Consider the following 57671-nt stretch of genomic DNA (forward strand, 5'->3'; position numbering starts at 1 on the left):
TGCATAAGCAGCAGTTCCTTCTCAAACATGTCGTCACTGTCTTCGGGAAACGATTCCTTATCACAGCGGACCCGGTTGACGCCGATCCGCATGCCGCGGAAATCTTCCGGTTTTAAAAACACGGTGTAATCTTTCGGTATCAGATGTTCTGTGCACCCGGTTGCGGCGTCGTCCGCGTCCGGCCCTGTCGTCATTGCGCTGAGCAATATTGCACAGTCTGTGACGGTCCGCGCCATGGGACCCGCCGTGTCCTGGCCGCAGATCGGGATGATGCCGGAGCGGCTTACGAGTCCGACGGTCGGTTTTAGGCCGCAGATTCCGCTGAATATGGAGGGATAGGTGATGGAGCCCGCGGTCTCTGTCCCGACGGCCGCGCTGCAGAAGCAGCCTGCAGCCGCAGCGGCGGACCCGGAACTGGAGCCGGAGACCGGAAAGGAAGCGTCATAGGGATTCTTCACCTGACCGCAGCGGGAGGAGTACCCGTCCGGAAATTCCTGGGCGATATACCGGGCGAATTCCGAAAGGTTCGCTTTGCCGAGGATCACGGCGCCTGCCTTCCTAAGCTGCTTCACAAGGGGGGCGTCCTTTCTGGCAAAATTATCGGCCAGCGCCTCGGAGCCTGCCGTTGTATGCATTTTGTCTCCTGTACTGATATTATCTTTTAACAGGACCGGGATTCCGTGGAGCGGTCCTCTGGGCCCCCGCAGCATACGTTCCCGGTCGAGGGCTTCCGCCGTAAAGATGGCGTCCGGATTTAATTCGGCTACAGCGTTGATCTTTGGTCCGTTCTGGTCATACTGCTGAATACGCTTCAGATACGCTGCCGTCAGTTCCTTTGAACTCAGATTTCCACGGCTCATCTGTTCCTGCTGACAGGAAATGCTCTCTTTTGTCACATCCATTTTTTCCCTCCTGTAAGCGTTCTGTCAGATACAAAATAGAATATATTTATTTAGTTATATTATTATTATATAACAAATGAAAAGTCAAACGAGGACATGTATCATGAAAAGAAATAGTTGCATTATAAAATTTCTTTTCAAGAAACACTACGGGCAGACTGAATACAGCAATAAGTCTTGCATTTTGAAAAACTGCAAAAAATATATTCTGGCGAAACTTTGTGTTGATTTTAACTTATATGTGCATTATACTGTGGAAAATGGATAGTGCACGATATCTCAGAGACTGCCGGTGTGAGGGGGCGATGGCGATGGACAGAGTGAAACAGGTAGGAGAACGTATACGATTTTATCGGAAACAGGAGAAAATGACACTGGAAATGCTGGCCGCGAAGATGAACAAGAGTAAGGCCACCATCTCCAAATATGAGAACGGAACAATTGTTATGGACATCGGGACATTGTATGATTTTGCCGATGTCTTTCGTATTCCGGTTTATTGTCTGATCGACGATACGCGTAAGGAGACAGGGGTACACGGACACATGCCTTTCTCCTCCTCGATCCTGTACTTTTATATATTTAAGGGGAGCGGAAACCGGGAGATCGCGGAGTCCTATCTGAGCCTCGCGGAAAAGGACGGGGAATGTCAGGTGACGCTTTATTACGGGGGACTCCCGGATAAACGGAACAAATCCTGTCTTGTGTATATCGGGAAGGGATGCGGCACAGACACGACCTTTTCATTTATGGTAACGAATTACCAAAATCCCCTGGACCAGATGTATTTTACCGCCAGTCTGCCGTATATAAACTGGAACGGCTATCTGGCCGGCTTCTGGGTGGGCCTTACCTTTGAGGGGGTTACGCCTATCTGTATGAAGGCAGTCATTTCAGAGACGTCCATGGAAGACAGGGAGACGCTGAGGAAGCTTCTCACCGTGACTAACGCGGAATTAAATTATTTTAAAAAGCATGACAAGTTCCTGCTTCGGAGCGAAGATTAAGGAGCTGTGCGCCCCGGCTTTGATATTCAGCCGGGGCGCACAGCTCCTTTCATGATCATAAAGGTATTCGCAGCTTCAGCGGATCCGCTTGAGGATCTCGTCCAGAAGACACATGGCTACATCCTCTTTGTCCATGACACCCAGCTCTGTCTGGGTATCCGGCGTTATAAAGGTGACTACATTTGTGTTGCCGGCAAAACCGGCCCCCTCTTCTTTCAGGTTGTTTGCCACGATCATGTCCAGATGTTTGTTTATCAGTTTCTTCCGGGAATTTTCGATCATATGCTCCGTCTCCATGGAGAAGCCACAGAGAAACTGGCCCGGGACCTTGTGCTCTCCGAGGTATTTCAGTATATCGTCGGTGCGCTCCAGGGCAAGGGACATCTCACTGTCCGCTTTCTTTACTTTTTCATCGCTTACGTGGGCGGGCCGGTAGTCGGCCACAGCCGCAGCCTTTATGATGATGTCCTTATCCTGGCTGTTGGAAGTCACTGCATGGAACATATCCATGGCGGAGATGACCGGTATGGTATTTACGAACAATGGCGGATCCAGCGCAGTCTGTCCGGAGACGAGCGTAACATCCGCTCCGCGGAGCATGCACATTCTGGCAATACTGTAGCCCATCCTGCCGGAAGAATGGTTTGTGATGAATCTCACCGGGTCTATTGCTTCCTGGGTGGGCCCGGCCGTGACGAGGACTTTAAGTCCTGCCATGTCTTTCGGAAGCGCACAGCTTTTGAGCACATACTGAAGCAGTATATCAGGTTCCGGCATTTTTCCGCTTCCGGTATCTCCGCAGGCGAGCCGCCCGCTGGCGGGAGATATGACTTCCATCCCGAATTTCTCAAGCAGCTTCAGGTTCTCCTGCGTCACCGGGTTCTCATACATGCGTGTGTTCATGGCAGGAGCTATGATCTTTGGACACTGGCAGGCGAGGACAGTCGTTGTAAGCATGTCATCTGCAAGTCCGTGGGCAAGCCTGGCGATGACGTTTGCCGTGGCGGGCGCGATGATGACAGAATCCGCTTTTTTGGCCAGCGCTACATGCTCTACATTGAACTCAAAGTTCCGGTCAAATGTGTCTGTGATACACTTGTTGCCGGTCAGCGTTTCAAATGTGACGGGGTTGATGAAATTCCGGGCATGTTCTGTCATGAGTACGTGCACCTCTGCGCCTGATTTCACGAGCCGGCTTGCAAGGCAGGCGCTTTTATATGCGGCGATCCCTCCGGAGACGCCGAGCAGTATAGTTTTTCCTTTTAACAGCATAATATGATCCTTTCTGTACGTGCGTTATTTTCATCTGTCATTACTGTCGATCTCTTATCTTTACAGTAACAAATGTGGCTGAAAAATGCAAGGGACACACGGGAGAGGGCGGTACGGATGTATGGAATTTAATACTTGCTGACAAAGTACCGGCAATGCTATAATCATACTGTAATTGTATTGTATCTCCCTCAGAGGAGAATGATAACAAGGAGGAATTGAATAATGAAAGAAAGAAAACATGACACTCGTTGGATGGTCAGTGTTGCACTTATGGCGGCTATTGTCATCGTGCTGGCGAATACACCGCTCGGCATGATCCAGCTTCCGATTATTAAGGCGACAACTGTGCACATTCCGGTAATAATCGGAGCTGTTTTACTCGGGCCCGGAGCAGGCGCGGTGTTAGGCGGTGTGTTTGGGATCTGCTCTCTGGTGAGCAATACGATGGCGCCGACACTGCTGTCGTTTGCGTTTTCCCCGTTTATGAGCACCACTGGTCTGGCAGGGGCGGCAAAGGCGGTATGGATCTCTGTAGGATGCCGTATCCTCATTGGCGTTGCGGCAGGATGGCTCTGGATCTTGCTGACCAGACTGAAAGTCAATCAGCTGATCGCGCTGCCTATCGTTGGATTTATCGGCTCTCTTGTGAATACGGTGACAGTTATGGGCAGTATATATGTATTATTTGCCCAGCAGTATGCGGATGCAAAGCAGGTCGGGATCACGGCCGTGTGGGGGCTTATCATGGGGACAGTCACCGCGTCGGGCATTCCGGAGGCGGCTGCGGCTGCGATACTTGTGCTGGCGCTTGGAAAGGTGCTGATACAGGTGACGAAGAAAATGAACTTCGGGACGATCAGCGCGCAGGCAGTCCGGTAGTGCAGTGTGACAGAGCGGGACGTTTTAAAAGATAGAAAATAGCAATAGAAAAGCGTTAAGCCGTGTATCAGATCAAGATGGTACACGGCTTTCTTTTTCTGCCGGAACACGCGGCCGCTCTGAGGCGTCTCCCCGGACATTGAGAGCGGTTTCGACTTGTATTAAAGACGCGGAGGGCTTACAATATAATCAGCATACCGAAGAGTTTAGAAGAGGGAAAATTATGGCTGCTGATAATATATTTGCAAATGAATTGATGAGAAATATTCTGAACCGTTTATACACTAATATTTTTGTGACAGATGCAGAGACGGACGAGATCATCTATATGAATGATGTAATGAAGGAAACATTTGGGCTGGAACATCCGGAAGGGCATCCGTGCTGGCAGGTGCTGCAGAAGGACATGAAGGCAAGATGCGGTTTCTGCAGGATCGGCGAACTTCTCGGTGAGAAGGACAGAAAGCTGTGTATATGGGATGAAAAGAACGTGCTCTCCGGCCGTGTTTACAGAAACTACGACAGTCTGATCGAGCTTGGGGGGAAGACGTACCATATACAGAATTCTATGGATATCACGAACCGCATGACATTTTCGGATACAGCCAACATTGATGAGCTGACGGAGTTATGGAACAGAAGGGCCGGGAAAGAGAAACTGCGCCAGCTTCTGGAACAGGCGAAGAAAGAAAAAAAGACGACGGTCGTCGCATTGTTTGATATCAATGAGCTGAAGTCGGTAAACGATCGATTCGGTCATCTGGAAGGAGACCGGTTCCTGCGTTACGCGGCAACGGCGGTCCGGGAAGTGCTGAGGGAGAAAGACCTTGCCTTACGGCTGAGCGGAGATGAGTTCGTAGTGGCCTTTTATGCCGAAAGCAGTGAAGAAGCGGACGCAAACATGCACAGGATACAGGACGGGCTGAAAGAGATGGAAAAGCAGTACGGACTATCCTACCGGATGGGCTTCAGCTATGGTCTGATGGAAGTCTATCCGGAAGACAGCTATACTGTCACGCAGATCATTGCGAAGGCAGACAGCCAGATGTACATACAAAAGCGGCGGTATCATATAGAGCAGGCAAAACAGAGGCTGCGGGACATAGATTATGGCAGAGATACCGTATTTCAGTATGACAAGGACCATCTGTACACGGCGTTGACAGCGAGCACAGATGATTATATATTTGTAGGCAACATGAAGACGGGAGTCTTTATGTATCCGCCCGCCATGGTAAGGGAATTCGGCCTTCCGGGGCCGGTATTGGAAAATGCGGCGGCCTTCTGGGGGGAATTGATACACCCTCATGACGAAAGCAGATTTCTGGAGAGTAATCAGGAGATCGCGGACGGAAGGACGGAGTACCACAATATAGAATACCGGGCCCGCAATGTGCGCGGAGAGTGGATATGGCTGCGCTGCAGGGGGAAAATGGTAAGAGATGTCCAGGGGATGCCGGAGCTTTTTGCCGGTTTTATCACCAATCTCGGCAGGAGAGAACAGATAGACCATATGACCGGGCTTTACAACAGGTTTAAGTTCGAGGGAGCCGTAAAGAAACATCTTGTCAGCAGGACGGTGAGTCATGTGGGAATCATGATACTGGACATGGATACGTTCAAGGATATCAATGACCTGTACAACCGTTCATTCGGGGACGAGATCCTTCGCATGACGGCTGAGAAGATCCGGTCTGTGCTGCCGGAAAATGCCTCGGCTTACAGACTGGACGGAGATGAGTTCGGCATAGTGCTGCTGAACGGGGAGAAGAAAGCGTACGATAAGCTTTACACGGATATACAAGAAGAGCTTGAGCGGCAGAAGGAGTGGAACGGACGGAAGTACCACTGCACCGTCTCCGCAGGTTATGCAGTGTACCCGGAAGATGCGGATAATTATCTCGATCTGATAAAATATTCGGACTATGCGCTGGAAGAATCTAAGCGGCAGGGGAAAAACCGGCTCACTGTCTTTACGCGGGATATTATTTTCGAGAGGACGCGGAGACTCAAGCTGACGGAACTTTTGAGAGAGTGTGTCGGGAGAGGCTTTGCGGGATTTGACGTCTATTACCAGCCACAGGTGGAATCGGCCACGGGCAGACTGTACGGGGCAGAGGCGCTGGCCAGGTGGAACTGTCCCGATTATGGAAATATATCACCGGTTGAATTTATTCCGCTTCTGGAAAAAAGCGGTCTGATCGTCGAGTTCGGCAGATGGGTGTTCAGGCAGGCGGTGCTCCAGTGCCGTGAATGGAGGAAGCGCTGTCCTGATTTTAATATCAGTATCAACTTGTCTTATGTGCAGGTCATACAGGATGATGTTGTGGGCTTTGTCGAGTCGGTCCTCTCTGAGACAGGACTGAAGCCGCAGGCCGTGACGCTGGAACTGACGGAATCTTATCTGGCGAAAGAAGATAAGCTTGTAAAGGATTGTATGGAAAGCCTGAAAGACCAGGGGCTGCTGATCGCCATGGACGATTTTGGAAGCGGCTATTCATCTTTGAAGTCGCTTAAGACGATACCGGCCAATATTGTGAAGATCGACCGGGAATTTACAGCGGGCATCACCTCTGATGCGTTTAACATGTCCTTCATCCGGGCCATAACAGAATTGTGCCACAAGGTGGGCAAAACGGTCTGCCTGGAGGGGGTTGAGACGGAGGAAGAATACCGTATGGTAAGCGGCAGCGGCCTTGAGCTGATACAGGGGTATTATTTCGGAAAGCCGGTCAAGGCAGAAGAATTTCCCATTGCATGAAAGAGTCATATATGATAAAATATTGACTTACAAGGTGTGAATGACTAGACTCATTTGCACCTTTTTTAACGCGGTAAACATACATAAGTGAAAGGAGATATACTTTGTTTTCGGTAAACCAATATGTTAAGGCAAAATCGCTGAAAGAAGCGTATGAGCTGAATCAGGCGCGGAACAGCCGTGTCATGGGCGGTATGATGTGGATGCGGCTCACAAATGCAAGAGTACAGACGATAATCGATTTATCCGGACTCGGACTGGACGAGATAGAAGAGACAGACCACGTATTTAAGATAGGCGCCATGTGTACGCTGCGTACGCTGGAGCAGCATGAAGGTATCAGGGAGATGTACGGCGGCGCCGTCGCGGAGGCGCTGCGCCACATAGTAGGAGTTCAGTTCCGCAATCAGGCCACGGTGGGAGGGAGCATTTACGGGAGATATGGTTTCTCGGATGTCCTCACGTGCCTGCTGGCGCTCGACACATTTGTGGAGCTGTATAACGGCGGGACGATACGGCTCTCAGAATTTGTAAGCCACAGGCCGGACAACGACATTTTAGTGTCCGTTATCATCCGAAAGCGTGAGCGGAAGCTGCGCTATGCGTCCGTGCGCAGGACGGCCACTGATTTTCCCGTGCTTTCGTGCGCCGTGGTGACGGGACTTCTGCACGGGGAAGAATACTGGTATGTCTCGGTAGGGGCAAGGCCGATGCGGGCGTCACTGCTCGAAAAGGCATGGAAGATATCCGGCGGCACGTCCGAGGAGCAGATAGCGGCGTACGCAAAAGAGGCGGCCGCGCAGTTTTCCTATGGGAGCAACATGAGAGGAAGTGCACAATACCGCAGACAGTTGGCCGAGATTTTGATCCGGCGGGCGGTCACATCGATTGTAACGGAGGATGAAAAGGAATGATAGTACAGTTTACGTTAAATGGAAAAGAGGCGGAAGCGGATATCCGGCCGGATGCCATTCTTCTGGACGTGTTGAGAGAGCTTGGATGCAGCAGTGTGAAATGCGGATGTGAGACGACAAACTGCGGGCTTTGTACGGTCTGGATCGACGGTGTTTCAAGACTTTCCTGTTCGGTGCTGGCTGCGTCTGTGGAAGGACGTAAGATCACCACGCTGGAAGGCGTTGGGAAAGAAGCGGAGGAGTTTGGGGCGTTTCTGGCCGCGGAAGGGGCGGAGCAGTGCGGATACTGTTCTCCCGGTTTTATTATGAATGTGCTTGCGATGGTGAGGGAGCTCAGCGATCCTTCCATCGATGAGATAAAGGAATACCTGTCCGGCAATCTGTGCCGCTGCACCGGTTATATGGGTCAGCTGCGGGCAATACAGAAGTATCTGAAAGCGAGAGAGGAGGGACGGGCATGCGTGTAGTGAACCAATCTGTGCGGAAAGTAGATCATAAGGCGCTTGTCACCGGCAAGGCTGTGTATACCGATGACCTGGCCCCGAAGGAATGCCTCATCGTGAAGGTGCTGAGAAGTCCCCACGCCCACGCGCTTATCAAAGAGATCGATCTGGAAAAGGCAGGTAAAGTTCCGGGGATCGAGTGTATTCTTACTTATGAGGACTGTCCGGACAAGCGTTTTACAATGGCGGGGCAGACATATCCCGAACCAAGCCCGTACGACCGGCTCATTCTTGACAGAAGGGTGCGGTTCGCAGGTGACGCTGTGGCTATAGTGGCAGGCTGTACGAAGGATGCCGTAGACAAGGCGCTCAGGCTTATCAAGGTAAAGTATGAAGTGCTGGAGCCTGTGCTTGATTTCAGGACGGCAAAGGACAATGGCATTCTCGTACATCCGGAGGATAACTGGAAAAGCCTCTGCCCGGTGGGCGCGGACAATAAGAGGAATCTCTGCGCCAGTGATGTGTGCGCGGATGGAGATGTGGACAGTGTGCTGGACGGATGTGAATATGTCGTGGACCAGACTTACCATACACAGGCCAATCAGCAGTCCATGATGGAGACGTTCCGCACGTATACTTATATCGATGCCTACGGGAGGCTGAACGTAGTCTCCTCTACGCAGATCCCGTTCCATGTAAGAAGAATTCTGGCCAATGCCCTTGATATACCGAAGTCCAGGATACGCGTCATCAAGCCTAGGATCGGCGGCGGGTTCGGGGCGAAACAGACCGTTGTCTCGGAAGTGTACCCGGCGCTTGTGACGTGGGTGACTGGAAAACCGTCCAAGATGATATTTACGAGGGAAGAATCGCTCACCGCCTCTTCCCCGCGGCATGAGATGGAAGTCCGTGTGCGGATCGGAGCGGATAAGGACGGGTTCATTAAAGCAATCGACGTCTATACACTCTCCAATACAGGGGCCTACGGCGAACACGGGCCGACTACGGTAGGGCTGTCCGGGCATAAATCCATTCCGCTTTACGGAAAGGCGGAGGCGTTCCGATTTGCCTATGACGTAGTATATACGAATGTGATGTCCGCCGGGGCATACAGAGGGTACGGCGCCACACAGGGAATCTTTGCGGTCGAGTCCGCGGTGGATGAGCTGGCGGCAAAGATGGGCGAGGACCCGGCTGCGCTCAGGGAGAAGAACATGGTGAGGGAAGGGCAGGTCATGCCCGCGTACTATGGTGAAAAGGCGGAAAGCTGCGCGCTGGACCGCTGTCTTGAGCGGGCGAAGGAGATGATCGGCTGGGACGGGAAATACCCGCGCCGTGACATGGGGAACGGGAAGGTGCGAGGTGTCGGCGCTGCGCTTGCCATGCAGGGATCCGGCATATCAGGCGTCGATACGGCCTCTGTCGGCATCAAAGTAAATGACGACGGATTCTACAGCCTTATGATCGGCGCCACCGATATGGGGACCGGCTGTGATACGATCCTCGCGCAGATGGCAGCAGAATGTCTCGACTGCAGCATGGAGGAGATCATCGTTCACGGCGTGGATACTGACGCCTCCCCTTATGACACCGGCTCCTACGCGTCCAGTACGACCTATGTGACCGGCATGGCTGTCGTGCGCACGTGCGAGACGCTGAGAGACCTCATACGGGAGAAAGGTGCGCAGTATCTCGGCTGCGACGCGGACGATACGGAATTTGACGGAGAGAACGTGATCGATCTGAAGACCGGTGAGATGATCTCGCGTGCCGACATAGGCAACCGTGTAATGTGCAGCAACCAGAATGCACTGTACGCCAGCGAGGCGTTTTCCTCCCCTGTGTCCCCTCCGCCGTTTATGGCCGGGATCGCCGAGGTGGAAGTAGACAAAGAGACCGGACAGGTAGAACTGCTTGACTATGTGGCTGTGGTAGACTGCGGTACTGTGGTGAACCCGGCGCTTGCCCGCGTACAGACAGAGGGCGGGCTGGCACAGGGGATCGGCATGGCGCTCTATGAGGAAGTCGTCTATGGAAGCCAGGGAAAGAATTACAGTAATTCCTTCATGCAGTATAAGATACCGACCCGCCTGGATGTGGGAAACATACGGGTAGAGTTTGAGAGCAGCTACGAGCCGACCGGTCCGTTCGGGGCAAAATCCATCGGTGAGATCGTGATCAACACACCATCGCCGGCCATCGCCAACGCGGTGTATAACGCGGTGGGAGTCCGGATACGGGAACTGCCCATAACGGCAGAGAAAATATACTGGGGAATGCATTAATTTTGAAAGGGGTCAGACCCCCTCATATGAAAGGGGTCAGACCCCTTTCGAAATTCTTGCTATTATCTGATAATTTTGGGTTCCGCCTCAGTATTTACTGAATGTTCATGTGCCTGCGGGCGAGACGCCAGAGCATGTGAAATACAGCGGCGCCGGCCAGGATGGCGGCGATATAGACGAAGATACCGGCGGTGTTCCCGAGGGATGCCGCTATATCTTTAAAGATGACCTGGGTCATATAATAGTGCGGGCTGATATAGAACATGTTGATCGCGCCGAAGCGGTAAAACAGCATATTTAATATCGTAGCTATGATGCACGCGCCGCCGTAGAGGGCGGTACATCTGCCGTAATCTCTCCACGTGCAGCCGCCTTCCACGGCAAGTCCGGCGGTCAGGCCGAGCAGTATGAGAAGGATGTGCCAGGCGAAGGAGTGTACGGTGAGGGGCGGATAAGGGTAGTGGAGCCCGCTCGTGTCAAAGAATGTAAAAATGCCGCCGAGCAGCCCGAAGTCCATGAGGAAGGTGAGCAGAACCTTCCTAAGCCGGACAGACGTTGTCCACGGCAGAATAAGGCAGATGTACATCGGAATGCTGCACAGCTGGAACGGAAAATACCACCAGTAATAGTGGCCGCTGTTTACGATAAAGGTCAGACAAAGCTGTTTCCAGATCTCACTGGCCGCCATTGCAAGTCCGCATATGAGAAATATGCGGTTGAGATGGAGACGGATGTATTTTATCAAAATAGTCACCTCTGATCAGTCATATGTCCTGTCTATTATTATACGCCGTTTTCGTCAGGGAAAACAGATGTAATTTCTCTGGCGTTATGCTATAATACCATTGTTGTCTGCAGGAGAAATATCTGCAGGAGAAAAATGAAAAGAACGAAAGCGGAGTGAGAGAAGATGAGACCAAAAAATGCGTTCATGTTGATTTTGACGGCCTTTATATGGGGGACGGCTTTCGTTGCCCAAAGCGTTGGGATGGATTACCTCGGGCCTTTTACTTTTAACGGGGTGCGCAGCTTTATCGGCGGCGCGGCGCTTCTGCCGTGTATATTTCTTTTGGAGAGATTTAATGAAAAGAACAGCAGTGCGGCGCCGGTTAAGGGAAGCAGGAAAGAGTTGATCGCCGGCGGCACACTGTGCGGTCTGCTGCTTTTTGCAGCCAGCAGTCTGCAGCAGCTTGGGATCCAGTATACGACTGCGGGAAAGGCCGGTTTTATCACCGCGTTTTATATAGTGATCGTGCCTGTGCTCGGAATCTTTCTCAGGAAGAAAACAGGAATCAAAGTTTGGACAGCAGTATTGATAGCATTGACCGGCCTGTATTTTTTATGCATTACGGAGACATTTACCATAGGAAAAGGAGATGTGCTGTTATTTTTCGGCGCGCTTATATTTTCTGTGCACATTCTTGTGATCGATTATTATTCGCCGAGGGTAGAAGGGGTAAAGATGGCGTGTATTCAGTTCTTTGTGTGCGGAGCGGCCTCCCTTGTGCCGATGTTTGCGCTTGAGACACCGAAGGCAGCGGATATGGCGGAAGGCTGGCTGCCTCTTCTTTATGCCGGCGTCCTGTCGTGCGGCGTGGCCTACACCTTACAGATCATAGGGCAGAAAAATGTAAATCCGGCCATTGCCTCTCTGATCCTGAGTCTGGAATCTTGTTTCTCCGTACTTGCAGGGTGGATCATACTTGGAGAGACGCTCTCCGTGAGAGAGTCTGTCGGGTGCGTGCTCATGTTTGCGGCCATCGTACTGGCGCAGCTGCCGGACAAGAAGAAGGAGGAAGTGCAGTATGGATAATGAATTATTGATGAATATGACAGAGTATTATGCAGGACAGCCCAACCGTATCCAGCATTTTATGAAAGTGTATGCATACTCCCGTATGCTCGGGGAGATGGAGGGGCTGGACAGCCGTACGCAGCACATACTGGAAGCGGCGGCAGCAGTGCATGATATCGGCATCCGAAGGAGCGAGGAACTGTACGGGGACTGCAGCGGGAAGCATCAGGAGGAGCTTGGACCTGAGGAAGCAGAAAAGATGCTCACAGGGCTTGGTTACGGCAGAGAACTGACAGAGCGCGTCTGCTTCCTGGTCGGCCGCCATCATACGTATACGGACATAGACGGAATGGATCATCAGATACTGGTAGAAGCTGATTTTCTCGTGAACCTGTTTGAAAATGAAGACGGGATCAACAAAAAGGCCGTGGAAAACGCACTGGAGCGCATTTTTGTTACAAAGAGCGGAAAAGCGGTATTGAAGACCATGTTTCTGGCAGAGTGAAAGGAGAAGAAAAGATGAGATTTGTAATACAGAGAGTATCAGAGAGCACTGTAAAAGTTGACGGAGAAGTTATCGGACAGATTGGAAAAGGATTTATGGTACTGATAGGGGTGTCTGACAGCGATACGAAAGAGACGGCCGACAAGATGGTCAAGAAGATGCTCGGGCTTCGTATCTTTGAGGATGAGCAGGGCAAGACGAATCTGTCGCTTGATACGGTCGGCGGCGGGCTGCTGCTCATATCCCAGTTTACGCTGTACGCAAACTGCAAAAAGGGTAACCGGCCAAGCTTCATCGAAGCGGGTGGTCCTGAGATGGCGGAGGAAATGTATCAATACATTATAGACAGGTGCAGTGAACAGGTGGAAGTGGTGGAACACGGGAGGTTCGGGACAGATATGAAAGTAAGCCTCACAAACGACGGACCGTTTACGATCATATTAGATTCAGACCAGTTGTAAGGATAAAATGGGACGCAGTCTTTTGAAAGGACTGCGTCCCATTTTTGTCAAGACTTGTGACCTCATATAGAACATAATTAGATTTTTAATGAATTATTTGTGAAAAATATTAGATAATTATTAAATAAGTATAAATATGTTGACTTTTATAGTGAATATGAATAATATATTTGTTAGATTTCTAATTATCTGGGAGGAGGTGCGAAATGAATGAAAATAAGGATAATGTACCGGTATATGTGATTTTGCATCGTTTGATCCATATGAGTAAATATCAGGCGTTTAAGCGTCTGGATGATTTTGATCTGAAGCCGAGCCAGGCGGGAATACTGTTTGTGCTGTCCTGCAACGGTAAGCTTTCCCAGCGGGAGCTGGCTGAGAAGATAGGGATCACCCCTCCGTCTATGACAGTTGCGCTGCGCAAGATGGAAAACCGTGGTTATATTAAAAAAGAACCGGACGAAAAAGACCAGCGGATCATAAGGATATTGCTCACAGAAAAGGGTGAAGACTGTGTGGAGGACATAAGAGCTGTGGTGGATAAGATGGAGGCAGTCCTCTACCGGAACATGACGCAGGAGGAGAAAATGCTGCTGAGGAGGCTTCTGCTCCAGATGCAGGAGAATCTTCTTGATTCCAAAGAATTCAAGGGTATGGATATGGCGCTCATCATGGAACGTACACGTCCTACATTAAAAGACAGAATATAAACACGAAAGGAAAGGCATTATATGAGTAAACTGTTAAAATTTTTAAAACCTTATGCCGGCGCGGTCCTGGCCATTCTATGTGTGCTCATCGTTCAGGCATATTGTGATCTGTCGCTGCCGACCTACACTTCTGAAATTGTAAATGTAGGTATCCAGCAGGGCGGTATCAGTGAGACGATACCGGAGGAGATCGGAGAAAAGGATCTTGATAAGCTGCTGCTGTTTGTGGCATCTGACAGACAGGATACCGTCAGAGACGCATATGAAGTAAGCAAAAAGGAATACGACTACGACGGAAAAGTATATACGTTGAAAAAATCGGTCAGAGATGACGAAAAGAAGCTTGAGAAGCTTACCGGGATTCTGGGGAAACCGATGCTTCTTGTAAGCGGTTTTGAGTCCGGCAGTGATATGACGAAGAAAATGCAGGATGAGATGAAGTCCCAGATGCAGAGTCAGATGCAGGCCCAGGTCGAGGCGCAGGTAAATGAGCAGATAGAGGCGCGGACAGCAGGGCAGAATCTGCCGGAAGAGGCAAAAGAGCAGATGAAGCAGCAGGCATTAGAGCAGGCCAAGTCACAGCTTCCGGATGTGGGCAGCATGTCTGTATTTGAAATGTTTGAAAATATGGAACCAGAGCAGAGAGATGAGGCGGTCGCACAGATCGAGAAGAACATGGTATCCATGCCGGAGACGATGGTGGAACAGGCAGCCGCGTCCTATATTAAAACAGCATACGGCAATCTGGGCATAAACGTGGATGACATACAGAATCATTATGTATTATATACCGGCGGGAAAATGCTTGCGCTTGCAGCGCTTGGAATGCTTGCAAGCATACTTGTAGGCCTGCTGGCGTCAAGAGTGGGCGCGTCGGTAGGGCGCGGGCTCCGCGGAGATGTATTTAAGAAGGTGGTCGGGTTCTCCAACGGAGAGTTTGACAAATTTTCTACCGCCTCTCTTATCACGAGAAGCACGAACGACATCCAGCAGATACAGATGCTGTCAGTCATGATACTGCGTATGGTTTTATACGCGCCGATCATGGCGGTCGGAGGCATATGGAAAGTATTTAACACAAATGCAGATATGTCGTGGATCATCGCTCTGGCGGTCGGTTTGATCCTCTGTGTTGTTGTCACGCTGTTTGTCGTTGTTATGCCGAAATTTAAGATAGTGCAGAGCCTTGTTGACCGTCTGAACCTTGTATCGAGGGAAATCCTGACCGGCCTTCCGGTCATCCGGGCTTTCAGTACAGAAAAGTATGAGGAAAAGCGTTTTGATAAAGCAAATATGGATCTGACGAGGGTCAATCTGTTTGTCAACAGAGCCATGACATTTATGATGCCGACGATGATGCTCATCATGAACGGCATCACTGTACTCATCGTCTGGTCCGGAGCGCACAATGTCAACGACGGCACGATGCAGGTCGGAGATATGATGGCATTTATCCAGTACACAATGCAGATCATCATGTCCTTCCTGATGATATGCATGATATCTGTCATGCTTCCCAGAGCGGCAGTATCCGCGGTGCGTGTGGATGAAGTGCTCAGAAGCAGCACGCTCATTCATGACCCGGAGAATCCGGAAGCACTTCCGCAGGACGGCAAAGGGGAGGTTACATTTGACCATGTATCGTTCCGGTATCCGGGAGCGGAGGAGGATGTGCTGCACAACCTTACATTTACGGCGAAGCCGGGAGAGACGACCGCCATTATCGGCAGTACGGGCAGCGGAAAGACGACGCTCGTAAATCTCATACCGAGGTTCTATGATGTGACGGAGGGACAGGTGCTTGTGGACGGGAAAGATGTGCGCAGCATCTCGCAGCATGAGCTTCGCGGACAGCTCGGTTTTGTGCCGCAGAAGGGTATTCTGTTTTCCGGCGATATTGCCTCCAATATCATGTACGGCAACCCGGGCGGCAGTGAGGAAGAAATGCGTGAGGCCGCGCAGATTGCTCAGGCGGCGGAATTTATAGACAACAAAAAGAAGAAATACGAAAGTCCGATCTCCCAGGGCGGAGCAAATGTTTCCGGTGGCCAGAAACAGAGACTTTCTATCGCGAGGGCAATTGCAAAACATCCGAAGGTATATATTTTTGACGACAGTTTCTCAGCGCTCGATTACAAGACAGATGTGAAGCTCAGAAATGCATTGAAAGAAAAGACGGCGGAGAGTACAGTGATCATCGTTGCGCAGCGGATCAGCACGATACTGCACGCGGAGCAGATCATTGTGCTGGATGACGGGGTGATCGCAGGGATCGGCACACACAAAGAGCTGCTTAAGAACTGTGACGCATACTATCAGATCGCGTCTTCACAGCTGTCGGAGAAAGAACTGAGTGAAGATATGAAGGAGGTGGGCTAATATGGCAGAAACAGGACAGACCGGAAGACGCCGCGGACCTATGGGCGGTCCCCACGGCGCGGCGATGGCAGGAGAGAAAGCCCGGGACTTTAAAGGAACTATGAAGAAGCTCATGAACTATATGGGCAAATATAAGATCGCCATATTCTTTGTCTTCATATTTGCCATCGGAGGGACCATATTCAATATTCTGGGACCTAAGATCCTCGGGAAGGCGACGACAGAGATATTTAACGGACTGGTAGGTAAGGTGTCCGGCGGAAGCGGTATTGATTTTACCAGGGTGGCGGAAATACTCATCACCGTGCTCTGCCTCTACGTGGTCAGCGCAGCCTTTTCATTTATCCAGGGCTACATCATGACGGGGATATCACAGAAGATGACGTACCGTCTGAGAAAAGAGATATCAGAGAAGATAAACCGTATGCCGATGAACTATTTTGACAAAATGACACACGGTGAGATTCTTTCCAGAATAACGAACGATATAGATACACTCGGGCAGAGTCTGAACCAGAGTGCGACGCAGGTCATCACTTCTGTGACGACGATCATCGGTGTGCTTGTGATGATGCTCAGCATCAGCCCGCTCATGACGCTCATAGCGCTGCTCATACTTCCGATCTCCATGGGACTTATTTCTGCCATCGTGAAGCGTTCCCAGAAATACTTTAAGAATCAGCAGGAATATCTGGGGCATATCAACGGCCAGGTGGAGGAAGTGTACGGAGGACATAATATCGTCAAAGTATTCAACAAAGAAGGCGACGTCATCGATACGTTCGACGAGACGAATGAAATATTGTACCAGTCGGCGTGGAAATCACAGTTTCTTTCCGGTATGATGATGCCGGTGATGCAGTTTGTCGGGAATCTCGGTTATGTTGGCGTGACCATTCTTGGCGGATATCTGGCGATCAAGAAGACGATAGAGGTCGGAGATATCCAGTCCTTTATCCAGTATGTGCGCAGTTTCACACAGCCGATCCAGCAGGTGGCACAGGTAGCAAATATGCTGCAGTCCACGGCAGCAGCGTCAGAGCGTGTGTTTGCGTTCCTCGAAGAACAGGAAGAAGACCAGACCGTGTCTGATCCGGTCTCTGTAGACGGTCTGGACGGAAGGGTTGAATTTGAACACGTACACTTCGGGTATAATCCGGACCATACGATAATCAACGATTTCAGCGCCAGGATAGAGCCGGGACAGAAGATCGCGATCGTAGGGCCGACCGGGGCAGGAAAGACGACAATGGTCAAGCTGCTCATGAGATTTTATGACGTGAACAGCGGCTCCATCAAGGTGGACGGACATGACATCCGCGATTTCAACAGAAGCGAGCTGCGCCAGCTGTTCGGAATGGTACTCCAGGATACATGGCTGTTCAAGGGCAGCATAGAAGACAACATCCGCTACGGAAGATTAGACGCCAGCCATGAGGAAGTGGTGGAAGCAGCCAAGGCGGCCCATGTACACCGGTTTGTCCAGACACTTCCGAACGGATATGAAATGGAACTGAACGAGGAGGCAAGCAACGTGTCCCAGGGACAGAAGCAGCTTCTCACCATCGCGCGGGCAATCCTTGCAGATCCGAAAATACTCATTCTTGACGAAGCGACAAGCTCCGTAGATACAAGAACAGAAGTCAGGATACAGAAAGCGATGGATAACCTGATGAAGGGCAGAACGAGCTTTATCATCGCACACCGGCTGTCGACCATCCGGGACGCAGACCTGATTCTCGTCATGAAAGACGGCGATATCATAGAGCAGGGGAACCACGAAGAACTGCTCGCCCAGAACGGCTTCTACGCCGAGCTTTACAATTCACAGTTTGAAAGAAGCGCATAGGGACAGGGCAAAACCCAAATGGGGACGGAGGTTTTTTAAAAAACCTCCGTCCCCATTTGGGTTTTGCCCTGTCCCTATTTACGTCTGTATTTTTTTGGCGTATACTTGCAATATAGTACGGGTGAAAGGAGAAGCAAAATGAAGCTTCGTGTTTTGATTGACAACAATACATATATTGACCAGTATTTTCTCGGTGAACCGGCGCTGTCATACTATATCGAGTCGGGAGACAAGAGAATCCTGTTTGACACCGGATATTCGGATGCTTTTATGTATAATGCGCGGAAGATGGGGATAGACCTGGGAAATCTGACGCACATCATCCTGTCTCACGGTCACAACGATCATACAGGAGGCCTGGCTTATCTGAAGGAGAAATTTGATCTGAAGGAGACAGAACTGATCGCACATCCGGCCTGCTTTAATGAGAAAAAGGCGCCGGAGGGAAATATCGGCGCACCCGTGACGGAAAAAGAGATGAGGAGTCTCTGCCGCCTTAACCTGAAGAAGGAGCCTTTCTGGGTGGACGAGGAGATGGTGTTCCTCGGAGAGATTCAGGAAAGGCTGCCGTTTGAGAAGCGTAAATGTATGGGACAGTGCAGAGACGGTGGCAGCTGGGAAGCGGATCATGTGACGGAAGATTCCGCGGCCGTATTTAAGACCCCAAAAGGGCTCTTTATCGTTACAGGCTGTTCACACAGCGGTATCTGCAATATTATAGAACAGGCGAAAGACGTATGCAGATGCGGGCGGATCGCCGGCGTCATCGGAGGGTTTCATCTTTTTAATGTCGATGAAAGGCTGGAGGATACGATACGATATCTCAGACAGACAGATGCTGAAATGCTGTACCCGTGTCATTGCGTCTCCTTTGCCGTGAAGGCAAAGATGAATGAGACCATGCCGGTCCGTGAGGTGGGGACGGGAATGACGATAGAGCTGTAAACGGCAGTCTGGTCAAAATGAAGAAAGTAAAACGGAGGAAGAGAAAATGGATCGGCTGGATCAGCAGTTTGAATTTATAAGGGAAATTGACAAGGAGAAATTTATCGGCAGGCAGACCTATCTTTCTGACGGTTTGAGGAAGGAAAATGATGCGGAACATGCATGGCATATGGCGGTCATGACACTGCTCTTAAGCGAGTATGCCAACGACGAGATCGATGTGCTCAAGACGATATCCATGCTGCTCATCCATGATATCGTAGAGATTGATGCGGGAGATACATATGCGTATGATGAGGAGGCAAAGTCAACGCAGGAAGCAAGGGAGCAGAAAGCAGCCGAGAGAATCTTCGGGCTTTTGCCGGAGGACCAGGGAAGGAAAATGAAAAGTCTCTGGGAGGAGTTTGAGGAGCGAAAGACGCCGGAAGCCCGGTTTGCCCGGACAATGGACAATATCCAGCCGGTGATGCTTAACGCGGCCGCTGACGGGAAGGCGTGGCGGGAACACAAGGTCAGGCTGGAGCAGATAATGAAGCGGAATGAATGCACCCGGACGGGATCGGAACAATTGTGGGAGTATGCCCGGAGCGAGTTTATAGAGCCGAACGTGGAAAAGGGTAATATAGACACGAAATGAATTGTATATAGAGAAATGAAAAACAGCCGGATATGTTCCGGCTGCTTTTATGCAAAGAGAGGTTTGAGTTTATTTCATTGAGAGACCTGTTAAGACAGATTTAACGTGATCTACTTCCTGCTGTGTAGCTTTGGCGGCCGGAACATAGTAACTTTTTTCTCTCGCCACCTGATACAGTTTTTCCTGAGACATTTCGCATTCGTTACGCATCTGTTTCAGACATTGTTTTAACTCTTTGTTTTCTGTCTGGGAAATCATTTCCCCAAATCTTGTAAGTTCTCCGTTTACGCCTGCTAAAGCGTCTGATACCATCGTTTTGTCGTCAAACATGCTGATTTCCTCCTATAAGAATTTCATTAGATCCTGTTTGTTTTTCATTGCTGAATTGGCAGCATCCTGGAACAGTTTCTTTACTTCCGGGTCTTTTGCTTCATTGGCATACTCGGTCATTTTGCAGTGGGATGTGTCGTAACCGCCGATAAGGTGACGTAAATTCTGTAAGTCTAAAACTGATATTTCGGACATTTAATTCTCCTCCTTTATACCTATTGATTCTTTGTTAGTATGTCCTGCTGCGGCAGTATTATACGACGTGGATGACTTTGGAATTACTGGAAAATTTTATGAATTCATGAAAGAGTTTCTGCATGGCAGCAGATGTACAATACATGCATTCGGGATGCCACTGCACGCCTAATCGGAAAGGGTGTGTCACGGATTCCACTGCTTCTATCATACCGTCGGCCGTGATTCCGGTTATGCGCAGATCTTCGCCTACTGTTTTGATACACTGATGATGAAATGTATTGGTATATAAGGATTCCCCGCAAATATTATATAGCAGGCTATTGGAAGAAAGGGTGACTTTATGGCTGACATCTGCTCTTGACTGAGACAGCTGTACATGATTGATAGAAGGAGACGGGCGCAGCGATATATCCTGGTATATCGTGCCTCCTGAAGCGATATTCAAGATCTGCATTCCGCGGCAGACTGCAAGTAGAGGAAGTTTTGAGTCTATGATATGCCGCATCAAAGACAGATGGGACCTGTCCGTGTTCAAGTCTGTATGTCCTCTGTCTGTGAGCAGTTCTTCCCCGAACAGGAAGGGGGTGACATCGTCGCCTCCGCAGAACAGAAAGCCGTCACAGATGTCTGTATAACCGGCGTATGTCTCTTCTTGGGACGTGCACGGCAGCAGGACCGGTGTTCCGCCGGATGCCTCCACTGCATGGATATAAGTCTGCGGCACAAACTGCCGCTCATTCATAAAACCACAGGATACGATTCCGATAATAGGATTCATAAGCCCTCCTTTTCAATGTTTTGGGTGATATAACCGGGATCATTACATTTTTTTCCCGATTGGAGTATACTGATATATAGAAACTTATATTAAAATCTTACATTAGAACGTATGTGAAGGAGACGGTAAATATGAAATTGATCGATATGCACTGCGACACGGTCTGGAAGCTGATGGATCTGGGGGGAGAAGGCGACCTTATGACAGGCAGCTGTGACGTTACGATACCCCGGATGCGGCAGGCAGGTACGCTGGCACAATTTTTTGCCTGCTTTGGCTATCTGGATGATTTTAAAGATAAAGGCGGATACGATGCCTGCTACAGACATATTCTGGATATGGCAGCGTATCTGAAGGAGCAGACGGAGATACATAAAAACGACATTGCGCTGGCAAGGTCCGCAGATGATATATGCAGAAATGCCCGGTCCGGGAAGATATCCGCGGTGCTGACGGTGGAAGAGGGGGGAGTCCTAAACGGTGACCTGGAGAGACTTGATGTACTGTATGATCAGGGCGTACGGCTCATCACGCTCATGTGGAATTATGAGAACTGCATCGGGTATCCGAACAGCCGGGATGCATCCGTCATGTGGCAGGGGCTGAAGCCGTTTGGGATCGAAGTTGTGGAAAAAATGAACGATAAAGGTATGATAATTGACGTATCCCATGCATCCGACGGCACGTTCAGAGATGTGATGGAGTATGCACCGGGAGCGGTCGTGGCTTCTCACTCTAACTGCAGGGCGCTCTGCGACCATCCGAGAAATCTGACGGATGAGATGATAAGGAGGCTGGCAAATGAAGGCGGAATTGCCGGTCTTAATCTGTATGGACCGTTTCTCGGCACGCAGGATGAGTCGCGTCTGGATGAGATGACCGCGCATGTGCTTCACATGATAGATGTGGGGGGCAGCGAGTTCCCGGCCATCGGAACAGATTTTGACGGTTTTGACGGAATGAAGACGCTCGATATACCGGACGCGGGACAGATGGAACTTCTTTGGGAAGCGCTGAAGAAAAAGGGGCTGGGAGAAGACCAGCTGGATAAGATATGGAGCGGAAATGTGCTCAGAGTCTTTAAGAGCCTGAGAGATTTACAACAGTAAATAGTGTGAGTATGTATTTCCAGACAGCCCGGTTAACCGGGCTGTCTTTTTGCGCTGAAAACATCAGCGGGGGGAGAAATGAAGAAAAGGGATCACAACCTTTCAGCAGGACAAAAAGGCGCCGGGCGGGTAAGTCCGCCGGCGCCATGTTAATATTAAGATTTTTTCGCATCAGGATTTTCACCGCTGCTTTTTTCTTCCGCGCAGGGCTCCAGATTCTCCAGCGCATACTCACAGCACTGAATAATGAGATTGTTCAATGATATATTATTTTTTTGCGCAAGCTCTTCCAGTTTTTTCAGAGTCTCGGCAGGTAAACGAAATGTCTTTGTAATCATTTCAGATTTTTTTATTGAAAACAATATAATTCCTCCTGATCATTTGCCGTTACATATAGTGTACAGATTAACATGCAAATAATATACACATCAAAAAATATTGCAATATGCAATAAAAAATAATTGCAAATAATAAAGCGCAGTGTTAAGATGATGTAGAAAGATATTTACATATGAAAAAGGAGGTAAGATATGGACTCAACAGCATCATTAGGATTTGCAGGAATTTTTCTCATAATTATTGGAATTGCTGCCTATTTTATACCGACAATTATTGCATTCAAAAAAGAAAGAGATAATAAGGTGTCAATACTGGCGTTGAACCTGCTGCTGGGCTGGTCGATGATCGGCTGGGTAGTATCTCTTGTCTGGGCATTAAAAGAAGCGTAGGCTGGACTGTGCCGGACAGAGATAAAAAGGAGGCCAGGCAGAAGCCAAAGACAGGACTTGTATTGTCCGGAGGCATGCTAAAGGGGGCGTATCAGATCGGAGCCCTTCGGAATATAAGGGAGAGATTTGCCGGACTGCCTTTCAGCTTCATCAGCGCTGCTTCGATAGGCGCTTTGAACTCGTATGCGTTTCTCACGGACCGGCTCGACATGGCTGAGCAGTTATGGCAGGAAAGCGCGGCTCATCATTCAGAGTTGACGAGACTTGTGAAAAGTTCATATATTGATGAAGTGATCAGTGCTATATATAAGCCTGGCAATTTGCCGTCAGATTTCTATGTACCGCTGTTTAATTCGGGCAGACATAGTCTGGAATACGTGCTTATGAACGGCCTGGAAAGTGAGGAGATCAGACTGGGCCTCAAGGCCGGAGTGTCCCTTCCTCCCTTTCAGTCTGGCGTCAGACTGCGGGGAGAGAGCTATTATGACGGGGCTTTAATAGACAATATTCCGGTCGGTCCCCTCCTGGAGAAGGAATTAGATTATATTATATGCATCTACTTTGATAACAGAAATTACATATTTGAAAACGTGGAATTTGATAAAAAAGTAATTAAGCTGAATTTTTCCGGCGACAGTTTTATAAAATCATCGTTTTGGGCGGATACAGGAGAGATTCGGGAGATGATGAACATCGGCTATGAAAAGACGGATATGCTTCTGGAGAAAGTGTTTAGACGGGGAGTGGATGATGTAAGTTATATAATTGAAAAAAATATATGGCTCAATAAAGCTTATTCCGGAGAGAAAACAAGACTGAGCGGGGACGTTGTTGTAAACAGGCTCAATAAAGTGGCGAGAAAGTTTGTGAAAATGGGAACGGTACAGACAAGGAGAAAGGAATGAGTGTTAAGATGAAGAGGCTACTGGCTGTTATATTAGCTGCCTGTATTGTGCTGAGCGGTTGTAAGGCTGTACAGGGGGAAGAGAATCTGTACGAGACACCGGAAGATACTGTGAGTCAGATCGAGTCGGCGCTGAATGACAAGGACGAGAAAGCATTGATTGCCTGTTTTGATAAAAATGTCCAGAAGGTTCTTTCAGGCGGGACCAAGGTGGTAAGCTCCCTGCTGGGAGTGGACACCGAAGGGGTATTTGAGATCGTTGCCGGTCTGTATGGGATGTCGGAAAGTGAGATACAGTGCGCAGATTATGAACTTACCGTTATGGACGTTGTGTATGACGGGGACAAAAACTGTGTTGTCTATGTACATGGAAAAGCTGTCAACAGTACAGGGGAAACGGCAGAAGGAGACTTTGAAATGCCATTGAAACTGCAGAAAGAACAGTGGAAGATAAAGGTCACTTTAAAAGACCTTGGATTGGAATAGTTATGGGTATTATAATCATTTTCCTTCTAGTGATTTACATGCTGCCGAGTATAATCGCGTCCTGTAAAAATCATCTGGAATTAAAAGCAGTATTATGCGTAAATGTCTTTCTGGGGATTACAGGTATAGGCTGGATCACAGCCCTGATCTGGGCTATATCTGATTCAAGGGTGCATTATTTGAAAAAGAATAAAGAGAAGTTGGAAACAGGTTTGATCAGTCTGCAGGAATATGAAGAAAACTTGAAAAAAATAGACAAAAAGTAAAACGGTAACATTTACCGGACTATTTCCTGCAAAGAAAATGAAACCCTCTTGTACTGGGGATACAAGAGGGCTTTTTCAGTTATTTCTTATCTGTTTCCTGCATCTTCAGCGCGCGCACTTTGAGCGGAAGGCCGAACAGATTAATGAATCCTTCTGCGTCGTGGTGGTCATACAGCTCGCCTGTCGTAAAGCTTGCCAGTGATTCGCTGTACAGGGAATATGGGGAAGTCGTGCCGGCTTTGATAATATTACCTTTGTAGAGCTTGAACTTTACTTCTCCTGTCACATATTCCTGTGTGCTTTCGATAAAGGCCTGCACAGCCTCGCGCAGAGGTGTGAACCATTTTCCTTCATATACGATCTGGGACAGCTTGTTGCCCATCTCTTCCTTTGTCTCATATGTAGCGCGGTCTAATACGAGCTCTTCAAGCTGCTGGTGCGCCTCGTAGAGAATCGTTCCGCCCGGTGTCTCGTATACGCCGCGGGATTTCATTCCTACGACACGGTTTTCCACGATATCACAGATTCCGATGCCGTGCTTTCCGCCAAGTTCGTTCAATTTGCGGATGATGTCAGACACTTTCATAGATTCGCCGTTGATGCTCTTTGGAACACCTTTTTCAAATGTCATGGTCACATATTCGCCCTCATCCGGCGCTTTCTCCGGTGTGACGCCGAGTACGAGCAGATGTTCATAGTTTGGTTCATTAGCAGGATCTTCCAGTTCAAGACCTTCATGGCTGATGTGCCATAAGTTGCGGTCGCGGCTGTAGCTCTGACTTGCGTCGAACGGAAGGTCGATGCCGTGCTGCCTGCAATATTCGATCTCGTCCTCGCGGGAATCCATTGTCCATACATCTGTCATCCTCCAGGGCGCTATGATCTTAATATCAGGAGCAAGTGCCTTGATGCCAAGTTCAAAGCGGATCTGGTCGTTGCCTTTTCCCGTCGCGCCGTGGCAGATAGCGGTGGCTCCTTCTTTTCTTGCGATTTCCACAAGCTTCTTTGCGATGGCCGGACGCGCCATGGATGTGCCGAGCAGATATTTGTTTTCGTAGACAGCATGTGCCTGCACGCATGGAACTACATAATTATCGCAGAAATCGTCCACAATATCTTCAATATATAACTTGGAAGCGCCGGAAAGCTTCGCCCTCTCCTCCAGACCGTCCAGCTCCTCGCCCTGCCCGCAGTCAACGCAGCAGCAGATCACCTCGTAGTCAAAATTTTCCTTTAACCAAGGGATGATGGCAGTGGTGTCAAGACCGCCGGAATACGCCAATACAACTTTTTCTTTCATAATATGATTCCTCCTGATATGTATTATTTGATATGTTTTATATGCTGAAATATAAGTGATCTCGTTTGCAATGACTACTATACACCATATTTTATAATTATGCAAGAAAAAATGGAAATAAAGTTAAAAAATGTATAATATACAAATATGGTGTATAAAAACGTGATTATATACACAGAATATGAATGAAGAATAAAAATCATGCTTGACAAATGAGCTGAATCATGTAAAATAGTTAAAAAATAAGAAACCATAAAATGAATTGTGACACAACAAGGAGCAGTTATTATGAAAAGTTTGTACACGATGGATCACAGCGATATCATAAATAACGTAAACTCTCCTCTGCTTTCTGCAGGCAGTGTTGTTTTTGTGCCGTGTATTCCGTATCCCCTCGGGGTATTACACGCATAAAATTCAATACTTTAAGTTGCAGGAAGGATATAGTTACTTGAACCCTTATTTTTATTCGGGCTGTTTTAAGACGGATATATGCGGGAACAGAAGCGTAGCGATATGCTTTTGTTCCCGCATATTTTTTTGAAAATAGAATGGAGAGTTGTGATATGGATTTCAGACAGGCATTAAAAGAAAAAAAGAAAATTGTGATTAAAATAGGAACGTCGACGATCACCTATCCGGAGACTGGAAATATCAATCTGGATAAACTTGAAAAGTTTGTGCGCATACTGATCAATCTGCGGAACAAAGGCAGGGAGGTCATTGTCGTGTCCTCCGGAGCCGTCGGCATCGGCAGGAATGTACTCGGATTTACAAAAAGGCCAAAGGAAAAGGACGTCCGTCAGGCATGTGCTGCCGTCGGACAGGGCCGGCTTATGATGATGTACGAGAAGCTTTTCGCAGAATACAGCCAGCTGACCGCCCAGGTGCTGCTGACGAAGGAGTCTATTACGAATGAAGTGTGCGCGGCAAATGCACGGAACACATTTGACCGGCTGGCGGCTATGAATGTGGTGCCGATCGTCAACGAGAACGACGCCATATCCGTGGATGAAGAACTGTATGGCAACTTTGGCGACAACGACACGATGGCGGCTCATGTGGCTGCGCTTGTCGAGGCGGATCTGCTCATACTGATGTCGGATATAGAGGGGCTTTATACGGATGACCCGAAAGATAATCCGTATGCCCGGTTTGTGCACACGGTAGGAAAGATCGACAGGGAGCTGGAGGAGATGGGGAAGGGAGCAGGAACGGCCGTCGGGACCGGAGGAATGGCAACGAAGATCGAGGCGGCGAAGATAGCCACAGGCGCCGGGGCGGATATGGTGATCGCAAGCGGAGACAACATTTATACGATCAATGACATTATGGCAGGAAAGAAGATAGGAACGCTGTTTCTGTCCTGCGGCAGCGGATACACCGGCAAGAATGAACTGGCTCCGGAGAGAGAGCAGTTCCGCAGGCAGGCAAAGCGGATGAAGAAAGAGGCGGTGCGGAAAGATACTTCAGAAAAAGATACTTCAGAAAAAGACAGGTCGATAAAGCAGGTTGAATTGGGAGGAGCATATTATGGGTTACGTGCAGGAAATTGGTAGAAAAGCAAAAGAGGCATCAAAAAAGGTACAGTTCTTCGGGCAGTCGGAGAAAAATGAAGGACTGGAGGCAGTGGCGCGGGAACTCAGACAACAGATGGGATACCTGCTTGTGGAAAATGATAAAGATGTGAAGAACGCGAGAGCGGCCGGGATGAAACCGGCGCTCATTGACCGCCTGCTTCTTACGAGCCAGAGAATACAGGCGATGTCGGAAGGACTAGAGCAGATAGCGATGCTGGAAGACCCGGTGGGCCAGATGGAACGTGTGAAGATACGTCCGAACGGTCTCCAGATCGGACAGCGCAGAGTGCCGCTCGGGGTTGTGGGCATCATATATGAATCCCGCCCGAATGTGACGGCGGACGCGTTCGGCCTCTGCTTTAAAACAGGAAATTCTGTTATTCTGCGGGGCGGCTCAGATGCGATCCACTCAAATAAAGCTATTGTCAAGGTGATAAGAGACGGCCTTGCAAAGGAAAAGCTTCCGGCGGACGCGGTTCTGCTGCTGGAGGATACGGACCGGGCGGCAGTCACGGAGATGATGAGGATGAAGGAATACATCGACGTGCTCATACCGCGGGGCGGTGCCGGGCTCATCGCCAGTGTGGTGGAAAACAGCACGGTGCCGGTCATTGAGACCGGAACAGGAAACTGCCATATCTTTGTAGATGAATCAGCAGACCTAAAAATGGCAGTCGACATTATCGAGAATGCGAAGACACAGCGCCCCGGCGTCTGCAACGCCTGCGAATCAATAGTCGTGCACAGCAGCATAGCCGATAAGGCTGTGCCGTTGATATATGAAAGACTTCATCAAAAACAGGTGGAGATACGGGGAGATGAGCGCGCGGTGGCGATAGAGGCGGGAATTGTGCCTGCAGATGAAGAAGACTGGGGAACAGAATATTTGGACGCCATCCTTTCCCTTAAGACCGTCGACACGATAGAAGAAGCGATAGAGCATATCAATAGATACAACACAGGGCACTCAGAGGCCATTATAACGAAAGACTATGATAATGCGCTCAAGTTTCAGAACGAAATAGATGCGGCTGCGGTATACGTCAATGCCTCTACAAGATTTACGGACGGACATGAATTTGGATTTGGAGCAGAAATAGGAATCAGCACCCAGAAACTGCATGCCAGAGGCCCGATGGGCCTAGAGGCGCTGACTACAGTAAAGTATATCATATCCGGAAACGGACAGACCCGCCCGTAGTTAAATAAGAAAAAGATGGAAAAGGACTTGAATATTATACATTTGTGTTGTATAATTATGCAAGTCCTTTAAGTTTAAATGCAATTGGGGACGGGGTTTTTTGAAAAATTCCCCGTCCCAAACTAAATTCAACGTGTCCCCAACTGGACATTTTGGATTATTTGGTATAATATTTACAGATATCAGGGTATAAAAATACATCGGTGCGTCTGTGCGCCGCGGTTTTGAGGAGGATACAGGATATATGATAAAGGTAGGAATTATCGGCGCCACCGGGTACGCCGGCGGGGAATTGGTGAGAATCTTAGCGGGGCATAAGGACGCGCAGATCGTGTGGTATGGCTCGAGAAGTTACATAGACAGGGAGTACGCGGATATTTATCAGAATATGTTTCAGATCGTGGAGGGCAGTTGTCTCGATGATAATATGGAGGCTCTGGCAGAGAAAGCGGATGTGATTTTCACTGCCACCCCGCAGGGATTCTGTGCTTCGATGATCAGCGGGGAGATGCTCGGGAGGACGAAAGTGATCGACCTGAGTGCGGACTTCCGCATTAAGGATGTGCCGACGTATGAGAAATGGTACGGGATAGAGCATAAGAGCCCGCAGTTTGTAGAGGAAGCAGTGTACGGCCTGTGCGAGGTGAACCGGGAGGCGGTGAAGAGCGCCAGGCTTGTAGCCAATCCGGGCTGTTATCCGACCTGTTCCTTTTTGTCCGTCTATCCGCTGGCGAAAGAAGGCATGATAGATATGAGCACGCTGATCATCGATGCCAAGTCCGGGACATCAGGCGCCGGCCGCGGAGCCAAGGTCGACAATCTGTACTGTGAAGTGAATGAAAATATAAAGGCATACGGCGTGGCCGGGCACAGACATACGCCTGAGATAGAGGAACAGCTCGGCCTTGCCGCCAATGAGCAGGTGCTGCTGAACTTTACCCCGCACCTTGTTCCGATGAACAGAGGGATCCTGGTGACCGCATATGCGTCTCTGAAGCAAAATGTTACGTATGAGGAAGTCAAAGCAGTATATGACAAATATTACGACGGTGAAAAGTTTGTCCGTGTGCTTAAGAAGGATATATGCCCTCAGACGAGATGGGTGGAAGGCAGCAATTATGTAGATGTAAACTTTAAGATCGATGAAAGGACAGGGCGTATCATCATGATGGGCGCCATGGACAATCTCGTCAAAGGCGCCGCCGGCCAGGCGGTGCAGAATATGAATCTGATGTTCGGGCTTCCCGAGGACGAGGGACTTGCACTTGTCCCCCTGTTCCCGTAAGGATGGAAGAGAGGTAAGATATGGTCAGGATAATGACGATTGAGGATTATGACGGCGTGTATGCCCTCTGGACAAAAATCCGCGGTTTCGGCCTGCGCAGCGTGGACGATTCCAGAGAGGGCGTGGAACGCTTTTTGAAGAGAAACCCTACGACAAGTGTAGTGGCCGTGGAGGACGGCAAAGTGGTAGGAAGCATCCTGTGCGGGCACGACGGGCGGCGCGGGTGTCTGTACCACGTCTGTGTAGATGAAGACTACAGGCGCCGGGGCATCGGCAGAGCCATGGTGGGCATGGCCATGGAGGCGCTGAAGAAAGAAGAGATCAGCAAAGTATCTCTTATTGCCTTCACTAAAAATGACGTTGGAAATGCATTTTGGAATACGATCGGCTGGACGAGACGTCTTGACTTGAATTATTATGATTTTGTATTAAATGAAAAAAATATCACAGCATTTATCGGACAGTAGTATAAAGGAGGAAAAGAACATGGATATTATCAAAGGCGGAGTCACCGCGGCGAAAGGGTTTGAGGCGGCAGCAGCGGCGGCAGGGATCAAGTATAAAGACAGAACAGACATGGCGCTCGTGTACAGCCAGGCCCCGTGCGAAGCGGCGGGGACATTCACACAGAATGTCGTAAAGGCGGCCCCGGTGAAATGGGACCAGAAGGTCGTAAAAAGCGGCAGCAAAGTACAGGCGGTCATCGTCAATTCCGGTATCGCCAACGCCTGCACCGGCGCGGAAGGATACGGCTACTGCGAGGACACGGCGGTGGCAGCGGCAGAGGCCCTCGGGATATCCGGCGACGGCGTAGTGATCGGTTCCACCGGAGTGATCGGGAAGCAGATCCCCATTGAAAAACTGACGGCAGGTATCAAAGTGCTGGCGGAAAAGAAAAACGACAGTCTGGAAAACGGTACCCAGGCGGCCAGAGCGATCATGACGACAGATACATTTGAAAAAGAACTGGCCGTTACGCTCAAGGTGGGAGGAAAGACGGTAACTATCGGCGGAATGGCAAAAGGTTCCGGCATGATCCACCCGAACATGTGCACGATGCTGGCGTTCATCACGACAGACGCGGACATTACAAAGGAAGCGCTGCAGAAAGCACTGAGCGGGGATGTAGATGATACATACAATATGATATCCGTAGACGGGGATACATCGACCAATGACACGGTACTGCTGCTGGCAAACGGACTGGCGGGCAATCCGCAGATCCGGTACGGAAGCGAAGACTACAAAGCCTTTGCCGAGGCGCTCCATGTGGTCAACGAATATCTGGCCAAAAAGATAGCCGGCGACGGAGAAGGGGCAACCGCACTTTTTGAAGTAAAGGCGGTCGGCTGCGAGAGCACAGAACAGGCCCGGTTACTGGCGAAATCCATCGTATGTTCCAATCTTACGAAGACGGCCATCGCAGGACATGATGCCAACTGGGGCAGGATCTTATGTGCCATGGGATACTCCGGCGCGCAGTTTGACCCGGAAAAGGTAGATTTATTCTTTGAGAGCAGAGCAGGAAAGATACAGATCATAGAAAATGGAACCGCAGTAGATTACAGCGAGGCAGAGGCGACAAAGATACTCTCCGAACCGGAGGTGACGGCCACCGCAGACGTGAAGCTTGGCAGCAGCAGCGCCACCGCGTGGGGATGCGACCTGACACACGGCTACATAGAGATCAACGCCGACTACAGAAGCTGACAAAGTAAAAGGAGCTAGGGAATATGAACAAAGGTATGCAGAAATATCTGGATAAAGCGGAAGTCCTCATCGAAGCACTTCCTTATATCCAGAGGTTTAACCGTAAGATCATCGTCGTAAAATACGGCGGCAGCGCCATGGTGGATGAGGACCTGAAAGAACAGGTCATCAAAGATGTGACCCTGCTTAAGCTCGTCGGCTTCAAGCCGATCATTGTCCACGGCGGGGGCAAGGAGATCAGCAGGTGGGTCGGCAAGGTCGGCATGGAACCGGAGTTCGTGAACGGCCTGCGGGTGACGGACGAGGCGACGATGGAGCTGGCTGAGATGGTGCTCGGCAAGGTGAATAAGAGCCTTGTGCAGCTTGTAGAAAGTCTTGGCGTCCGTGCGATCGGCATCAGCGGTAAAGACGGAGGTCTTCTCACAGTAGACAAGAAGCTGGCCGACGGAGAAGATATCGGATTTGTGGGAGAGATCAAAAAAGTAAATGCGGATATTCTGTACGATCTGCTGGAGAAGGATTTCCTCCCGATCATATGCCCGGTCGGGCTGGACGACAGTTTTAATACATACAATATCAATGCCGATGATGCGGCCTGTGCCATCGCAAGAGCCATGCGGGCGGAAAAACTGGCGTTTCTTACAGATATCGAAGGCGTGTATAAAGATCCCCATGACCCGGAGACACTTATCTCAGAACTGAAAGTGTCAGAGGCGCGCAATTTGATGAATGAAGGATATATCGGAGGCGGCATGCTCCCGAAGCTTCACAACTGCATCGATGCCATAGAACACGGGGTATCGAGGGTCCATATCCTGGACGGAAGGATCCCGCACTGCCTTCTTCTGGAAATATTCACGAACAGAGGAATTGGAACAGCCATATTAAATGACAGCGAAGAACGCTATTTCTACGGAGAATAAGAATTATGAAAAATCAGTATATAGCAGATACGGATACAAATCTCGTTCATACATACAACCGTTTTCCGGTTGTGCTGGAAAGAGGAGAGGGCGTGTATCTATACGACGAAAAAGGGAAGAAATACCTTGATTTTGCCGCAGGTATCGCGGTCTCTTCCCTCGGGTACGGCAACAGAGAGTTCAACGATGCTCTGAAAGAACAGATAGACAGCCTGATCCACTCGTCAAACCTGTATTACAATACAACGTGCGGAAAAGCAGCCAAGGCGCTTGGGCGCATCACGGAAATGGACCGGGTGTTCTTTACGAACAGCGGGACGGAGGCCATCGAAGGAGCGCTTAAGGCGTCGAGAAAATACGCTTATAAAAAGCAGACCGGCCGCTGTGAGTTTATAGCCATGAAAGATTCCTTCCACGGCAGAAGCATGGGCGCGCTTTCCGTCACAGAACACGAGGCGTACCGTGCGCCGTTTGAACCGCTTATTCCGGGCGTGTCCTTTGCAGAGTTCAACAACCTGGAAAGCGTCAGGGCACTTGTGACAGACAAGACGTGTGCAGTCATTCTGGAGCCTCTCCAGGGGGAGGGCGGAATAAACAGAGCCGATGAAGCGTTCATGCAGGGCATCCGCAAGCTCTGTGATGAGGAGGGGATCCTCATGATCTGCGATGAGATCCAGTGCGGCATGGGCCGTACCGGAACGATGTTTGCATGGCAGGGCTACGGTACAAAGCCGGATATCATCGCGATGGCGAAAGCCATCGGAGGCGGGGTGCCGGTCGGAGCGTTCGCCATGACAGAGGAAGTCGCCCGTTATTCCCTTGAGCCAGGAGACCACGGAACGACATACGGAGGCAACCCGTTTGTGTGCGCCGCGGTGGCAAAGACGGTAGAGATCTTTGAGAGAGAAAAACTGACAGAACATGTGAAAGAGATGGGGCGCTACCTGACCGCACAACTGGAAGCGCTTAAAGAGACGTGCGATATGATATTGGAAGTGAGAGGAACAGGGCTGATCCAGGGTATCCGGCTTAAGAAGCCGGTCGGAGAGACTGTGCAGGCCGCCATCAAAGAAGGGCTTCTTGTCATCAGCGCGAGAAGCGATGTCATCCGTCTCGTGCCGCCGCTTGTCATCGAGAAAGAACATATCGATGAAATGATCGAAAAACTGAAGAAGGTGTTATAACATAATTAACCAGTCATTGGATATACTATAGGTAAAACATAGGAGGTATATCTGATGATTGGTTTTTTCATAGCTCTGCTGTCCGGAGCGTTAATGAGCGTGCAGGGAGTGTTCAATACACAGGTGACGAAGACGACCGGAATGTGGGTGAGCAACGGCTGGGTACAGCTGAGTGCCTTTGCCCTCTGCCTTGTGGCATGGCTTATCGCAGGCAGGGACAATGTTATGACACTTGCGAAGGTAGAACCGAAATACGTACTGCTCGGAGGCGTCATAGGCGCCGGGATCACATGGACGGTGATCAAGAGCATGGAGCAGCTGGGGCCGGCAAAAGCGGCGCTGCTCATTGTCATCTCCCAGCTTATCATTGCGTATGTGATAGAATTGTTCGGCCTGTTCGGAGTCGATAAACAGCCATTAGAGTGGCGCCGTGTGATCGGTATGGCGATCGCACTGATTGGAGTTGCAATTTTTCAATGGAAATAGTACAATAAATCTATCTGGCATAAGAGGGGTATTTACAGTTTCGACAGCTGTAAAGGAGGAATTTTATGCTTGACAGATCAAGGAAAATCGGTTGTTTGATGTGTATGCTTCTTGTACTCGCCCTGCCGGGATGCCGCGGGGAGGGGGCGGAAGAAGTGAGGGAACTTGACAACGCGCAGTCTGCGGCAGAAGAGCACGGAGAAAGCGCGGAGGAAGAGACACTGGAAACAGAAGGAAAAGATACGGAAGGATCCGGCCGTCAGCAGGAGATGTATGTCCATGTCTGCGGCCAGGTTCATCAACCCGGTGTCTACCGGCTGCCTGCGGACAGCCGCGTGTTTGAAGCCGTGGAGGCCGCCGGCGGCATGAAGGAAGAGGCGGACAGCGCTTACCTTAACCAGGCAGAGATCCTGTCGGACGGGCAGCAGCTGTACATACCTGCCCTGGGAGAGGACATCAGCCGGGCAGAAACAGCCGGGGTACATCCTGACGAAAAGGATGACGGAAAAATAAATATCAATACTGCTGCGAAAGAAGAACTCATGACTTTAAATGGCATAGGGGAAGCCAGAGCGGACAGTATTATAAAATACCGTGAAGAACATGGAGGTTTCCGATCCATAGAAGAACTGAAAGAAGTGGAAGGGATCAAAGATGGGATCTTTAATAAAGTTAAGGATCAGGTTAAGGTTTAGCGAATTTAATAAGGGAGAGAAGTATGAGTAAGAGAGTATTGGTCGTAGATGACGAAAAACTGATTGTGAAAGGTATCCGGTTCAGCCTGGAGCAGGACGGCATGGATGTGGACTGTGCGTATGACGGTGAAGAGGCGCTGAAGCTTTCCAGGGAGAATGCCTATGATATGATCCTGCTGGACGTAATGCTGCCGAAATATGACGGATTCCAGGTGTGCCAGCAGATACGGGAATTTTCCGACGTTCCGGTCGTCATGCTGACCGCCAAGGGAGATGACATGGATAAGATTCTAGGGCTTGAATACGGGGCGGATGATTATATCACAAAGCCGTTTAACATTCTGGAGGTGAAGGCGCGCATCAAAGCGATCATGCGCCGCACGAGCAAGCGGGACAGCAAGACGGTAAATGATAAAGTTATCATAAAGAGAGAGATGAAGATCGACTGCGAGAGCCGCAGAGTATTTATCGAGGAGAAAGAGATCAATCTTACGGCCAAGGAATTTGACCTTCTTGAGCTTCTGGCGATGAATCCCAACAAGGTGTACAGCAGGGAAAATCTTCTGAACATTGTCTGGGGATATGAGTATCCCGGAGACGCCAGGACGGTAGATGTACATATAAGGCGGCTGCGGGAGAAGATCGAGAAGAACCCCAGCGATCCGAAATACGTGTACACAAAGTGGGGAGTTGGTTATTATTTCAGGGGTTAGAAAGTATTTCAAAAAAAATATATTCAAGAGTCTCCGCTTTCGGATCATCCTCCTGCTGCTGGCGGCAGGAATCATCCCATGCCTGATCATGAAAGCGGTGATCCTCAACAGTTATGAGAAGCGCGCGGTAGAGGTACGGACCGCGGATATACAGAATCAATGTACAATTCTATGTAACCAGTTAAGCGGCATAGACTACTTAAACGGTATTACATCTGAGGTCATCAGGACAGAACTGACACAGCTGACCAACATCTACAACGGGCGGGTGATGGTCATTGACAGTGACTATGAGATAGAAGAAGACACTTACAATCTCGATAAAGGGAAAACAATCATTTCAGAAGATGTCATCAAATGTTTCCAGGGAAAGAGTACAAGCCATTACGATGCAAAAAACAGATATATAGAAGTGACTGCGCCGATCACAGAGGCAGAATCGGACGCGGTCAAAGGTGTCATGCTCGTGAGCGTATCTACAGATTCCATCGCGGACAGCATGGCGGTCCTGGAAGGGAATGCAAATGTGGTGGCGATCATTATTATCGTGACGATGACGGTGCTGGCATTTTTTGCAGGCGTCGTGATGGTGAAGCCGTTCAAGCGGATCACAGATTCTATCGGCGCTGTGACGGAAGGCTATGATGACAATTATCTGCATGAGAACGCGTATACGGAGACCGTGCTCCTGTCAGAAGCATTTAATAAAATGCTTGGAAGGATGAAAGTTTTAGATGACTCAAGACAGGAATTTGTTTCTAATGTATCACATGAGTTGAAAACGCCGCTGACATCAATGAAGGTGCTCGCGGATTCTCTTCTGAGCCAGGAGGAAGTCCCGGTCGAGCTGTACCAGGAATTTATGGGTGATCTGTCCGAGGAGATAGAGAGAGAAAATAAGATCATCAATGATCTTCTGTCGCTCGTAAAGATGGACAAGACTGCCACGACGCTGAATATCAAGTCGGAAAATATCAATGAACTGGTGGAAAAGATACTGAAACGGCTCCGCCCGATCGCGGCAAACCGCAATGTTGAAGTCGTATATGAGAGCTTCAGGCCGGTCAGCGCGGAAGTGGACGAGATGAAACTGTCGCTGGCACTGTCAAATCTCGTTGAGAATGCGGTCAAATATAACCATGACGGCGGATGGGTCCATGTATCGCTCAATGCGGACCACAAGTATTTTTATGTGGAAGTGGCGGACTCCGGAATTGGAATACCGGAAGATGCGGTGGAACATATATTTGAACGGTTTTACCGAGTGGATAAATCACATTCCAGGGAGATCGGCGGTACAGGGCTCGGCCTGTCCATTGCGAGGAATGCCATCGTCATGCACAGAGGCGCGGTCAAGGTGTACAGCCAGGAAGGGGAAGGCACTACATTTACGATCAGGATCCCGCTGACATATGTGTCATGACAGAAAGGAGGACCAGATGAAGAAGAAATATGTGAGATGCCTCTGCATCCTGTCCGCAGCTATCCTTCTGTCCGGCTGCCAAAGAGGCGGAAAGCCAGGGACAACGGGTACATGCATGTATTATGTAAACGCCGAAGGGACGGGACTTGGCAAAGAGGCATACGATATAAAAGGAGACAGCGCAGAAGAAGAGATCAAGTCCGTGCTTAAGGATATGTACAAAGAACCGGAGGATGACGATTACCGGAGCGCCTTTCCGGGAGAAATTAAAGTGGACGACTGGAAACTGGAGAAAGGGAGACTGAACCTCTACTTTAACGAGAGTTACAAGGACATGGACGCCGCGTCGGAAATACTGCTGCGGGCTGCAGTCGTTCAGACGCTTGTGCAGATCGCGGGAGTCGATTATGTGAATTTTTACGCAGGCGGCGAACCGCTCACAGACAATGAGGGAGATGAGATCGGCTATATGCATGCGGAAGATTTTGTGCAGAATACCGGTTCCAGTCTTCACTCGTACCAGCTGGCCAATCTTCATCTGTACTATATCAATAAAAAGGGGGGCAGGCTTGGCGAGGAAGAAGTCAGTGTCCGCTATAACAGTAATATGTCCATCGAAAAACTTGTCGTCGAACAGATCATAAAAGGCCCTTCCATGCAGGAACACCAGCCGTCGGTACCGCCCGAGACAAAGCTCCTTGGCATATCGGTCAAAGACGGTATCTGCTACGTCAATTTTGACGATGGCTTTATGAACGCCGTGTATGGAGTGAGTCCTGAACTTACGGTCTATTCCCTTGTAAACTCTATTGTGGAAGCGGGCGATGCAAACGAAGTGCAGATATCGGTGAACGGCGAGACTGATGTAAAATATCAGGGAGTCATAGACCTGAGCAAACCGCTCTCCAGAAATCTCGAATTGGAGGAAGGTGGAGTAAAATAGGTAAAAACAGAATATTATGCAGCGTATGTCTTTTGTTTTCCGTTGTCCTCACCGCGGCTGTCTGCCTGGGCGGGGACCGGTTTGTGAAAGAACGGAAGATAACGCCGCTTATGCGGGAAGCCAGGTCCGGTGATTCACTGAGCATCACCGGACAGGTGTACGCGATAGAGGAAAAATCTGAATATCAAATCTTATATCTGAAAAATAATACAGTCAAGTTCCAAAGGCAGATGCTGGAGGAGTCAAAATTCATCGTTTATGATACATCCAAACAAAAAGTCAAAGCAGGAAACAAAGCGGCGGCAGAGGGAAAAGTCAAGTTCTTTGAGGAGCCGCGCAATCCGGGGAATTTCAATGAAAAACAATATTATGAAAAGCAGGGGATCCACGCCTGTATGTGGGCCGATAGTATGAAAGTCACCGACAGCCGCGTCTGGAAGGTGAGAGACGGCCTTTTTTCATTCCGGCGGAAATGGAAGGCGGTCTTATATGAGTTTATGGGAGAAAAGCAAGGCGCGCTGCTCTCCGGCATTATGCTCGGGGACAAGTCTGATATCGACCCGGAGGTGAAAGAACTGTACCAGATCAACGGTATCGGCCATATCCTCGCCATATCCGGCCTGCATCTTACCTTCATAGGATTCGGCCTGTACCGCGCCGTCCGGCGTCTGAGCGGCTCCTGCACCGCAGGGGGCATATGCGGTATCTTATTTCTCGCAGTCTACATACTTATGACAGGCGTTTCGGTCTCTGCGGTGCGCGCGGCGGTCATGTTCCTATTTCGGGCCGGCGCCGAGATGGCAGGCCGCCATTATGATGCCCCGACGGCTCTTTCTGCCGCCGCGGTCACTGTGCTCGTCTGGCGGCCCCTTCATCTGTATGACGGCGGATTCTGGCTCTCCTTCGGGGCGGTCTTTGGCGCGGCGGTCATACTGCCCCTGTTTAAAAAGCTGCCGGTACAGGGGCTGTGGGCAAACGTCAGTATACAAATATCCATCTTACCGGTCCTTCTCTATTATTTCTATGAATTTCCGCTTTACAGCCTCTTTCTGAACCTGCTTGTTGTCCCGCTCATGTCGGTGCTGCTTTTCCTGGGGCTGGCAGGCAGCGCCGCCGGACTTATCGCAGAACTGCCGGGAGAAGCAGTCTTTACCGTGTGCAGGATGATACTTAAGCTTTATGAATGGATCTGCCGAACGGCAGCTGCGTTTCCGGCGGCCAGGATCATTACAGGAAAGCCGCCTCTTGCCGGCGTCGTCTGCTATTACATTCTGCTGGCTTTTGTACTCCTTATGTGGAGCCGCCGGGGACAGAGACAAAACGGTGTGAAAAGAGAAAAATATATAGCAAAGTATATAATAATATCCGGGATCACATGGGTTCTGGCGTTTTTGATTCTGCTGCTTCCGGCAAAAATCGGAAGAGGCGGCATGCTTGAGATCACGATGCTTGATGTGGGGCAGGGGGACGGGATCTACATGAAAAGTCCGTCGGGCACGACTTACTTTTTTGACGGGGGGAGCAGTGACGTGCGGCAGGCGGGAAAGTACCGTATAGAATCTTTTCTTGCGTATAAAGGGACCGGGACGCTTGACTATGTCTTTATCTCCCACGGTGACAGCGACCATATGAACGGGATACGTGAGATGATAGAGAGAGGCCCGCTTGGCATCTCTGTCAGACATCTCGTGCTGCCGCGGAAAGAAGTGTGGGATGACAGTCTTGCCAGTCTGGCCAGGCTTGCCGGGGAAAAGGGGACAGAGGTGCTCATCATGAAGCCGGGACAGAGCATCCGGGACGGCCGGCTGTCGCTTCTCTGTATGCATCCTGGCAGCAGGTACGGCAATGAGCCGGGCAATGCAGCCTCCATGTGTATATGGGCCAGATACGCAGGCTTTGACATGTTGTTTACCGGCGATGTGGAAGGGGCGGGGGAGGCAGAACTTACCGGCTTTCTCAGAGAGACAAAAGCAGAGCGGGAAAAAGAGGGGTTCGACGGCGTTCTCGAGATTCTGAAAGTGGCGCATCACGGCTCTAAGAATTCCACGGCAGAGGAATTCCTGACGGAGACAGATCCGGTATATGGCTTCATCTCTGCGGGGAGAAATAACCGGTATGGACATCCCCATGAAGAGACGGTGGAGAGACTTAAGGAGCGCGGGTGCCGGCTTTTCTGTACCCAGACGGACGGCGCCGTCACCGTCAGAACAGACGGCGTTCAGATGTATCTTTCCGTGTTTGTTTCAAGCGCGGATAAATAAGGAAACGGTTGAATTAAAATCTAAAATTCAGTATACTGAGATACAGGATAAAAATATAGAAGTGAGGTAATGATCATGACGTATGAGGAAGTATTGGCAAATGCCAGAACATGTATGGGAGAACACTGTAAAGCCTGTCCGGTATGTAACGGAAAGGCATGCACAAATAAAGTGCCGGGACCAGGGGCAAAAGGAAGCGGAACAGTGGCGGTACGCAACTATGAGAAATGGCAGGAACTTTGCGTGAACATGGACACGATCTGTGAAAACAGACCGGTGGATATGACCTTTGAGGTATTTGGAAAGACGTTCAAGTATCCGGTATTTGCAGCGCCGATAGGCGCCATGAAGCTTCACTACGGCGATAAGTATGATGATCTGGAATACAACGATATCCTCGTATCTGCCTGCGCGGACGCCGGGATCGCAGCGTTCACAGGCGACGGCACGAATCCGGATGTCATGAAAGCGGCAGCGAAAGCCATAGGCCGGAAGGAAGGACGGGGAATACCGACGATAAAACCGTGGGATATTAATACATTGAAAGAAAAATTTGCGCTCGTCAAGGAGGCAGGCCCGTTTGCGGCCGCCATGGATATCGATGCGGCCGGACTGCCGTTTCTTAAGAATCTGACCCCTCCGGCGGGGAGCAAAACTGTGGAAGAATTAAAAGAGATCGTGGCGGAGGCGGGCGTGCCGTTCGTCATAAAGGGAGTGATGACCGTCAAAGGCGCTCTGAAGGCAAAGGAGGCCGGGGCAGCCGCCATTGTAGTCTCCAACCACGGGGGCCGCGTGCTCGACCAGTGTCCGGCAACGGCGGAGGTGCTGGAAGAGATCGCGGAGGCGGCCGGCAGTGATATGAAGGTATTCGTGGACGGCGGGATCCGTTCCGGTGTAGACATATTCAAAGCGCTTGCGCTCGGGGCAGACGCGGTGCTCATCGGAAGGCCGTACGTGACCGCTGTGTATGGCGGCGGGGCTGAAGGAGTTGCCGCATATACGTCTAGGCTTGCGGCGGAGCTCTCCGACACGATGGCTATGTGCGGCGCTCACAGTCTGGATGAGATAACAAGGGATATGGTGCGTTAATTTATTATGAAGAGTTTGAATGAGGATATCAGGACAGGACAATTTAAGCAGGTCTATCTGCTGTACGGGGAAGAGGCTTATCTGAAAAAGCAGTATAAAGATAAGCTGACCCGCGCCATGCTTCCTGATGGGGATACGGTGAATTACGCCTATTATGAAGGAAAGGGCATCCACATCACCGAGCTCATCGATCTGGCTGAGACGATGCCCTTTTTTGCCGAGCGCCGTCTTATTGTCGTGGAGAATTCAGGGCTCTTCAAGAACGCGGCGCCGGAACTGGCGGATTACATCAGATCCATGCCCGGCACAGCGTGCTTTCTCTTTGTGGAGTCTGAGACAGACAAGCGGGGGAAGATGTTTAAAGCCGTAAAAGACAAAGGACGCGTTGTTGAGATGGGGCGCCAGGATGAGAAGACCCTCATCATGTGGGTCGGCGGCAATGTAAAGAGAGAAGGAAAGCAGATCAAGGAATCTACCGTACGTTATCTCATATCAAAGACCGGCACAGATATGGAGAATCTGGACAGAGAACTTGAGAAGCTGTTCTGTTATGCCATAGACAGAAGTGAGATCACTCCTGCGGATATCGATGCCGTATGTACGACGCAGATCACAAATAAAATATTTGACATGATCGAGGCCGTGGCGGCAAAGCATCAGAAAAAGGCGCTGGATTATTATTATGACCTGCTGGCTTTGAAGGAGCCCCCGATGCGGATCCTATACCTGCTGTCCAGACAGTTCAAACTTCTGTATGAGGTAAAGGATCTCCTCGGAAGAGGATTTGACAAGGCCCAGATCGCCAAAACAGCGGGACTTCATCCGTTTGTGGCAGGCAAATATATAAGCCAGAGCAGGACATTTGCGGTTCATGAGTTAAAGCGCATCATGGAAGATGCCGCGGATACGGAAGAGCTGGTGAAAACAGGGCGTTTAAACGATGTGATGAGCGTGGAACTTTTCATTGTAAAGTACAGTGCCGCGTGATATACTACCCTCAGTTGGCGAAGCGCAGGCTTTGCCGGCCTGTGTTTTGTGCACGGACATGAAAGAAATATAGCGGAAGGAACGATATAAGTGGCAGAAGTAGAACAGAGTAAAATTCGTAATTTTTGTATCATAGCACATATAGACCATGGGAAATCAACGCTGGCAGACCGTATCATAGAAAAGACAGGGATGCTGACGAGCAGGGAGATGCAGTCTCAGGTGCTGGACAATATGGAACTGGAGCGGGAACGCGGCATCACGATCAAGGCGCAGGCGGTGCGTATCGTGTATCAGGCAGATGACGGGGAGGAGTATATCTTTAACCTGATCGATACCCCCGGACATGTGGATTTTAATTATGAAGTGTCCAGAAGCCTGGCGGCCTGTGACGGCGCGATCTTAGTCGTGGACGCCGCACAGGGGGTGGAGGCACAGACGCTGGCCAACGTCTATCTGGCGCTGGACCACGATCTGGACGTGATGCCGGTGATCAACAAGGTGGATCTGCCGAGCGCGGATCCGGACAGAGTCATAGAGGAGATAGAGGATGTCATCGGCATTGAGGCGGAAGACGCGCCTCAGATATCGGCCAAGACAGGATTCAATGTGGAGAAAGTATTGGAGCAGATCGTGGAGAAGATCCCCGCGCCGGGCGGAGATCCGAAGGCCCCCCTTCAGGCGCTTATCTTCGATTCCGTGTATGATTCCTACAAAGGAGTTATTGTTTTCTGCCGTATCAAAGAAGGAACGGTCAGAAAAGGGACGAAGATCAAGATGATGGCTACCGGGGCGTCGGCCGAGGTGGTTGAGATAGGATACTTCGGGGCAGGCCAGTTCATTCCGTGTGAAGAACTGAGCGCGGGCATGGTCGGCTATATTACCGCAAGCCTTAAAAATGTGAAAGATACCCGCGTCGGAGACACGATCACGGATGCAGAACATCCGTGCAGCGAGCCCCTTCCGGGATATAAGAAAGTCAATCCTATGGTGTACTGCGGCATGTATCCGGCGGACGGAGCAAAATACCCGGACCTCAGAGACGCGCTTGAGAAGCTTCAGCTCAACGATGCCTCTCTGCAGTTTGAACCGGAGACTTCGATCGCTCTTGGATTCGGTTTCCGTTGTGGATTCCTCGGGCTGCTTCACCTGGAGATCATACAGGAGAGGCTGGAGCGGGAATATAATCTGGACCTGGTGACGACGGCTCCCGGAGTTATATATAAAGTGTATAAGACAAACGGAGACATGATACCGCTCACCAATCCGTCCAACCTGCCGGATCCCTCCGAGATCGAATATATGGAGGAGCCGGTCGTGAAGGCGGAGATCATGGTGACATCCGAATTTATCGGCGCCATTATGGATCTGTGCCAGGAGCGCCGCGGTGTGTACGACGGGATGGAATATATCGAGGAGACGAGAGCGGTGCTCCGCTATCATCTGCCGCTGAATGAGATAATCTATGACTTTTTTGACGCGCTGAAGTCCAGGTCGAGAGGCTACGCTTCCTTTGACTATGAGATGGCAGGTTATGAGCGCTCAGATCTTGTGAAACTGGACATACTGATCAACAAGGAAGAGGTGGACGCCCTGTCCTTTATCGTGCATGCGGAGACCGCGTATGAGCGGGGCCGCAGAATGTGTGAGAAACTCAAGGAAGAGATACCAAGACAGCTCTTTGAGATCCCGATCCAGGCAGCCGTCGGAAGCAAGATCATAGCAAGAGAAACTGTAAAAGCCATGCGAAAGGACGTGCTCGCCAAGTGTTACGGCGGCGACATCAGCCGTAAGCGCAAGCTTCTTGAGAAACAGAAGGAAGGAAAGAAGCGGATGCGTCAGGTGGGCAATGTTGAGATACCGCAGAAGGCATTTATGAGCGTACTGAAATTGGATGATAAATAGATGAGACCATTAGAATTATATATTCATATACCATTTTGTATCAAAAAATGCAGATATTGTGATTTCCAATCCGCTCCTTCCACGAAGGAGGAGCGGCAGGAATATGTGACAGGCCTTTGCCGGAAGATCCGTTCCTACGGAGAGCTGGCAGAGGCTTATCATGTTGTGACTGTCTTTATCGGTGGAGGGACCCCCTCTGTGCTGGAGGGGGCTCAGATACTCGATATTATGGACGCGGTCAGAGGCACGTTCCCGATAGACGCAGGCGCCGAGATAACGATGGAGGCCAATCCCGGGACAGTCACAAAAGAAAAGTTTAAGACGCTCCGGCATGCCGGGATCAACCGGCTCAGTATCGGTCTGCAGTCGACGGATAACAGTGAGCTGAAAATGCTCGGGAGGATCCATACGTATGAGGATTTTCTTCAAACATTTGATGCGGCAAGAGAGACAGGCTTTGACAATATCAATGTGGATCTGATGTCTGCGATCCCGTTTCAGAGCGTGGACAGCTGGGATACGACATTGATCAGGACAGCCGGGCTTGGACCGGAGCATATATCCGCCTACAGCCTCATCATTGAGGAAGGTACTCCGTTCTTCGAGCGGTACGGCAATGGAAAACGGGCCGGGGAACTGCCGTCGGAGGAGGAAGAGCGTCTCATGTACATGCACACGCGCGATATTCTTTCAGAATATGGGTATCACAGATATGAGATATCCAATTATGCCAGGCCGGGATATGAATGCAGGCATAATCTCGGATACTGGAACAGGGCAGAGTACCTCGGGATCGGAACCGGAGCGGCATCTCTCATGCAGGAGTACCGTTTTACAGAAGGGGAAGAGCCGGTCAAGTTGTCGGTACAGGAACAGATGGAAGAATTTATGTTCCTCGGTCTTAGAAAGACAGAAGGAATATCGAAGAAGGCATTTCAGAAGTGCTTTGGCAGGGCGGTCGAGAGTGTGTACGGAAAAGTGATAATAGAGATGTGCAGGAAAGGGCTGTTGGAAATGGAGGGCGACGCGGTCCGGCTCACAGAGAAGGGAACAGATGTGAGTAATTATGTGATGAGTGAATTCCTTCTCGATAAGGAAGCGTGACTACAGCTTCAGTATAATACCGGCTGCGGCGCCTGCGGCGATCCATATGACAGGATGGAGCTTTGCGAGCTTCCGGATCTGAAGGAGGCCGAATACTGCCGCACAGATGAAAAGGCTCAGATAATCTATCCGTATCTGCCCTCCGCTGACGGAGAAAAGAGCGATCTTAAGCAGTTCCCACACGGCGTAAGCGATCAGGGCGGCCACAGTAGGCCGGATTCCGTAGAAGACAGCCTTCACCGTCGGATTCTCGCTGAAGTTTTCCAGAAATCTGGCGATGATGACGATGATGATGAGCGCCGGCGCCACGAGGGAAAGTGTCGCCACAAGAGCGCCGGGGATCCCGGCTGCGTTGTAGCCTGCGTAGGTGGCCATATTAATGCCCACCGGACCAGGCGTACTTTCGCTTATGGCAACCATATTTGCCAGTTCGCTTGCAGAGAACCAGTCGTATCTGGACGTCAGATCCATGAGGAACGGCAGGGTGGCCATGCCTCCCCCGATGGAGAACAGTCCGATCTTAAAGAATTCATAAGCCAGTGTGATATAGATCATGACAGTTTTCTCCCCTCTGCCTTTTTGGCGATGACGCCTGCGGCGGCGGCAAGGACGATGACAGCGGCGGTCGGGACCGGGGTAAAGCAGGCGAGAAGAAATGCGGCGGCAAAGAGCGCGACACCAAGCTTATCTACAATTCCTTTTCTCGCCATCGTCACGACTGTGTTCACCATAAGTGCGCAGACGACGATACGGATTCCCGCAAGTGCATGTACGACGGCGGGAAGATGTATAAAATTCTGGAGAATGGACGCAATGAGGCAGATAATGATAATGGATGGCGAGATGACGCCGAGCGTGGCGCAGACGCCTCCTGTGAACCCTGCCTGGCGGTAACCGACGTAAGTGGCGGTATTCACAGCGATGACACCGGGAGTGCACTGTCCGATGGCGTACATATCCAGCACCTCTTCCTCGGTACACCATTTACGCTGTTCTACCACCTCCCGTTTCAGCATGGGCAGCATCGCAAGCCCGCCGCCGAACGTAAGCCCTCCGATCCGGAAGAAACTTGCATACAGTTCCAACAGTTTCTTTAAAGACACTTTTTTTGATCTCATAGAAGGTTCTCCATAATAAACGCGTATATCTGCGGATTCTTTTTCGTCCAGTTATTGGATATCGTCACAGCCTCAGACTCCGTCGGTACGGTGAGGGTCAGGTCAATGAGCGGGGCGCCCTGCTCGAATACCTGGCAGCGGACCGAGTATTCCATATTCGAATTCTGATAATAGTCTGATTTGACGGCAACTTCATTTTTTAACTCATACTGTTTTTCCTTTAAGAAGGAGTCAATGTCCTGCTGTATGGCGGGGGAGATATCATTTTTAAAGTAGCGGATCGTCTCGTCACCTTCTGCCGTGAGGTGATAGAAGGTCCTGCTGTGGGTTGACTCCTCCCTGACAAAGCCGGAGGCGATCAGCTCCGATATCGCCTGCTGGAGTTTGAAGTATGTCGTGTAGCCTTCATCCAGCACGAATTCCGATATCTGGGAATTGGTAAGAGGAAAGTCTACTTTTTTCAGCATGTATAGAATGATCAGTTTGTATAGTGTAAATGGTTCAGCCATCGTCATAACTCCTTTCCCTGCCAGATGTCATGCTTTTTCAGATATGACTGCATCTGGTTTAATACAAGTCTCTTATTGCCGCTCCACTTCGGCGCTATGAGCAGCTGTTTCGGGCCGTCGCCGGTGAGCCTGTGGAGAACGATATCCGGGCTTATGCTGCCGATACATCTGCCGAGCAGATAAAAATACTCTTCCATGGACGGGATCCAGAACGGATGTGCCTCATAATATGCGGCCAGAGCAGTACCTCTAAGGACGTGAAGCAGTTGAAGCTTCAGCCCCTGGATACCGGCGCCGTTCAGATAATGAAGTGTATCCAGCATCATGGACAGATCTTCCCCCGGAAGGGCAAGTATCGTGTGGACGATCACATCGATACCGGCATCCTGCAGCATGGCGGCCGCCTGTTCAAAGACCGGGAGAGAATATCCGCGTCCGATAAAAGCGGCGGTCTCTTCGTGGATAGTCTGCAGCCCTAACTCCACCCACACCGGTTTTATCCGCCGGATATCCTCAAGCATGGATATGACATCTTTATCAAGACAGTCAGGTCTCGTGGCAATGGAAATGATGCGGACATCCGGGTGCCGGGCGGCCTCAGTAAAGATACGCCTGAGATAAGGGAGCGGCGCATAGGTGTTCGTATATGCCTGGAAATATGCGATATAAGAACTGCCGGCATATTTTCCGGCAGTCCGCAATTTCCCGCACTCGATCTGCTCCGTGACGGTCAGTTTTCTGTCCGAGGCAAAGTCTCCGGAACCGCCTTCGCTGCAGAAGATACAGCCGCGGGTGCCGAGCGTCCCATCCCGGTTCGGACAAGTCATACCCCCATCCAGGGCGATCTTGTATAATTTTTCTCCGTACGTATTCTTCAGAAAAAAGTCAAGAGAGTGATATCTCTTTCCGCCCCAGTACACAGCCATCGCATCGCCGCCTTTTCATGAATATTTTTACTTAATTAATATATCATTGATATCTTCGGTTGACAAGGCTTACCAGCCCACGCGGATAAGGTTTTGAAAAAAAGTCTTTCTATTTTCTGGAAGATGGTGTATAATATGTCCAATAAATATTAATTATTTCAGGCTGGTCGTTTCAGACCATGACTCCCACAGTGAATATCAAAGATTTAATAACGGAAAGGAAAGTCGATTATGATGAAAGCAAAGTATGAATCCCTGCCGCTTGCAACGTTAAAGGACCTGGCAAAGGCGAGAGGATTAAAAGGAATCTCAACGATGAAGAAAGCAGAGCTGATCGAACTTATGCTGGAAGAAGATGAGAAGGAAAAAAAGGCAGAGCGGGAAAATGTCAAGGAGATGTCTGCCAACACAGGTGACAAGGAAGTGCATGATATTGACAAGCTGGACAGTGGGGTTACGGCCCGCGGCATCCTGGAAGTGCTTCCGGACGGATACGGTTTTATAAGAAGCGATAATTACCTGCCGGGAGATAATGATGTATACGTATCCCCGTCACAGATTCGGAAGTTTAACCTGAAGACAGGAGATATTCTGGAAGGAAATACACGCATCAAGACGCAGCAGGAAAAATTCAGCGCCCTGCTCTATCTGAGCAGAATCAACGGAATGGAGCCGATGCGCGCGCTGCGCCGGAGCAATTTTGAAGATATGACGCCTATTTTCCCGGACGAGAGACTTCGTCTGGAATGCGGCAAGACAAGCACCGCCATGAGGATCGTCGATCTGCTCTCGCCGATCGGCAAAGGACAGAGGGGGATGATCGTGTCGCCGCCGAAGGCAGGAAAGACGACCCTGCTTAAGCAGGTGGCGCTGTCTGTGAGGCAGAATAATCCTGAGATACATCTGCTCATACTTCTCATTGACGAGCGTCCTGAGGAAGTGACAGATATAAAAGAAGCAATTGAAGGGGAAAATGTGGAAGTCATCTATTCTACATTTGACGAGCTTCCGGACCATCACAAGCGTGTGTCGGAGATGGTGATCGAACGGGCCAAGCGTCTTGTGGAGCACAAAAAGGATGTCATGATACTTCTGGACAGTATCACAAGGCTGGCGCGTGCATATAACCTGACAGTGCCGCCGTCAGGAAGAACTCTTTCCGGCGGTCTTGACCCTGCGGCGCTGCACATGCCGAAGCGTTTCTTCGGAGCGGCAAGAAACATGCGTGAAGGCGGCAGCCTTACGATCCTTGCGACTGCTCTTGTGGACACGGGAAGCAAGATGGACGATGTCGTGTATGAAGAATTTAAAGGAACGGGCAATATGGAACTCGTTCTGGACAGAAAACTTTCCGAGCGCAGAGTGTTCCCGGCCATCGACATTCCAAAGTCCGGCACGAGAAGAGAAGACCTGCTGCTTTCCGGGGAAGAGCAGGAAGCGGTAGATTCTATGAGACGCGCGCTGAACGGCATGCGGGCGGAAGAGGCTGTAGACAATATTCTGAATATGTTCACGAGAACAAAGAGTAATAATGAACTTATTCAAATGGTAAAAAAGACAAAAATAATATAGACAAGAGTGTTGTTTTGTGATACAATAACAAAGCTGTTTAGAAATTGAACATTATCAGACGCGCGATGCGCGTGAGTAAAATAAAGAAGAGGTGAAAATCATGAAAGAAGGAATCCATCCAACATATCATCAGGCAACTGTAACCTGTAACTGCGGCAACACATTCGTGACAGGCTCAACAAATGAAGAAATCCACGTGGAGATCTGTTCCAAATGCCATCCGTTCTACACAGGACAGCAGAAAGCTGCACAGGCCCGTGGCCGTGTTGACAAGTTTAACAAAAAATACGGAATGGACAAATAGTCATACAAGTAGCGGGTTGAGGTTGTTTAATCTCAACCCTTTCTGTATATAGGCATCGAAAGGGGAATATATGAAGTCATCTAATATCGGAGGACAGGCCGTTCTGGAAGGCATCATGATGAAGAACAAGGATGATTACGCTGTTGCGGTCAGAAAGCCGGACGGAGAGATCATCGTGGAGAAGGATACGTACAGCAGTATCGTTAAGTGGAAAGCTTTGACGCGCATACCGTTTGTCCGCGGGATATTTAATTTCATAGACTCCATGGTACTCGGAATCAAGACGTTGACCTATTCGGCGGGGTTCTTTGAAGAGGAGGAAGAGGAAAAGGAGCTGACAGAGGCAGAAGCGGCAAAAAAGGAAAAGCAGGATAAATGGCTTATGGGAGGGACCGTGGCTGTCTCTGTTGTGATCGCGGTTGCCGTCTTCATGGTGCTGCCCTATTTTCTGTCCGGCTTTCTGAAGCCGCTCGTTCCGTCCTATCATGTCAGAACGGTCATAGAAGGATTCGTCCGTATCGGCATCTTCATCGCATATGTACTTCTCATCTCAAGGATGGAGGACATACAGCGGACATTTATGTATCACGGGGCGGAACATAAGTGCATCAACTGTATCGAACACGGACTCCCTCTGAACGTGGACAATGTCAGAGAGAGTTCCAGGCAGCACAAGAGATGCGGAACGAGCTTTCTCTTCTTTGTGCTGGCGGTCAGCATCATACTGCTGCTCGTTATCCAGGTGGAATCTCCCCTCATGCGTGTCGTCATAAGAATTGCCCTCATTCCGGTCATAGCCGGCATCTCCTACGAGATATTAAAGCTGGCGGGGAGCAGTGAGAATCCGGTGGTCAACTTTCTGAGCAGACCGGGGCTGGCAATACAGAAGCTGACGACAAAAGAGCCGGACGACAGTATGATAGAGGTGGCGATACAGGCCGTAGAGGCAGTGTTTGACTGGAGAGCATATGAAGCAGAGAATTTCCAACCTACAGAAGATCTATAAGGAAGGCACGCGTCTTCTCGCCGGTGCGGGTATTGAGGAGGCAGGCATAGATGCGTGGTATCTGCTGGAGTACGTCACTGGGATCACAAGGGCGGCATATTACGCGCACCCGGAGACAGAACTGGACGCAGACAAGGAGGACGCCTACTTTGCGCATATCGGACGCAGAGCGCGAAGAGAGCCGCTCCAGCACATTACCGGGGAGCAGGAATTCATGGGATATTCGTTCCGGGTGAGCGGACATGTGCTCATACCGAGGCAGGATACGGAGATTCTCGTGGAAGAGGCGCTCAAGGTACTTGCGCCGGGCATGCGCATCCTGGACATGTGCACCGGTTCCGGATGCGTCCTCATTAGCATTCTGAAAGCCGGCCGGGAACGGCTGCGCATGGAGCGGCTGGAAGGGACGGGAAGCGATATATCGCCGGAGGCAGTGGCGGTGGCAGAATACAATGCAGCGCGCCTGCTTGGACGCACAGAGACGGGAAGGGGTAATAACGGCTGTTGTGCCCGGTTCTGTACGGGTGATCTGTTTGAGAAGGCTGAAGAAAGATATGATCTTATCGTGTCAAATCCCCCTTATATACGGACGGAGGAGATCCGGAAGCTTCAGCGGGAAGTGCGCCTGCATGACCCGTATATCGCGCTGGACGGGAAGAAGGACGGTCTGTATTTTTACAGGAGGATCACGGCGGAAAGCGCCGCCTATATCGCAGAGGGCGGATATCTGATGTTTGAGATCGGACACGACCAGGCAGAGGATGTGTGCGCGCTGCTTGAGCAGTCCGGATACGCGGACGTCTTTGTGAAAAAGGACCTGGCAGGTCTTGACCGTATCGCAGGCGGCAGGTACAATAGAAAATGCACACAGTGACAGTGGTGTATTGAAAATCGAGGAGGAAGAATTATGTTTGACAAATTAGAGGATCTGCTCATTCGTTATGAAGAACTCATGAGCGAGCTGCAGGAGCCTGATGTGGTGAATAACCAGGAACGGTTCCGCAGGCTTATGAAAGAACAGAATGACCTTGCCCCGATTGTGGAAGCATATAAAGAATATAAAGCCTGCAGGCAGGCGATCGAAGACAGTCTGCTCATGCTGGAGGAAGAATCCGATGAGGAGATGAGAGAACTTGCAAAGGATGAGCTGAACGAATCCAAGGCAAGGGTGGAGGAACTGGAGCATGAGCTCAAGATCCTTCTGCTCCCGAAGGACCCGAATGATGACAAGAATGTAATGGTGGAGATCAGGGCCGGCGCCGGCGGCGATGAGGCTGCTTTGTTCGCGGCCGAGATCTACCGCATGTACGTACACTATGCGGAGGGCCGGAGGTGGAAGACAGAGATCATCTCCATCAGTGAAAACGGGATCGGAGGCTTCAAGGAAGTGGTGTTCATGATCACCGGACAGGGAGCGTATTCAAGACTCAAATACGAAAGCGGCGTCCACCGCGTACAGCGTGTGCCGGAGACGGAGAGCGGCGGACGCATCCATACTTCTACAGTCACGGTGGCGATCATGCCCGAGGCGGAGGAAGTGGATGTTGTCATCGACGAGAAGGATATCCGTATCGACGTGATGCGTGCTTCCGGGAACGGAGGACAGTGCGTCAATACAACAGACTCTGCAGTACGGCTCACACATTATCCTACGGGGATCGTCATCTACAGCCAGACAGAGAAGTCACAGCTTCAGAATAAGGAAAAGGCATTCCGCCTGCTGCGTTCCAAGCTGTATGATCTGGAGATGGAAAAGAAACAGGCGTCGGAGGCAGAGGCGAGAAGAAGCCAGATCGGTACAGGCGACCGTTCCGAGAAGATACGTACTTACAATTTCCCCCAGGGACGTGTCACAGACCACAGGATCAAACTGACGCTGCACAAACTGGACTCTGTGCTGAACGGAGATCTGGATGAAGTGATCGACAGCCTGATCGCCGCGGACCAGGCGGCGAAGCTGAGCAACCTTCAGGACGAATAGAAAAAGATGAAAGAGAAATTAAAAAAATTAATTGCCTATTATAAACCATATAAGCTGCTGTTCTACAGTGATTTGTTTTTTGCCGTTCTCGGGGCCGGAGTCACGCTCGTGATACCGCTGATCGTGAGATATATCACCAATCAGGTCGTATATTATGAGCCGCCGGAGGCGAGACAGGCAATCATCATGCTGGGAGCGGTCATGATTGCACTTGTACTCCTGGAGTTCGGGTGCAATTATTATATTGCGTACTTCGGACATATGATGGGAGCCAGGATGGAAGCAGATATGAGAAGCGACATATTCGGGCATTACCAGAAGCTTACCTTTGCTTTTTACGACAATCAGAAGGTCGGACATCTCCTGTCCAGGATCACGAGTGATCTGTTTGATATCAGCGAGCTGCTGCATCACGGGCCGGAGGATGTACTGATCTCCGTCATTAAAATTGCCGGCTCTTTTCTTATACTGGTGAATGTGAATGCCAGGCTGACCGCGGCTGCATTCGCGTTTATTCCGGTTATGTTTCTGTTCGCCGTATATTACAACAAGAAGATGAAACAGGCATTTTCGAGAAACCGGGCGAAGATCGCAGATATCAACAGCCAGATCGAGGACAGCCTGGCAGGAATCCGGGTCGTCAAATCTTTCGGGAACGAAAAAGAAGAGATGAAAAAATTCGATCGGGGCAATAATAACTTTGTAGAAGCAAAAAAGACGAGCTACCGGTACATGGGCATGTATAATTCCGGGCTGAACGCCCTGACCACGCTTGTGACCGTGGGAGTGCTCGTCGCAGGGGGAAGTTATCTGACGACCGGCACTGTCGGCGTATCTGATCTGATCACGTTTCTTCTGTACATCAACAACTTTACGGAGCCGGTAAAGAAGCTGGTCAATTCCGCGGAGCAGTTTCAGAACGGCTATACGGGATTTGAGCGCTTTCTCGAGATACTGTCCATAGCGCCGGACATTGCGGACAAAGAGGATGCCGTGCACGTGGAGAAATTAAAGGGTGAGATCATCTTCCGGGATGTCTCGTTCCACTATGAGGACAATGCTGAAAAGGTGCTCAGTCACATAGATCTTAAGGCGGACGCCGGCGATTACATAGCGCTTGTCGGGCCGTCAGGGGCCGGGAAGACGACGCTCTGCAGCCTTATCCCGAGGTTCTATGACGTCACGTCGGGAGAGATTCTAGTGGACGGGACGGATATCAGGGATCTCCGTCTGAATGATCTGAGGAACAATATCGGGATCGTACAGCAGGACGTATATCTCTTTGCCGGGACGATCATGGATAATATCCGTTACGGAAAGCCGGAGGCCGCGGATGAGGAAGTGGTGCGGGCGGCTAAGAATGCTAATGCCCATGAATTTATCATGAGTTTTCCGCAAGGATATGACACGGATATCGGACAGAGGGGCGTCAAGCTCTCAGGCGGGCAGAAGCAGAGGCTGTCCATAGCCAGGGTGTTTCTAAAGAATCCGCCCATCCTCATTTTTGATGAGGCCACTTCGGCGCTGGACAATGAGAGCGAGAAAGTAGTACAGCAGTCGCTGGAAGGACTGGCAAAGAACCGGACTACTTTTGTCATCGCCCACCGTCTCACAACGATCCAAAACGCGCAGAAAATACTCGTGCTGACGGAGGACGGGATCGCAGAGGAAGGGACACACGAAGAACTGCTCGCAAAACAGGGAGTCTATGAGACTTTATATTACGGCAAACGGCGCGGGAATGTGCACGGCGCCGGCTAAGAGACATACGGGGAGGAAGGTTATGAAGACAAGAAGGAGAATGCGCCAGGCCATGCTTACGGTCATAATGCTCTGTACATTGTGCGTAAGTACCGTGCTGGCAAAGAACGAGGAGAAAAGCAGCCGGGCGGATGAGGTGACAGTATTGTTTACGCATGATATCCACTCACATCTGGATGAATTCAAGGTGGCGGACGGCAAGGTCGGAGGATTTGGGAGGCTTAAGACAGCGCTTGATAAGGAGCGCAGCGGCAATCCCGCCACATTCGTGTTTGACGGCGGAGACTTTTCCATGGGAACGCTCTACCAGACGGTATATGAGACAGAAGCGGCGGAGCTGACTATGCTGGGCCGTCTCGGGTACGATGCAGTGACATTTGGAAATCATGAATTTGATTACCGGAGCGAGGGAACGGCAAATATGTTTCACAGCGCGCTTGAGAATGCGCAGGACGATCCGTCGATCGTGCTTCCGAAATTTGTGACCGCCAATATCGACTGGCAGAAAAATGATTCAAAAGATAACCGGCTCATTCAGAATGCGCTGGAGGATTACGGAAGCACGCCATACACTGTCGTGGAAAGAGAAGGCGTGCGGATCGGTGTGTTCGGCGTGCTCGGAGAGGATGCAGAGGCGTGCGCGCCGGAGAGCGGGCTTAACTTTGAGCCGATCGTGGACACTTCAAAGGAGGTCGTAAAGGAGCTGGAAAAAGAAGGGGTGGATATGATCGTCTGCCTGTCCCACAGCGGCACAAATGAAGACGAAGACAAGTCGGAGGATGAGATTCTCGCAAAGGAAGTGCCGCAGATCGATGTGATCGTAAGCGCGCATACTCATACGAAGCTTGAGGAATACATCAAAAGCGGCGATACGTATATCGTATCGGCAGGCTGCTACGGAGAATATCTCGGAGACCTTAAGATGTCGCCGACAGACGACGGACGGTGGGAGCTTGAGAAATATACGCTCCATCATCTGGACGAGACGGTCGTTCCCGACGCGAAGGTGAATGAAGAACTGGCCACATACAAAAAACTTGTAAATGAAGAATATCTGAGCAGGTTTGATTATACATTTGACAAGGTACTTGCAGAAAACGGCGTTGCGTTTACGCAGATGGACCGGTTTGCAGGTGAATTAAAGGAAGACCCGCTTGGAAGCATCATCGCGGATTCGTATGTGTATGCGGTGGAACAGGCGGAAGGCGATGCATATGAAAAGGTAGACGCCGCTGTCGCCCCTTCCGGGACGATCAGGGATACCCTTCAGAAAGGAGCGCTGACCGTCTCCGACGCCTTCAACGTATGCTCGCTCGGCATAGGGGCTGACCGCATTCCGGGGTATCCGCTCGTGAGTGTGTACCTGACCGGGGCGGAGCTTAAGACGGCGGCGGAGATCGACGTATCTGTATCACCGATCATGACGACGGCGCAGCTCTATCCGAGCGGCCTGCACTGGACGTACAACCCAAACCGCATGATGCTGAACCGGGTGACGGACGCCGCGCTCTATGACGATCTTTCGCAAGACAGTGAAAAGACCCGAAAAGAACTTGAGGATGATAAACTGTACCGGGTCGTGGCCGGACTATACTCCGCTCAAATGCTCGGGGCGGTGGAGGACACGTCAAAGGGGCTGCTTAAGATCACGCCGAAGGACAGGGACGGCAAAGCGGTCAAGGATTTTGAAAAGCATATCATTCATGATAAAAATGGGGCAGAACTGAAAGAATGGTATGCGCTTGCCGGATATCTGGAATCCTTTGACAAGAATAAGGAGGGCATATCCCAGATTCCGCAGCACTATGCAAAAGCGCAGGGACGCAAGGAAGAGATCGACAGCAAAAACATCATAGAGCTCGTAAAACAGCCGAATAAATTCGCGTTTATCGTATATGGAGCTGTCATAATTATCATTCTTCTCCTTATTTTGACTGTCCGGTTCTTAATAAAAAGGAGAAAAAAGAAGAAAAATATGATATACTAAAAAAATATACTTATTGGACCGCCTGTGTTCAATGAGCAGAAAATTACAGACAGAAGAAAAGAAGGGAAAATATGATAGAAATTAATTTTAAACGCCCGCAGCTTGAAGATAAGGAGCTCATATCTCACTATTTTAACCATCACACGAGCCGGAGCTGTGAGCGGACTTTTGTAAATGTATATCTGTGGGCAAAGCATTATAAAGTGGAATTTGCGGTTGTGGAAGATGCCCTTGTATTTAAGAGTGAGTCGAAAAGCGGACTATCTTTTGCCTATCCGGCCGGAGAACCAGGACAGGTGAGGAAGGCGCTGGAAGTGCTTATGGAGTACAGCCGGGAAAGAGGCTCTGCGTTCAGCCTCTACAACGTGACGCCGGATAATTTTGCGCAGTTGGAGGAATGGTATCCGGGACGGTTTAAGATCGAGTACAGTGAGTCGGACGCGGACTATGTGTATGAGTCTGAAAAGCTTGCCACACTGTCGGGCAAGAAACTGCATGGGAAGAGGAACCATATCAACAAGTTCAAGAGCACGTATGAGGGCCGCTGGAGTTATGAGCCGATCACGCAAGATAATGTGGAAGAATGTTTCCAGATGGCGCTGAAATGGAGAAACCAGAACGGCTGCGAGGACGATCCGGACAAAAATTCAGAGATGTGCGTTACGCTGAATTCGCTTCGTCTCTTTGAAGAGCTTGAGCTTACAGGCGGGCTGCTCAGAGTGGACGGCAGCATCATCGCGTTCACCATCGGCGAACCGGTCTGTTCGGACACCTTTGTCGTGCATATCGAGAAGGCGTTCGCAGACATACAGGGTGCCTATCCGATGATAAACCAGCAGTTTGTAGAGCACGAGTGTATGGATTATAAATATGTGAACCGGGAAGAGGATACCGGATCCGAGGGACTCAGGAAGGCAAAACTGTCCTACCGCCCTGTGTTCATGGTGGAAAAGGGATTTGTGACTGAAAAAGAAGATAAAGGAGAAGAAGCAGAATGATAGCAGAGAAGATGAAAAACATGGTGGCAAACAGCTCGGCGATCCGGGCGATGTTTGAAGAAGGCAATCGTCTTGCAGGTATTTACGGGGCGGAAAATGTATATGATTTCAGCCTCGGCAATCCGAATGTGCCTGCTCCTGAGGCGGTAAAGACAGCGATCAAAGAGCTGCTTG

General features: G+C 50.1%; 58 protein-coding genes (2 of these 58 running past the window's edge). 46 read left to right on the forward strand and 12 right to left on the reverse strand.

What is annotated here, in order from left to right:
* On the reverse strand, positions 1 to 902 hold the 5' portion of the coding sequence (locus LAJLEIBI_RS04595; RefSeq protein WP_006441231.1) for an amidase family protein. Its footprint begins 541 nt before the window's first position; only the first 902 of its 1443 coding nucleotides appear in the window; its start codon is at positions 900 to 902; its stop codon lies beyond the left edge, outside the window.
* 311 nt (positions 903 to 1213) lie between these two features.
* Between LAJLEIBI_RS04595 and LAJLEIBI_RS04600 the strand changes: the two genes are divergently transcribed.
* Entirely contained in the window at positions 1214 to 1909 is a 696-nt protein-coding gene (locus LAJLEIBI_RS04600; RefSeq protein WP_040434478.1) for a helix-turn-helix domain-containing protein, read from the forward strand.
* A 75-nt stretch (positions 1910 to 1984) separates the two neighbouring features.
* On the opposite strand, the gene coaBC is transcribed toward LAJLEIBI_RS04600, so the two are convergent.
* Positions 1985 to 3181, reverse strand: coding sequence for a bifunctional phosphopantothenoylcysteine decarboxylase/phosphopantothenate--cysteine ligase CoaBC (coaBC, locus tag LAJLEIBI_RS04605; protein WP_006441234.1), 1197 nt, complete (start codon positions 3179 to 3181; stop codon positions 1985 to 1987).
* Positions 3182 to 3406: 225 nt separating this feature from the next.
* Here coaBC and LAJLEIBI_RS04610 point away from each other — a divergent pair, with 225 nt between their 5' ends.
* The 5 genes from LAJLEIBI_RS04610 to LAJLEIBI_RS04630 all read left to right on the forward strand — a co-directional run bounded on the left by LAJLEIBI_RS04610 (position 3407) and on the right by LAJLEIBI_RS04630 (position 10466).
* Positions 3407 to 4063 carry an ECF transporter S component gene (locus tag LAJLEIBI_RS04610; protein WP_006441235.1) on the forward strand — a complete coding sequence of 219 codons (657 nt, stop codon included), beginning with the start codon at positions 3407 to 3409 and terminating at the stop codon, positions 4061 to 4063.
* A gap of 220 nt (positions 4064 to 4283) precedes the next feature.
* Positions 4284 to 6824 carry a diguanylate cyclase domain-containing protein gene (locus tag LAJLEIBI_RS04615; protein WP_416390386.1) on the forward strand — a complete coding sequence of 847 codons (2541 nt, stop codon included), beginning with the start codon at positions 4284 to 4286 and terminating at the stop codon, positions 6822 to 6824.
* A gap of 104 nt (positions 6825 to 6928) precedes the next feature.
* Positions 6929 to 7738 (forward strand): FAD binding domain-containing protein, encoded by an 810-nt coding sequence (locus LAJLEIBI_RS04620; RefSeq protein ID WP_006441237.1) that lies wholly within the window; start codon positions 6929 to 6931, stop codon positions 7736 to 7738.
* Positions 7735 to 8205, forward strand: coding sequence for a (2Fe-2S)-binding protein (locus LAJLEIBI_RS04625; protein ID WP_006441238.1), 471 nt, complete (start codon positions 7735 to 7737; stop codon positions 8203 to 8205). The genes LAJLEIBI_RS04620 and LAJLEIBI_RS04625 overlap by 4 nt, the downstream gene beginning before the upstream one ends.
* Positions 8196 to 10466, forward strand: coding sequence for a xanthine dehydrogenase family protein molybdopterin-binding subunit (locus tag LAJLEIBI_RS04630; protein WP_006441239.1), 2271 nt, complete (start codon positions 8196 to 8198; stop codon positions 10464 to 10466). Before LAJLEIBI_RS04625 ends, LAJLEIBI_RS04630 begins: the two co-directional genes overlap by 10 nt.
* Before the next feature lie 94 nt (positions 10467 to 10560).
* On the opposite strand, the gene LAJLEIBI_RS04635 is transcribed toward LAJLEIBI_RS04630, so the two are convergent.
* Positions 10561 to 11211: a TMEM164 family acyltransferase gene (locus LAJLEIBI_RS04635; protein ID WP_040434483.1), complete on the reverse strand. Its 651-nt coding sequence runs from the start codon at positions 11209 to 11211 to the stop codon at positions 10561 to 10563.
* Between the two features lie 165 nt (positions 11212 to 11376).
* Here LAJLEIBI_RS04635 and LAJLEIBI_RS04640 point away from each other — a divergent pair, with 165 nt between their 5' ends.
* The 8 genes from LAJLEIBI_RS04640 (at position 11377) to LAJLEIBI_RS04675 (ending at position 19747) form a co-directional block, all read left to right on the forward strand.
* Positions 11377 to 12279 (forward strand): DMT family transporter, encoded by a 903-nt coding sequence (locus tag LAJLEIBI_RS04640; RefSeq protein WP_006441242.1) that lies wholly within the window; start codon positions 11377 to 11379, stop codon positions 12277 to 12279.
* Complete coding sequence (locus tag LAJLEIBI_RS04645) at positions 12272 to 12766, forward strand: HD domain-containing protein (RefSeq protein WP_006441244.1); 495 nt, start codon at positions 12272 to 12274, stop codon at positions 12764 to 12766. The genes LAJLEIBI_RS04640 and LAJLEIBI_RS04645 overlap by 8 nt, the downstream gene beginning before the upstream one ends.
* A 14-nt stretch (positions 12767 to 12780) precedes the next feature.
* Positions 12781 to 13227, forward strand: a complete 447-nt coding sequence (dtd, locus tag LAJLEIBI_RS04650; protein WP_040434485.1) for a D-aminoacyl-tRNA deacylase — start codon at positions 12781 to 12783, stop codon at positions 13225 to 13227.
* A gap of 206 nt (positions 13228 to 13433) precedes the next feature.
* The gene (locus LAJLEIBI_RS04655) at positions 13434 to 13937 is read left to right on the forward strand and encodes a MarR family winged helix-turn-helix transcriptional regulator (protein WP_006441247.1); all 504 of its coding nucleotides are present in this window, start codon (positions 13434 to 13436) and stop codon (positions 13935 to 13937) included.
* Between the two features lie 21 nt (positions 13938 to 13958).
* The gene (locus LAJLEIBI_RS04660) at positions 13959 to 16316 is read left to right on the forward strand and encodes an ABC transporter ATP-binding protein (protein ID WP_006441248.1); all 2358 of its coding nucleotides are present in this window, start codon (positions 13959 to 13961) and stop codon (positions 16314 to 16316) included.
* Between the two features lies 1 nt (position 16317).
* Positions 16318 to 18165, forward strand: coding sequence for an ABC transporter ATP-binding protein (locus tag LAJLEIBI_RS04665; protein WP_040434488.1), 1848 nt, complete (start codon positions 16318 to 16320; stop codon positions 18163 to 18165).
* 138 nt (positions 18166 to 18303) lie between these two features.
* Positions 18304 to 19110 (forward strand): MBL fold metallo-hydrolase, encoded by an 807-nt coding sequence (locus tag LAJLEIBI_RS04670; protein ID WP_006441250.1) that lies wholly within the window; start codon positions 18304 to 18306, stop codon positions 19108 to 19110.
* A gap of 46 nt (positions 19111 to 19156) precedes the next feature.
* Entirely contained in the window at positions 19157 to 19747 is a 591-nt protein-coding gene (locus tag LAJLEIBI_RS04675; RefSeq protein WP_006441251.1) for an HD domain-containing protein, read from the forward strand.
* Positions 19748 to 19816: 69 nt separating this feature from the next.
* On the opposite strand, the gene LAJLEIBI_RS04680 is transcribed toward LAJLEIBI_RS04675, so the two are convergent.
* From LAJLEIBI_RS04680 to LAJLEIBI_RS04690, 3 genes are read right to left on the reverse strand one after another with little or no spacing between them, the layout of a single operon-like run.
* Positions 19817 to 20077 carry a spore coat protein gene (locus LAJLEIBI_RS04680; protein WP_006441252.1) on the reverse strand — a complete coding sequence of 87 codons (261 nt, stop codon included), beginning with the start codon at positions 20075 to 20077 and terminating at the stop codon, positions 19817 to 19819.
* 12 nt (positions 20078 to 20089) lie between these two features.
* On the reverse strand, positions 20090 to 20272 hold the full coding sequence (locus LAJLEIBI_RS04685) for a hypothetical protein (RefSeq protein ID WP_006441253.1): 183 nt from the start codon (positions 20270 to 20272) through the stop codon (positions 20090 to 20092).
* 58 nt (positions 20273 to 20330) lie between these two features.
* Positions 20331 to 21053 carry a gamma-glutamyl-gamma-aminobutyrate hydrolase family protein gene (locus LAJLEIBI_RS04690; protein WP_006441254.1) on the reverse strand — a complete coding sequence of 241 codons (723 nt, stop codon included), beginning with the start codon at positions 21051 to 21053 and terminating at the stop codon, positions 20331 to 20333.
* 131 nt (positions 21054 to 21184) lie between these two features.
* Here LAJLEIBI_RS04690 and LAJLEIBI_RS04695 point away from each other — a divergent pair, with 131 nt between their 5' ends.
* Entirely contained in the window at positions 21185 to 22162 is a 978-nt protein-coding gene (locus LAJLEIBI_RS04695; RefSeq protein ID WP_006441255.1) for a dipeptidase, read from the forward strand.
* Between the two features lie 155 nt (positions 22163 to 22317).
* Here LAJLEIBI_RS04695 and LAJLEIBI_RS04700 read toward each other — a convergent pair whose 3' ends face one another.
* Positions 22318 to 22500, reverse strand: coding sequence for a DUF2610 domain-containing protein (locus LAJLEIBI_RS04700; RefSeq protein ID WP_006441256.1), 183 nt, complete (start codon positions 22498 to 22500; stop codon positions 22318 to 22320).
* Between the two features lie 192 nt (positions 22501 to 22692).
* Here LAJLEIBI_RS04700 and LAJLEIBI_RS04705 point away from each other — a divergent pair, with 192 nt between their 5' ends.
* The 4 genes from LAJLEIBI_RS04705 to LAJLEIBI_RS04720 are packed head-to-tail and all read left to right on the forward strand — an operon-like array spanning position 22693 to position 24546.
* Complete coding sequence (locus LAJLEIBI_RS04705; protein ID WP_006441257.1) at positions 22693 to 22890, forward strand: superinfection immunity protein; 198 nt, start codon at positions 22693 to 22695, stop codon at positions 22888 to 22890.
* Positions 22891 to 22898: 8 nt separating this feature from the next.
* A complete protein-coding gene (locus tag LAJLEIBI_RS04710; RefSeq protein WP_006441258.1) occupies positions 22899 to 23795 on the forward strand; it encodes a patatin-like phospholipase family protein in 897 nt (298 codons plus the stop codon).
* Positions 23792 to 24280 (forward strand): hypothetical protein, encoded by a 489-nt coding sequence (locus LAJLEIBI_RS04715; RefSeq protein WP_006441259.1) that lies wholly within the window; start codon positions 23792 to 23794, stop codon positions 24278 to 24280. Before LAJLEIBI_RS04710 ends, LAJLEIBI_RS04715 begins: the two co-directional genes overlap by 4 nt.
* Positions 24238 to 24546, forward strand: coding sequence for a superinfection immunity protein (locus tag LAJLEIBI_RS04720; protein ID WP_205689590.1), 309 nt, complete (start codon positions 24238 to 24240; stop codon positions 24544 to 24546). Before LAJLEIBI_RS04715 ends, LAJLEIBI_RS04720 begins: the two co-directional genes overlap by 43 nt.
* A gap of 79 nt (positions 24547 to 24625) precedes the next feature.
* On the opposite strand, the gene LAJLEIBI_RS04725 is transcribed toward LAJLEIBI_RS04720, so the two are convergent.
* Positions 24626 to 25846 (reverse strand): argininosuccinate synthase, encoded by a 1221-nt coding sequence (locus LAJLEIBI_RS04725; RefSeq protein ID WP_006441261.1) that lies wholly within the window; start codon positions 25844 to 25846, stop codon positions 24626 to 24628.
* Positions 25847 to 26134: 288 nt separating this feature from the next.
* Here LAJLEIBI_RS04725 and LAJLEIBI_RS18660 point away from each other — a divergent pair, with 288 nt between their 5' ends.
* The 18 genes from LAJLEIBI_RS18660 to hemW all read left to right on the forward strand — a co-directional run bounded on the left by LAJLEIBI_RS18660 (position 26135) and on the right by hemW (position 45335).
* Positions 26135 to 26260 (forward strand): hypothetical protein, encoded by a 126-nt coding sequence (locus LAJLEIBI_RS18660; RefSeq protein ID WP_006441263.1) that lies wholly within the window; start codon positions 26135 to 26137, stop codon positions 26258 to 26260.
* Positions 26261 to 26412: 152 nt separating this feature from the next.
* Positions 26413 to 27405, forward strand: coding sequence for a glutamate 5-kinase (gene proB, locus LAJLEIBI_RS04730; RefSeq protein WP_083790577.1), 993 nt, complete (start codon positions 26413 to 26415; stop codon positions 27403 to 27405).
* The gene (locus tag LAJLEIBI_RS04735) at positions 27380 to 28627 is read left to right on the forward strand and encodes a glutamate-5-semialdehyde dehydrogenase (RefSeq protein WP_006441265.1); all 1248 of its coding nucleotides are present in this window, start codon (positions 27380 to 27382) and stop codon (positions 28625 to 28627) included. The genes proB and LAJLEIBI_RS04735 overlap by 26 nt, the downstream gene beginning before the upstream one ends.
* A 244-nt stretch (positions 28628 to 28871) precedes the next feature.
* On the forward strand, positions 28872 to 29912 hold the full coding sequence (gene argC, locus LAJLEIBI_RS04740; RefSeq protein WP_006441266.1) for an N-acetyl-gamma-glutamyl-phosphate reductase: 1041 nt from the start codon (positions 28872 to 28874) through the stop codon (positions 29910 to 29912).
* 20 nt (positions 29913 to 29932) lie between these two features.
* Complete coding sequence (locus tag LAJLEIBI_RS04745; protein ID WP_006441267.1) at positions 29933 to 30379, forward strand: GNAT family N-acetyltransferase; 447 nt, start codon at positions 29933 to 29935, stop codon at positions 30377 to 30379.
* A 19-nt stretch (positions 30380 to 30398) separates the two neighbouring features.
* A complete protein-coding gene (gene argJ, locus LAJLEIBI_RS04750) occupies positions 30399 to 31622 on the forward strand; it encodes a bifunctional glutamate N-acetyltransferase/amino-acid acetyltransferase ArgJ (RefSeq protein ID WP_040434493.1) in 1224 nt (407 codons plus the stop codon).
* A gap of 23 nt (positions 31623 to 31645) precedes the next feature.
* Positions 31646 to 32545, forward strand: a complete 900-nt coding sequence (argB, locus tag LAJLEIBI_RS04755) for an acetylglutamate kinase (protein ID WP_006441269.1) — start codon at positions 31646 to 31648, stop codon at positions 32543 to 32545.
* 5 nt (positions 32546 to 32550) lie between these two features.
* Positions 32551 to 33729, forward strand: coding sequence for an aspartate aminotransferase family protein (locus LAJLEIBI_RS04760; RefSeq protein ID WP_006441270.1), 1179 nt, complete (start codon positions 32551 to 32553; stop codon positions 33727 to 33729).
* A 54-nt stretch (positions 33730 to 33783) separates the two neighbouring features.
* On the forward strand, positions 33784 to 34215 hold the full coding sequence (locus tag LAJLEIBI_RS04765) for a DMT family transporter (protein ID WP_006441271.1): 432 nt from the start codon (positions 33784 to 33786) through the stop codon (positions 34213 to 34215).
* Positions 34216 to 34280: 65 nt separating this feature from the next.
* The gene (locus LAJLEIBI_RS04770; protein ID WP_040434496.1) at positions 34281 to 34910 is read left to right on the forward strand and encodes a helix-hairpin-helix domain-containing protein; all 630 of its coding nucleotides are present in this window, start codon (positions 34281 to 34283) and stop codon (positions 34908 to 34910) included.
* Positions 34911 to 34933: 23 nt separating this feature from the next.
* Entirely contained in the window at positions 34934 to 35623 is a 690-nt protein-coding gene (locus LAJLEIBI_RS04775) for a response regulator transcription factor (RefSeq protein ID WP_006441273.1), read from the forward strand.
* An 88-nt stretch (positions 35624 to 35711) separates the two neighbouring features.
* Positions 35712 to 37046, forward strand: a complete 1335-nt coding sequence (locus tag LAJLEIBI_RS04780) for a sensor histidine kinase (RefSeq protein ID WP_227056298.1) — start codon at positions 35712 to 35714, stop codon at positions 37044 to 37046.
* A 16-nt stretch (positions 37047 to 37062) separates the two neighbouring features.
* Positions 37063 to 37989 carry a GerMN domain-containing protein gene (locus LAJLEIBI_RS04785; protein ID WP_040434500.1) on the forward strand — a complete coding sequence of 309 codons (927 nt, stop codon included), beginning with the start codon at positions 37063 to 37065 and terminating at the stop codon, positions 37987 to 37989.
* 32 nt (positions 37990 to 38021) lie between these two features.
* Positions 38022 to 40250 (forward strand): DNA internalization-related competence protein ComEC/Rec2, encoded by a 2229-nt coding sequence (locus LAJLEIBI_RS04790; protein ID WP_006441276.1) that lies wholly within the window; start codon positions 38022 to 38024, stop codon positions 40248 to 40250.
* Positions 40251 to 40325: 75 nt separating this feature from the next.
* The gene (locus LAJLEIBI_RS04795) at positions 40326 to 41339 is read left to right on the forward strand and encodes an alpha-hydroxy-acid oxidizing protein (RefSeq protein ID WP_040435249.1); all 1014 of its coding nucleotides are present in this window, start codon (positions 40326 to 40328) and stop codon (positions 41337 to 41339) included.
* A gap of 6 nt (positions 41340 to 41345) precedes the next feature.
* Positions 41346 to 42326: a DNA polymerase III subunit delta gene (gene holA / locus LAJLEIBI_RS04800; protein WP_006441278.1), complete on the forward strand. Its 981-nt coding sequence runs from the start codon at positions 41346 to 41348 to the stop codon at positions 42324 to 42326.
* 90 nt (positions 42327 to 42416) lie between these two features.
* On the forward strand, positions 42417 to 44231 hold the full coding sequence (gene lepA / locus LAJLEIBI_RS04805) for a translation elongation factor 4 (RefSeq protein ID WP_006441279.1): 1815 nt from the start codon (positions 42417 to 42419) through the stop codon (positions 44229 to 44231).
* On the forward strand, positions 44232 to 45335 hold the full coding sequence (hemW, locus tag LAJLEIBI_RS04810; protein ID WP_006441280.1) for a radical SAM family heme chaperone HemW: 1104 nt from the start codon (positions 44232 to 44234) through the stop codon (positions 45333 to 45335).
* Here the strand turns inward: hemW and LAJLEIBI_RS04815 are convergent, their stop codons facing one another.
* From LAJLEIBI_RS04815 to mnmL, 4 genes are read right to left on the reverse strand one after another with little or no spacing between them, the layout of a single operon-like run.
* Positions 45336 to 45890, reverse strand: coding sequence for a chromate transporter (locus tag LAJLEIBI_RS04815; protein ID WP_006441281.1), 555 nt, complete (start codon positions 45888 to 45890; stop codon positions 45336 to 45338). It lies immediately after the preceding gene.
* Complete coding sequence (locus LAJLEIBI_RS04820) at positions 45887 to 46453, reverse strand: chromate transporter (protein WP_006441282.1); 567 nt, start codon at positions 46451 to 46453, stop codon at positions 45887 to 45889. Before LAJLEIBI_RS04820 ends, LAJLEIBI_RS04815 begins: the two co-directional genes overlap by 4 nt.
* Positions 46450 to 46962, reverse strand: a complete 513-nt coding sequence (locus LAJLEIBI_RS04825; RefSeq protein ID WP_040434504.1) for a DUF4364 family protein — start codon at positions 46960 to 46962, stop codon at positions 46450 to 46452. The genes LAJLEIBI_RS04820 and LAJLEIBI_RS04825 overlap by 4 nt, the downstream gene beginning before the upstream one ends.
* Positions 46963 to 46964: 2 nt before the next feature.
* Entirely contained in the window at positions 46965 to 47888 is a 924-nt protein-coding gene (gene mnmL / locus LAJLEIBI_RS04830) for a tRNA modification radical SAM protein MnmL/YtqA (RefSeq protein ID WP_006441284.1), read from the reverse strand.
* 231 nt (positions 47889 to 48119) lie between these two features.
* On the opposite strand from mnmL, the gene rho reads away from it, so the two are divergent.
* The 9 genes from rho to LAJLEIBI_RS04875 form a co-directional block, all read left to right on the forward strand.
* Complete coding sequence (gene rho, locus LAJLEIBI_RS04835) at positions 48120 to 49460, forward strand: transcription termination factor Rho (RefSeq protein WP_330573036.1); 1341 nt, start codon at positions 48120 to 48122, stop codon at positions 49458 to 49460.
* A gap of 100 nt (positions 49461 to 49560) precedes the next feature.
* Positions 49561 to 49764, forward strand: coding sequence for a 50S ribosomal protein L31 (gene rpmE / locus LAJLEIBI_RS04840; protein WP_040434644.1), 204 nt, complete (start codon positions 49561 to 49563; stop codon positions 49762 to 49764).
* A 70-nt stretch (positions 49765 to 49834) separates the two neighbouring features.
* Positions 49835 to 50770 (forward strand): DUF1385 domain-containing protein, encoded by a 936-nt coding sequence (locus tag LAJLEIBI_RS04845; protein WP_006441795.1) that lies wholly within the window; start codon positions 49835 to 49837, stop codon positions 50768 to 50770.
* Positions 50733 to 51644, forward strand: a complete 912-nt coding sequence (gene prmC, locus LAJLEIBI_RS04850; protein ID WP_006441796.1) for a peptide chain release factor N(5)-glutamine methyltransferase — start codon at positions 50733 to 50735, stop codon at positions 51642 to 51644. Before LAJLEIBI_RS04845 ends, prmC begins: the two co-directional genes overlap by 38 nt.
* Positions 51645 to 51677: 33 nt before the next feature.
* The gene (prfA, locus tag LAJLEIBI_RS04855; RefSeq protein ID WP_006441797.1) at positions 51678 to 52751 is read left to right on the forward strand and encodes a peptide chain release factor 1; all 1074 of its coding nucleotides are present in this window, start codon (positions 51678 to 51680) and stop codon (positions 52749 to 52751) included.
* A 6-nt stretch (positions 52752 to 52757) separates the two neighbouring features.
* Entirely contained in the window at positions 52758 to 54512 is a 1755-nt protein-coding gene (locus tag LAJLEIBI_RS04860; RefSeq protein WP_006441798.1) for an ABC transporter ATP-binding protein, read from the forward strand.
* Positions 54513 to 54534: 22 nt separating this feature from the next.
* The gene (locus LAJLEIBI_RS04865) at positions 54535 to 56499 is read left to right on the forward strand and encodes a bifunctional metallophosphatase/5'-nucleotidase (protein ID WP_050765454.1); all 1965 of its coding nucleotides are present in this window, start codon (positions 54535 to 54537) and stop codon (positions 56497 to 56499) included.
* Positions 56500 to 56570: 71 nt separating this feature from the next.
* Positions 56571 to 57497 carry a DUF2156 domain-containing protein gene (locus tag LAJLEIBI_RS04870; protein WP_006441800.1) on the forward strand — a complete coding sequence of 309 codons (927 nt, stop codon included), beginning with the start codon at positions 56571 to 56573 and terminating at the stop codon, positions 57495 to 57497.
* Positions 57494 to 57671: the 5' portion of a pyridoxal phosphate-dependent aminotransferase gene (locus LAJLEIBI_RS04875; protein WP_006441801.1), read on the forward strand. It continues 1013 nt past the right edge of the window; 178 of the gene's 1191 nt are visible here — the first part of the coding sequence; its start codon is at positions 57494 to 57496; its stop codon lies beyond the right edge, outside the window. The genes LAJLEIBI_RS04870 and LAJLEIBI_RS04875 overlap by 4 nt, the downstream gene beginning before the upstream one ends.

Origin of the sequence: [Clostridium] hylemonae DSM 15053, assembly GCF_008281175.1 — a bacterium.
GTDB classification, from domain to species: domain Bacteria; phylum Bacillota; class Clostridia; order Lachnospirales; family Lachnospiraceae; genus Extibacter; species Extibacter hylemonae.

Bases quoted from the DNA above. Each gene is read 5' to 3' on its own strand.
- LAJLEIBI_RS04770 (WP_040434496.1), top strand. From the start codon at position 34,281: ATGCTTGACAGATCAAGGAAAATCGGTTGTTTGATGTGTATGCTTCTT.
- prfA (WP_006441797.1), top strand. From the start codon at position 51,678: ATGTTTGACAAATTAGAGGATCTGCTCATTCGTTATGAAGAACTCATG.
- LAJLEIBI_RS04780 (WP_227056298.1), top strand. From the start codon at position 35,712: ATGAAAGCGGTGATCCTCAACAGTTATGAGAAGCGCGCGGTAGAGGTA.
- LAJLEIBI_RS18660 (WP_006441263.1), top strand. From the start codon at position 26,135: ATGAAAAGTTTGTACACGATGGATCACAGCGATATCATAAATAACGTA.
- LAJLEIBI_RS04625 (WP_006441238.1), top strand. From the start codon at position 7,735: ATGATAGTACAGTTTACGTTAAATGGAAAAGAGGCGGAAGCGGATATC.
- holA (WP_006441278.1), top strand. From the start codon at position 41,346: ATGAAGAGTTTGAATGAGGATATCAGGACAGGACAATTTAAGCAGGTC.
- LAJLEIBI_RS04700 (WP_006441256.1), bottom strand. From the start codon at position 22,500: ATGATTACAAAGACATTTCGTTTACCTGCCGAGACTCTGAAAAAACTG.
- LAJLEIBI_RS04670 (WP_006441250.1), top strand. From the start codon at position 18,304: ATGAAGCTTCGTGTTTTGATTGACAACAATACATATATTGACCAGTAT.
- LAJLEIBI_RS04815 (WP_006441281.1), bottom strand. From the start codon at position 45,890: ATGATCTATATCACACTGGCTTATGAATTCTTTAAGATCGGACTGTTC.
- LAJLEIBI_RS04630 (WP_006441239.1), top strand. From the start codon at position 8,196: ATGCGTGTAGTGAACCAATCTGTGCGGAAAGTAGATCATAAGGCGCTT.
- LAJLEIBI_RS04760 (WP_006441270.1), top strand. From the start codon at position 32,551: ATGAAAAATCAGTATATAGCAGATACGGATACAAATCTCGTTCATACA.
- LAJLEIBI_RS04795 (WP_040435249.1), top strand. From the start codon at position 40,326: ATGACGTATGAGGAAGTATTGGCAAATGCCAGAACATGTATGGGAGAA.
- LAJLEIBI_RS04765 (WP_006441271.1), top strand. From the start codon at position 33,784: ATGATTGGTTTTTTCATAGCTCTGCTGTCCGGAGCGTTAATGAGCGTG.
- LAJLEIBI_RS04685 (WP_006441253.1), bottom strand. From the start codon at position 20,272: ATGTCCGAAATATCAGTTTTAGACTTACAGAATTTACGTCACCTTATC.
- LAJLEIBI_RS04845 (WP_006441795.1), top strand. From the start codon at position 49,835: ATGAAGTCATCTAATATCGGAGGACAGGCCGTTCTGGAAGGCATCATG.
- LAJLEIBI_RS04665 (WP_040434488.1), top strand. From the start codon at position 16,318: ATGGCAGAAACAGGACAGACCGGAAGACGCCGCGGACCTATGGGCGGT.
- LAJLEIBI_RS04825 (WP_040434504.1), bottom strand. From the start codon at position 46,962: ATGGCTGAACCATTTACACTATACAAACTGATCATTCTATACATGCTG.
- LAJLEIBI_RS04675 (WP_006441251.1), top strand. From the start codon at position 19,157: ATGGATCGGCTGGATCAGCAGTTTGAATTTATAAGGGAAATTGACAAG.
- LAJLEIBI_RS04870 (WP_006441800.1), top strand. From the start codon at position 56,571: ATGATAGAAATTAATTTTAAACGCCCGCAGCTTGAAGATAAGGAGCTC.
- LAJLEIBI_RS04600 (WP_040434478.1), top strand. From the start codon at position 1,214: ATGGACAGAGTGAAACAGGTAGGAGAACGTATACGATTTTATCGGAAA.
- LAJLEIBI_RS04695 (WP_006441255.1), top strand. From the start codon at position 21,185: ATGAAATTGATCGATATGCACTGCGACACGGTCTGGAAGCTGATGGAT.
- LAJLEIBI_RS04680 (WP_006441252.1), bottom strand. From the start codon at position 20,077: ATGTTTGACGACAAAACGATGGTATCAGACGCTTTAGCAGGCGTAAAC.
- LAJLEIBI_RS04610 (WP_006441235.1), top strand. From the start codon at position 3,407: ATGAAAGAAAGAAAACATGACACTCGTTGGATGGTCAGTGTTGCACTT.
- LAJLEIBI_RS04860 (WP_006441798.1), top strand. From the start codon at position 52,758: ATGAAAGAGAAATTAAAAAAATTAATTGCCTATTATAAACCATATAAG.
- LAJLEIBI_RS04645 (WP_006441244.1), top strand. From the start codon at position 12,272: ATGGATAATGAATTATTGATGAATATGACAGAGTATTATGCAGGACAG.
- LAJLEIBI_RS04745 (WP_006441267.1), top strand. From the start codon at position 29,933: ATGGTCAGGATAATGACGATTGAGGATTATGACGGCGTGTATGCCCTC.
- LAJLEIBI_RS04775 (WP_006441273.1), top strand. From the start codon at position 34,934: ATGAGTAAGAGAGTATTGGTCGTAGATGACGAAAAACTGATTGTGAAA.
- hemW (WP_006441280.1), top strand. From the start codon at position 44,232: ATGAGACCATTAGAATTATATATTCATATACCATTTTGTATCAAAAAA.
- LAJLEIBI_RS04705 (WP_006441257.1), top strand. From the start codon at position 22,693: ATGGACTCAACAGCATCATTAGGATTTGCAGGAATTTTTCTCATAATT.
- LAJLEIBI_RS04735 (WP_006441265.1), top strand. From the start codon at position 27,380: ATGGGTTACGTGCAGGAAATTGGTAGAAAAGCAAAAGAGGCATCAAAA.
- LAJLEIBI_RS04660 (WP_006441248.1), top strand. From the start codon at position 13,959: ATGAGTAAACTGTTAAAATTTTTAAAACCTTATGCCGGCGCGGTCCTG.
- LAJLEIBI_RS04725 (WP_006441261.1), bottom strand. From the start codon at position 25,846: ATGAAAGAAAAAGTTGTATTGGCGTATTCCGGCGGTCTTGACACCACT.
- dtd (WP_040434485.1), top strand. From the start codon at position 12,781: ATGAGATTTGTAATACAGAGAGTATCAGAGAGCACTGTAAAAGTTGAC.
- proB (WP_083790577.1), top strand. From the start codon at position 26,413: ATGGATTTCAGACAGGCATTAAAAGAAAAAAAGAAAATTGTGATTAAA.
- argJ (WP_040434493.1), top strand. From the start codon at position 30,399: ATGGATATTATCAAAGGCGGAGTCACCGCGGCGAAAGGGTTTGAGGCG.
- LAJLEIBI_RS04690 (WP_006441254.1), bottom strand. From the start codon at position 21,053: ATGAATCCTATTATCGGAATCGTATCCTGTGGTTTTATGAATGAGCGG.
- LAJLEIBI_RS04655 (WP_006441247.1), top strand. From the start codon at position 13,434: ATGAATGAAAATAAGGATAATGTACCGGTATATGTGATTTTGCATCGT.
- LAJLEIBI_RS04785 (WP_040434500.1), top strand. From the start codon at position 37,063: ATGAAGAAGAAATATGTGAGATGCCTCTGCATCCTGTCCGCAGCTATC.
- LAJLEIBI_RS04865 (WP_050765454.1), top strand. From the start codon at position 54,535: ATGAAGACAAGAAGGAGAATGCGCCAGGCCATGCTTACGGTCATAATG.
- argC (WP_006441266.1), top strand. From the start codon at position 28,872: ATGATAAAGGTAGGAATTATCGGCGCCACCGGGTACGCCGGCGGGGAA.
- rpmE (WP_040434644.1), top strand. From the start codon at position 49,561: ATGAAAGAAGGAATCCATCCAACATATCATCAGGCAACTGTAACCTGT.
- coaBC (WP_006441234.1), bottom strand. From the start codon at position 3,181: ATGCTGTTAAAAGGAAAAACTATACTGCTCGGCGTCTCCGGAGGGATC.
- argB (WP_006441269.1), top strand. From the start codon at position 31,646: ATGAACAAAGGTATGCAGAAATATCTGGATAAAGCGGAAGTCCTCATC.
- LAJLEIBI_RS04715 (WP_006441259.1), top strand. From the start codon at position 23,792: ATGAGTGTTAAGATGAAGAGGCTACTGGCTGTTATATTAGCTGCCTGT.
- LAJLEIBI_RS04640 (WP_006441242.1), top strand. From the start codon at position 11,377: ATGAGACCAAAAAATGCGTTCATGTTGATTTTGACGGCCTTTATATGG.
- rho (WP_330573036.1), top strand. From the start codon at position 48,120: ATGATGAAAGCAAAGTATGAATCCCTGCCGCTTGCAACGTTAAAGGAC.
- prmC (WP_006441796.1), top strand. From the start codon at position 50,733: ATGAAGCAGAGAATTTCCAACCTACAGAAGATCTATAAGGAAGGCACG.
- LAJLEIBI_RS04820 (WP_006441282.1), bottom strand. From the start codon at position 46,453: ATGAGATCAAAAAAAGTGTCTTTAAAGAAACTGTTGGAACTGTATGCA.
- mnmL (WP_006441284.1), bottom strand. From the start codon at position 47,888: ATGGCTGTGTACTGGGGCGGAAAGAGATATCACTCTCTTGACTTTTTT.